The 57,671-nt window shown below is 48.8% G+C and carries 53 protein-coding genes; 26 read left to right on the top strand and 27 right to left on the bottom strand.

Features of this window, described 5'->3' with window-relative positions:
• Positions 1–57 precede the first annotated feature (57 nt).
• From ACMYUL_RS04320 to ACMYUL_RS04330, 3 genes are all read left to right on the top strand, one after another.
• Complete coding sequence (locus ACMYUL_RS04320; protein WP_415772248.1) at positions 58–744, top strand: S24 family peptidase; 687 nt, start codon at positions 58–60, stop codon at positions 742–744.
• Between the two features lie 216 nt (positions 745–960).
• A complete protein-coding gene (erpA, locus tag ACMYUL_RS04325; protein WP_003758366.1) occupies positions 961–1,299 on the top strand; it encodes an iron-sulfur cluster insertion protein ErpA in 339 nt (112 codons plus the stop codon).
• Between the two features lie 289 nt (positions 1,300–1,588).
• Positions 1,589–2,263 (top strand): hypothetical protein, encoded by a 675-nt coding sequence (locus ACMYUL_RS04330; protein WP_342031787.1) that lies wholly within the window; start codon positions 1,589–1,591, stop codon positions 2,261–2,263.
• 346 nt (positions 2,264–2,609) lie between these two features.
• Here the strand turns inward: ACMYUL_RS04330 and ACMYUL_RS04335 are convergent, their stop codons facing one another.
• The 5 genes from ACMYUL_RS04335 to ACMYUL_RS04355 all read right to left on the bottom strand — a co-directional run bounded on the left by ACMYUL_RS04335 (position 2,610) and on the right by ACMYUL_RS04355 (position 8,105).
• The gene (locus ACMYUL_RS04335) at positions 2,610–3,368 is read right to left on the bottom strand and encodes an ABC transporter ATP-binding protein (protein ID WP_415772873.1); all 759 of its coding nucleotides are present in this window, start codon (positions 3,366–3,368) and stop codon (positions 2,610–2,612) included.
• 71 nt (positions 3,369–3,439) lie between these two features.
• Positions 3,440–4,063 (bottom strand): FmdE family protein, encoded by a 624-nt coding sequence (locus ACMYUL_RS04340; RefSeq protein WP_415772250.1) that lies wholly within the window; start codon positions 4,061–4,063, stop codon positions 3,440–3,442.
• A 58-nt stretch (positions 4,064–4,121) separates the two neighbouring features.
• Positions 4,122–5,987, bottom strand: a complete 1,866-nt coding sequence (locus tag ACMYUL_RS04345; protein WP_415772251.1) for an acyltransferase family protein — start codon at positions 5,985–5,987, stop codon at positions 4,122–4,124.
• Between the two features lie 155 nt (positions 5,988–6,142).
• On the bottom strand, positions 6,143–7,141 hold the full coding sequence (locus ACMYUL_RS04350) for an iron chelate uptake ABC transporter family permease subunit (protein ID WP_415772253.1): 999 nt from the start codon (positions 7,139–7,141) through the stop codon (positions 6,143–6,145).
• Positions 7,131–8,105 carry an ABC transporter permease gene (locus tag ACMYUL_RS04355; RefSeq protein WP_415772255.1) on the bottom strand — a complete coding sequence of 325 codons (975 nt, stop codon included), beginning with the start codon at positions 8,103–8,105 and terminating at the stop codon, positions 7,131–7,133. Before ACMYUL_RS04355 ends, ACMYUL_RS04350 begins: the two co-directional genes overlap by 11 nt.
• 505 nt (positions 8,106–8,610) lie before the next feature.
• On the opposite strand from ACMYUL_RS04355, the gene ppk1 reads away from it, so the two are divergent.
• Entirely contained in the window at positions 8,611–10,668 is a 2,058-nt protein-coding gene (ppk1, locus tag ACMYUL_RS04360; protein ID WP_415772257.1) for a polyphosphate kinase 1, read from the top strand.
• 102 nt (positions 10,669–10,770) lie between these two features.
• Here ppk1 and ACMYUL_RS04365 read toward each other — a convergent pair whose 3' ends face one another.
• The 7 genes from ACMYUL_RS04365 to ACMYUL_RS04395 form a co-directional block, all read right to left on the bottom strand.
• Positions 10,771–11,868, bottom strand: coding sequence for an NnrS family protein (locus tag ACMYUL_RS04365; protein WP_415772259.1), 1,098 nt, complete (start codon positions 11,866–11,868; stop codon positions 10,771–10,773).
• Between the two features lie 282 nt (positions 11,869–12,150).
• The gene (locus tag ACMYUL_RS04370; protein WP_199904710.1) at positions 12,151–12,765 is read right to left on the bottom strand and encodes a CadD family cadmium resistance transporter; all 615 of its coding nucleotides are present in this window, start codon (positions 12,763–12,765) and stop codon (positions 12,151–12,153) included.
• 311 nt (positions 12,766–13,076) lie between these two features.
• Complete coding sequence (locus ACMYUL_RS04375; protein WP_415772262.1) at positions 13,077–13,769, bottom strand: ATP-binding cassette domain-containing protein; 693 nt, start codon at positions 13,767–13,769, stop codon at positions 13,077–13,079.
• The gene (locus tag ACMYUL_RS04380) at positions 13,769–14,566 is read right to left on the bottom strand and encodes an ABC transporter permease (protein ID WP_415772875.1); all 798 of its coding nucleotides are present in this window, start codon (positions 14,564–14,566) and stop codon (positions 13,769–13,771) included. The genes ACMYUL_RS04375 and ACMYUL_RS04380 overlap by 1 nt, the downstream gene beginning before the upstream one ends.
• A 104-nt stretch (positions 14,567–14,670) precedes the next feature.
• The gene (locus tag ACMYUL_RS04385; protein WP_415772877.1) at positions 14,671–15,624 is read right to left on the bottom strand and encodes an IS110 family transposase; all 954 of its coding nucleotides are present in this window, start codon (positions 15,622–15,624) and stop codon (positions 14,671–14,673) included.
• Positions 15,625–15,894: 270 nt separating this feature from the next.
• The gene (locus ACMYUL_RS04390) at positions 15,895–16,614 is read right to left on the bottom strand and encodes a DUF2971 domain-containing protein (protein WP_415772264.1); all 720 of its coding nucleotides are present in this window, start codon (positions 16,612–16,614) and stop codon (positions 15,895–15,897) included.
• A 426-nt stretch (positions 16,615–17,040) separates the two neighbouring features.
• Positions 17,041–18,018, bottom strand: coding sequence for an ABC transporter substrate-binding protein (locus tag ACMYUL_RS04395; RefSeq protein ID WP_415772266.1), 978 nt, complete (start codon positions 18,016–18,018; stop codon positions 17,041–17,043).
• A 334-nt stretch (positions 18,019–18,352) separates the two neighbouring features.
• Here ACMYUL_RS04395 and coaD point away from each other — a divergent pair, with 334 nt between their 5' ends.
• Positions 18,353–18,883, top strand: coding sequence for a pantetheine-phosphate adenylyltransferase (gene coaD, locus ACMYUL_RS04400; RefSeq protein ID WP_415772268.1), 531 nt, complete (start codon positions 18,353–18,355; stop codon positions 18,881–18,883).
• 203 nt (positions 18,884–19,086) lie between these two features.
• Here the strand turns inward: coaD and ACMYUL_RS04405 are convergent, their stop codons facing one another.
• The 4 genes from ACMYUL_RS04405 to ACMYUL_RS04420 form a co-directional block, all read right to left on the bottom strand.
• Positions 19,087–19,818, bottom strand: coding sequence for a LytR/AlgR family response regulator transcription factor (locus ACMYUL_RS04405; RefSeq protein WP_049230915.1), 732 nt, complete (start codon positions 19,816–19,818; stop codon positions 19,087–19,089).
• A 272-nt stretch (positions 19,819–20,090) separates the two neighbouring features.
• The gene (gene gluQRS, locus ACMYUL_RS04410; RefSeq protein ID WP_049230914.1) at positions 20,091–20,978 is read right to left on the bottom strand and encodes a tRNA glutamyl-Q(34) synthetase GluQRS; all 888 of its coding nucleotides are present in this window, start codon (positions 20,976–20,978) and stop codon (positions 20,091–20,093) included.
• A gap of 359 nt (positions 20,979–21,337) precedes the next feature.
• On the bottom strand, positions 21,338–23,506 hold the full coding sequence (locus ACMYUL_RS04415; protein ID WP_415772271.1) for a primosomal protein N': 2,169 nt from the start codon (positions 23,504–23,506) through the stop codon (positions 21,338–21,340).
• Positions 23,507–23,551: 45 nt separating this feature from the next.
• Positions 23,552–24,217, bottom strand: coding sequence for a hypothetical protein (locus ACMYUL_RS04420; RefSeq protein WP_415772273.1), 666 nt, complete (start codon positions 24,215–24,217; stop codon positions 23,552–23,554).
• A 257-nt stretch (positions 24,218–24,474) separates the two neighbouring features.
• Between ACMYUL_RS04420 and ACMYUL_RS04425 the strand changes: the two genes are divergently transcribed.
• Positions 24,475–25,272, top strand: a complete 798-nt coding sequence (locus ACMYUL_RS04425; protein WP_415772275.1) for a DsbC family protein — start codon at positions 24,475–24,477, stop codon at positions 25,270–25,272.
• Between the two features lie 8 nt (positions 25,273–25,280).
• Here ACMYUL_RS04425 and ACMYUL_RS04430 read toward each other — a convergent pair whose 3' ends face one another.
• Positions 25,281–25,427: a hypothetical protein gene (locus ACMYUL_RS04430; RefSeq protein ID WP_415772277.1), complete on the bottom strand. Its 147-nt coding sequence runs from the start codon at positions 25,425–25,427 to the stop codon at positions 25,281–25,283.
• A gap of 107 nt (positions 25,428–25,534) precedes the next feature.
• Here ACMYUL_RS04430 and ACMYUL_RS04435 point away from each other — a divergent pair, with 107 nt between their 5' ends.
• The 10 genes from ACMYUL_RS04435 (at position 25,535) to ACMYUL_RS04480 (ending at position 36,428) form a co-directional block, all read left to right on the top strand.
• A complete protein-coding gene (locus ACMYUL_RS04435; protein WP_415772279.1) occupies positions 25,535–26,857 on the top strand; it encodes a murein transglycosylase A in 1,323 nt (440 codons plus the stop codon).
• Between the two features lie 315 nt (positions 26,858–27,172).
• Positions 27,173–27,640, top strand: a complete 468-nt coding sequence (locus ACMYUL_RS04440) for a lysozyme inhibitor LprI family protein (RefSeq protein ID WP_415772281.1) — start codon at positions 27,173–27,175, stop codon at positions 27,638–27,640.
• 254 nt (positions 27,641–27,894) lie between these two features.
• Positions 27,895–30,393, top strand: a complete 2,499-nt coding sequence (locus ACMYUL_RS04445; protein WP_415772283.1) for a type VI secretion system Vgr family protein — start codon at positions 27,895–27,897, stop codon at positions 30,391–30,393.
• Between the two features lie 11 nt (positions 30,394–30,404).
• Positions 30,405–31,634 carry a hypothetical protein gene (locus ACMYUL_RS04450; RefSeq protein ID WP_415772285.1) on the top strand — a complete coding sequence of 410 codons (1,230 nt, stop codon included), beginning with the start codon at positions 30,405–30,407 and terminating at the stop codon, positions 31,632–31,634.
• Between the two features lie 11 nt (positions 31,635–31,645).
• Positions 31,646–32,002, top strand: a complete 357-nt coding sequence (locus ACMYUL_RS04455) for a hypothetical protein (RefSeq protein ID WP_415772287.1) — start codon at positions 31,646–31,648, stop codon at positions 32,000–32,002.
• A gap of 238 nt (positions 32,003–32,240) precedes the next feature.
• Positions 32,241–32,600, top strand: coding sequence for a hypothetical protein (locus tag ACMYUL_RS04460; protein WP_415772289.1), 360 nt, complete (start codon positions 32,241–32,243; stop codon positions 32,598–32,600).
• A 282-nt stretch (positions 32,601–32,882) separates the two neighbouring features.
• Complete coding sequence (locus ACMYUL_RS04465; protein WP_415772291.1) at positions 32,883–33,236, top strand: hypothetical protein; 354 nt, start codon at positions 32,883–32,885, stop codon at positions 33,234–33,236.
• A gap of 1,115 nt (positions 33,237–34,351) precedes the next feature.
• Entirely contained in the window at positions 34,352–34,615 is a 264-nt protein-coding gene (locus ACMYUL_RS04470; protein WP_415772879.1) for an RHS repeat domain-containing protein, read from the top strand.
• A 220-nt stretch (positions 34,616–34,835) separates the two neighbouring features.
• Positions 34,836–35,075, top strand: coding sequence for a hypothetical protein (locus ACMYUL_RS04475; protein ID WP_415772293.1), 240 nt, complete (start codon positions 34,836–34,838; stop codon positions 35,073–35,075).
• A gap of 840 nt (positions 35,076–35,915) precedes the next feature.
• Entirely contained in the window at positions 35,916–36,428 is a 513-nt protein-coding gene (locus ACMYUL_RS04480; RefSeq protein ID WP_415772294.1) for a hypothetical protein, read from the top strand.
• 249 nt (positions 36,429–36,677) lie between these two features.
• Here the strand turns inward: ACMYUL_RS04480 and ACMYUL_RS04485 are convergent, their stop codons facing one another.
• The 6 genes from ACMYUL_RS04485 to ACMYUL_RS04510 form a co-directional block, all read right to left on the bottom strand.
• Positions 36,678–37,682 (bottom strand): quinone-dependent dihydroorotate dehydrogenase, encoded by a 1,005-nt coding sequence (locus tag ACMYUL_RS04485; RefSeq protein ID WP_415772296.1) that lies wholly within the window; start codon positions 37,680–37,682, stop codon positions 36,678–36,680.
• Between the two features lie 131 nt (positions 37,683–37,813).
• Positions 37,814–38,344: an alpha/beta hydrolase gene (locus ACMYUL_RS04490; RefSeq protein WP_415772298.1), complete on the bottom strand. Its 531-nt coding sequence runs from the start codon at positions 38,342–38,344 to the stop codon at positions 37,814–37,816.
• A gap of 10 nt (positions 38,345–38,354) precedes the next feature.
• The gene (locus ACMYUL_RS04495) at positions 38,355–38,699 is read right to left on the bottom strand and encodes a hypothetical protein (protein WP_415772300.1); all 345 of its coding nucleotides are present in this window, start codon (positions 38,697–38,699) and stop codon (positions 38,355–38,357) included.
• On the bottom strand, positions 38,686–39,465 hold the full coding sequence (locus ACMYUL_RS04500; RefSeq protein ID WP_003758273.1) for an exodeoxyribonuclease III: 780 nt from the start codon (positions 39,463–39,465) through the stop codon (positions 38,686–38,688). Before ACMYUL_RS04500 ends, ACMYUL_RS04495 begins: the two co-directional genes overlap by 14 nt.
• 378 nt (positions 39,466–39,843) lie before the next feature.
• A complete protein-coding gene (locus tag ACMYUL_RS04505; protein ID WP_415772302.1) occupies positions 39,844–40,617 on the bottom strand; it encodes a transferrin-binding protein-like solute binding protein in 774 nt (257 codons plus the stop codon).
• Between the two features lie 178 nt (positions 40,618–40,795).
• Positions 40,796–41,434 carry an acid shock protein gene (locus ACMYUL_RS04510; protein ID WP_415772304.1) on the bottom strand — a complete coding sequence of 213 codons (639 nt, stop codon included), beginning with the start codon at positions 41,432–41,434 and terminating at the stop codon, positions 40,796–40,798.
• 128 nt (positions 41,435–41,562) lie between these two features.
• On the opposite strand from ACMYUL_RS04510, the gene hrpA reads away from it, so the two are divergent.
• On the top strand, positions 41,563–42,957 hold the full coding sequence (gene hrpA, locus ACMYUL_RS04515; RefSeq protein WP_083299433.1) for an ATP-dependent RNA helicase HrpA: 1,395 nt from the start codon (positions 41,563–41,565) through the stop codon (positions 42,955–42,957).
• A gap of 361 nt (positions 42,958–43,318) precedes the next feature.
• Here the strand turns inward: hrpA and ACMYUL_RS04520 are convergent, their stop codons facing one another.
• Entirely contained in the window at positions 43,319–44,005 is a 687-nt protein-coding gene (locus ACMYUL_RS04520) for a hypothetical protein (RefSeq protein WP_070515320.1), read from the bottom strand.
• Positions 44,006–44,075: 70 nt separating this feature from the next.
• Positions 44,076–44,228, bottom strand: a complete 153-nt coding sequence (locus ACMYUL_RS04525) for a hypothetical protein (RefSeq protein ID WP_164741881.1) — start codon at positions 44,226–44,228, stop codon at positions 44,076–44,078.
• Positions 44,229–44,686: 458 nt separating this feature from the next.
• Here ACMYUL_RS04525 and ACMYUL_RS04530 point away from each other — a divergent pair, with 458 nt between their 5' ends.
• The 4 genes from ACMYUL_RS04530 (at position 44,687) to ACMYUL_RS04545 (ending at position 52,326) form a co-directional block, all read left to right on the top strand.
• Positions 44,687–46,264, top strand: coding sequence for a phosphoethanolamine transferase (locus ACMYUL_RS04530; RefSeq protein ID WP_210398615.1), 1,578 nt, complete (start codon positions 44,687–44,689; stop codon positions 46,262–46,264).
• A gap of 68 nt (positions 46,265–46,332) precedes the next feature.
• A complete protein-coding gene (locus tag ACMYUL_RS04535) occupies positions 46,333–49,410 on the top strand; it encodes a DUF3418 domain-containing protein (protein WP_415772308.1) in 3,078 nt (1,025 codons plus the stop codon).
• Positions 49,411–49,673: 263 nt separating this feature from the next.
• Positions 49,674–51,419: an AAA family ATPase gene (locus ACMYUL_RS04540; protein WP_234396113.1), complete on the top strand. Its 1,746-nt coding sequence runs from the start codon at positions 49,674–49,676 to the stop codon at positions 51,417–51,419.
• A 55-nt stretch (positions 51,420–51,474) separates the two neighbouring features.
• Entirely contained in the window at positions 51,475–52,326 is an 852-nt protein-coding gene (locus ACMYUL_RS04545) for a DNA adenine methylase (RefSeq protein WP_003767418.1), read from the top strand.
• A 70-nt stretch (positions 52,327–52,396) separates the two neighbouring features.
• Here ACMYUL_RS04545 and ACMYUL_RS04550 read toward each other — a convergent pair whose 3' ends face one another.
• The gene (locus tag ACMYUL_RS04550) at positions 52,397–52,537 is read right to left on the bottom strand and encodes an alpha-amylase (RefSeq protein ID WP_070857295.1); all 141 of its coding nucleotides are present in this window, start codon (positions 52,535–52,537) and stop codon (positions 52,397–52,399) included.
• Between ACMYUL_RS04550 and ACMYUL_RS04555 the strand changes: the two genes are divergently transcribed.
• From ACMYUL_RS04555 to prfB, 4 genes are all read left to right on the top strand, one after another.
• Positions 52,536–54,041 carry an SWIM zinc finger family protein gene (locus ACMYUL_RS04555; RefSeq protein ID WP_415772315.1) on the top strand — a complete coding sequence of 502 codons (1,506 nt, stop codon included), beginning with the start codon at positions 52,536–52,538 and terminating at the stop codon, positions 54,039–54,041. The genes ACMYUL_RS04550 and ACMYUL_RS04555 overlap by 2 nt on opposite strands.
• Positions 54,042–54,056: 15 nt before the next feature.
• A complete protein-coding gene (locus ACMYUL_RS04560; RefSeq protein WP_415772317.1) occupies positions 54,057–54,212 on the top strand; it encodes a hypothetical protein in 156 nt (51 codons plus the stop codon).
• A gap of 225 nt (positions 54,213–54,437) precedes the next feature.
• Positions 54,438–55,103, top strand: coding sequence for an XAC2610-related protein (locus tag ACMYUL_RS04565; RefSeq protein ID WP_070515309.1), 666 nt, complete (start codon positions 54,438–54,440; stop codon positions 55,101–55,103).
• A gap of 179 nt (positions 55,104–55,282) precedes the next feature.
• A complete protein-coding gene (gene prfB, locus ACMYUL_RS04570; RefSeq protein ID WP_003743167.1) occupies positions 55,283–56,386 on the top strand; it encodes a peptide chain release factor 2 in 1,104 nt (367 codons plus the stop codon).
• A gap of 87 nt (positions 56,387–56,473) precedes the next feature.
• On the opposite strand, the gene ACMYUL_RS04575 is transcribed toward prfB, so the two are convergent.
• Complete coding sequence (locus tag ACMYUL_RS04575) at positions 56,474–56,956, bottom strand: TlpA disulfide reductase family protein (RefSeq protein WP_003775962.1); 483 nt, start codon at positions 56,954–56,956, stop codon at positions 56,474–56,476.
• A 342-nt stretch (positions 56,957–57,298) separates the two neighbouring features.
• On the opposite strand from ACMYUL_RS04575, the gene arsC reads away from it, so the two are divergent.
• Complete coding sequence (gene arsC / locus ACMYUL_RS04580) at positions 57,299–57,658, top strand: arsenate reductase (glutaredoxin) (protein WP_415772320.1); 360 nt, start codon at positions 57,299–57,301, stop codon at positions 57,656–57,658.
• The last annotated feature ends 13 nt before the right edge of the window (positions 57,659–57,671 follow it).

Raw genomic sequence — 57,671 nt, forward strand, 5'->3', positions numbered from 1 at the left:
AATACACATCAATCATTCAAAGTGTATTAAAAATCACACTTAAACCAAAGGAACAACATGGATACCTTTAAAGACAGACTGGCTTTTCTATGGAAAGATGAAGCACGACAAGCCAAAATCGCGGCTGATATCGATATGACTATTGCCGGCTTCAGCCGCATCTGGAACGAGGGCGGATTACCCAAATCCGAAACCCTGAAAAAAATCAAACAGCTCAAAGGATGCAGCATAGACTGGCTTCTGACGGGAGAAGGAGAGCCGTTTCCCAACACCGAGCTGCCCAAAGCCACCGCTTACGACACTTTGGGCAATCCGGTCGATATTGACGAATTTATCTTCGTTCCGCGCTACGACATCCATGCCGCCGCAGGACACGGACAGCTTGTCGGCGATGAAAAACCCATGTTTACCATGGCATTCCGCCGTTACTGGATTGAAAACTACGTTACCCGCGACACCAAAAACCTGTCGGTCATTTCCGTCAAAGGCGATTCTATGGAAGGCGTCCTGAACGACGGAGATACCATCCTCATCAACCGCAGCGAAACCACCCCGCGCGATGGGTTATATGTTCTGCGTATCAATGAAAATCTTTTGGTGAAACGGCTGCAAGTCATACCCGGCGGCATCGTCAACGTCATCTCCGCCAACGAAGCCTATCCGGCCTTTGAAATCGATTTAAACAAAATGACCGAAGATGTTGCCATCATCGGCCGCGTGGAATGGTTTGGACGGATTATCTGATCTGCGTTGTGTTCAGACGACCTGAATTCATGTTTTCCTATTTTTTAACAGGACGGACGGTGTAAAGGCTGTCCGCCTGCCTATTGAAATTTTTCGAGATTGCAGCCATGTAAGCGGTTGACAGATATTGCCGCCCGACCCGCAACACCCTCTTCTTGCTTCAAGAATCCGTTTGCGCGACAATACTGGCAATATTCATATAAAAGGAATCACATCATGTCAGACGAAAGCCCTATCATTTTTACAGAGAGCTGCTGCACCAAAGTAGCTGATTTAATTGCCGAAGAAAACAACCCCGACTTAAAACTGCGCGTATTCGTCAACGGCGGCGGCTGCTCAGGTTTCCAATACGGATTTACCTTTGACGAAATCAAAAACGATGACGATTTTGAAATCCAAAAAAACGGGCTGACTTTCCTGGTCGATCCGATGAGCTATCAATATTTGGTCGGCGCGGAAATCGACTACACCGAAAGCCTGCAAGGTTCCCAATTCGTTATCCGCAATCCGAATGCGGAGACTACTTGCGGTTGCGGTTCTTCATTTTCCGTCTAATACGCTGTTTTCTAAAAAAGGCTGTCTGTTCACTCAGGCGGCCTTTTAGATTGATATGCTTTCAAAGCAATAACATCTATCTTATAATTCATAGTTCCATTTGGTAATATTCATTAATATACTATAATTGGTCAAAATCGGTCATTTATACTATTTCAGCCGAATAAAATACCCTTTATCCTTCGGTTAAGACAAATAGACGAATAATAATCTATACTTTATAACAAAACCGACACTAAATACCTGCCTTCAGATGACAAAGCAGGATTTTATATCTCATGGGATCACAATGAAGAAACAAGATAAACTTTACGACGTTTATGTTTCTTATCCGCCGGATGTCGATCGCGAGCGCATCAACGCCTGTTTGTACGATAATCTGCCGGAAAAAGAAGCCGAAGATTTGGTTCAAGCGCTTGCCGAGCGTCCGCAAGCCATTATTGCTGAAAACTGTACCCAAGACGAACGTGAAAACGCCCAACAATATTTCAATTATTTAGGTTTGGATGTCATCGTCCGTCAATCGATGGAATTGGAGCTGGATCTCAGTGGCGAAGAGCAGGAAGAAGCGGCTCCTGAAATCCGCCAATGTCCCGTATGTTTGACCCTGATTGAGGATCACGAGGCGACGGAATGTCCCGTCTGCCATTTCCACCTTGCCAGCGCAACCGAGCAAATCATCCAGCGCAAGCGCATCGAATGGCAGGAACGGGTGGCGTTTGAGCATAAAAAACAAGCGGAAATCGCCCATAAGCTGCAAATCGAAAAAGAGCGCGAAGAAAAACTCCTGCGCAAACAAATCCGTTCGGAACTGGAAAGCAAGCTTCGCCAAGAATTGGGTGAAGAACCCCAATTGGCTGCTTTGCAATCCAAAAAGAACACTTACATTCTGATCAGCGTATTGGGTATTCTTGCCATGTTCGGCTTGGTGGCTGCCGGATACCTTGCCGCCAAATTCCTATAAACGGAACACGGTATAGGGCTTAAGTTTAAATCAGGACCATGCGGCAGCAGAGACAGTGCAAATCGTATGAGACCGATTTTCTAAAGCTGCTTCATCCATTTAAAGAATTACCCTCTTCAAACCGCAGCAACGCCGTATTCATTTATAGTGGATTAACTTTAAATCAGGACAAGGCGACGAAGCCGCAGATAGTACAGATAGTACGGCAAGGCGAGGCAACGCTGTACTGATTTAAAGTTAATCCACTATATTTAACCCGCTGCCAATTCGCCATAGCTGTTCGAACAGGTCAGATATAACAAAAGGTCGTCTGAAAACTTTTCAGACGACCTTTCGCATCCGCACCTCAAACGTGATGGATAACCAGCTTCTTGCCCTGATAGTCCAATACGTCCACATCCATATCAAACAAATCTTTAATATTTTCAGCGGTAAAGATGTCGTTCGGCGTGCCGGTCATGGCGACTTGTCCGTTTTTCATGGCGATGACGTGATCGGCGTAGGCGGCGGCTTGGTTGATGTCGTGCAGGACGACGACGGTGGTGCGTTTATGTTCGCGGGTCAGCCGTTGGAGCAGCTGCATGAGGGCGCGGGCGTGGTACATATCGAGGTTGTTGAGCGGTTCGTCCAAGAGGACGTAATCGGTGCTTTGGCAGAAGACCATGGCAATCATGGCGCGTTGGCGTTGTCCGCCGGAGAGTTCGGTCAGGTAGCGGTTGGCAAAGCTGTCCAGTTTGAACTCGGAAAGTGCGTTTTCGACGATGGCGAGGTCTTCGGGGGTCGGTCTGCCTTGGTGGTAGGGATAACGCCCGAACATGAGCAGATCGCGCACGGTAATGCGGCTCATGACGCTGTTTTCTTGGGTCAGGATGGAGAGCGTTTTTGCTAGCTCGGCGGTAGGCGTGGTCGAAACATCTTTGCCGGCGTAGCTGATGCTACCCTGCTCCAGCGGGCGGAGACGCGCCATGAAGGAGAGGAGCGTGGATTTGCCGGCGCCGTTGGGACCGATGAGCGCGGTAATGCCGCCTTCAGGGATGTCGAGGCTGACGTTGTCGAGGATGGGGCTGCCGCCGATGTGGAAGCTGACGTTGCGGATGGTAATCATGATGGGTTTGATGTGTGAATTTGTTTTCAGACGACCTCCGAACATGGGAGGTCGTCTGAAAAGGACGGGCTTCAGATTTCGCGAACGACGACGAATTGGGGATCGTCTGCTAAATCAATCAAAAAGGCTTTGACACGCACCTGCCAGAGTTCGCCGAAGCGTTTGAGTTCTTCTGCGGTGGCGGTGCCGCTGACGGCTTTGGGCATGATGTCGCGCATTTCGGGGGCGAAGGGCTGCATGGCGGCGTTGAGGCTGACGGCGACGGTTTTGCCGTTGTCTTTGCGGCGCAGGGTCAGCGTGCCTTCAATGTCAGCATCGAAACTTAATAGATTTCGACGGGCGAAGCGTCCTTGCGGGCCGACGCCGCCGAAGCCGGTTTCGGGAGCGGCGCCGGTTAAGAGTTGGACGACGGATGCGGTAACGCCGACCGTGCCTTCGTCGCGCGCGCCCTGCATGGCGGCTTCGATTCCACCGCGCTGCGGCAGGTCGCTGCCGTAAAGTGCTTTCAAGCCTTTAAGCGTCATCAGGTACGCACCTGCGACGGTGGGACAGGAGTGTCCGCACAGGCGGACGGCATCGGCGTAGCGATACTGCATGATGCCTTCCTCTGCCGCGCCGAGAAATTCGGCGAGCGCGTCTTGGACGGTCAGCGTCGGGGCTTGCTCGAAAAATTCGGGGAAATGTTCTTGAGTCATACGGTATCCTTTTGCTTTAAAGAGGTCGTCTGAATCTGTTTTCAGACGACCTTTGTGCTTATTTCAACAGGGTGCGTTTATCGTTGATAAACATTTCGGCAATTTTACTTGAACCGAACGGGTTGAGGTGGTTGGTATCGAAATACACCGGCAACCCGTCTATGAGTTTGTCCGCGGGGATGTACTGCATAAAGTCCACCCACTGCACGCCGTGGTGCTGCTTCACGATTTTTTCGACTTCGTCTTCCGACTTGGCGGAATCGCGGACCTCTTCTTTTTTATCCTCTGAAACATAATGGATGTCGATGCCGAGATTTTGTCTCAGGTAATAACGCCGCAACGGCAGCTGTCCGTCCATAGGCGTATCCGCCAAAACGTACACTTGCTTGCCCGCCTTCACCAAATCATCCAGCATTGTGTTGAACCGTTCTAAAAATTCCGGTTTGGCGGTATGGAGGAACCAACGTTGCGAAATGATGATGACAGGATAGTCTTTGGTTTTTTGTTCGATAAAACTATTATACGGATTGCAGCGGTCGGCACGGCGGTCGCTGTCGGGCAGGACGAATCCGAACGCAGTGGCGCAGCTGTTGGACGTGATGACGTCTGCCGACCAGCCTTCTTTTTTACCGACAATGTCGAGAAACGGGCTTAAATGCGCGGCATGTGAGTCGCCGATGACCAAAACTTCAGGCTTTTTGTTTGCCGCACCGACGGCACAGTCGGTTTTGGTCAGCGTATCTGCACAAATTTTGCTTTCATCAGCCTTGTACAGAGTGGTTTCAAACGCGGCGGGTTTGGCGGTCATCAGGTAGGCTGTCGCGGGAATCAGCAGCGCGAAATAAGCCGCCATGCTCCATTTGAATTTCGCCGTCGTAAAATTCTTTACCTTCCGCGCCGGTGTTTCCACAAAATAATAAGACAACACTGACAACAGCAGCATGATGATGACAGCCAGTGCCGATGCGGCGAGCGGAAGCTGCGCGTCCATATAGATGTAACGCATCAGCGCCAACACCACCCAGTGCCACAAATACAGCGAATACGAAATCAACCCGATAAACACCACAGGCTTGAGACTCAATAATTTGGATGTATTGAAACCTTCCTGCATCTGCAATGATTTGCCCGAATAAATCAAACCGCCGACCGCCGTACAGCAAAGCAGCCGTTCGATGTTTCCCGCACCGGGCAGGACGCCGTAGGGCAGCACCAGCGTGACGGCGATGACTGCCATCATCAGCCATCCGAATAGCGGCGTACTGGCTTTGTCGTTTTGTTCGGCGGGCGGAATAAAGGCAAAAAGCGAACCGACCAGCAGTTCATAAGCGCGCACATGCGGCAGGAAATACGCTTCCATACCCAGCGTCGGCAACAGCGCGGAAAACAGGCTGATGACAATCAGCAAAAGGATAAACGTCCGCACATTGCGCCGTTTGCTGATACGGAAAAACAAAATCAGCAACGCGGGGAAAATAAAGTAAAACTGCTCTTCCAACGACAGCGACCAAATATGCTGCAACGGCTTTTCCGTCGCATCCGCATCAAAATAACCGCCGCGGCGGGCAAAGAACAGGTTGGCGGCAAACAGCAAGGCGAAGACGGCGGATTTGACGTATTGGCGCAAATCGAAAGATAAAAAGAATACGGCAGCAACGACCGTCGTGCAAAGCAATACACAGGCAAAGACCGGCAAGATGCGTTTGGCGCGGCGTTTGTAAAACTCGAGAAACGAAAAGCTGCCGTCGTGAATTTCGCGGCTGATAATGGTCGTAATCAAATAGCCCGACAACACGAAAAACATATCCACGCCCAAAAAACCACCCGGCAGCCATTGGGGATCGATATGAAATACGATGACGGATAAAACCGCCAATGCCCGTATCCCGTCCAAATCAGGACGGTATTTCAACACTTTACTCATAGTACGCACCTTGATAGTGATGCCTATTATGAGTAAAAACTCGATATTTAGTTTCATTCACGCCGTCAAATCTAAGGGCATGGGAAACGAAATATACCGTTTGGAAATAGTGGTTTACGCCATTCGAATTCAGGCTTGAAAAGTTTTCAGACGACCTATCGCTTGCGTTTCAACACCAAATATAAAAACACCAGCCCGCCGGCAAATTCAACCACCACACTCAACACTGCCTTCATGCCGAGCAGGTGTTCGAACACGGTTTGCCCGCCGACCAGCAGGATGCCGCCGACGCAAACCGTCATCGGCAGCCGCACACTATGACGCACGCTCGGGGCGAAATGATTGGCAAGCGCAGCAGCCAGCAGGCCGAAGAAGCTGACCGGTCCGACCACCGCCGTCGCCGTCGCCACGAGAGCGGCAATCCAAAGCAGCAGCCACAAGGTATTGCGCGTGTAGTTGATGCCCAAGTTAATCGTTTGGTCGCGCCCCAAAAGATGGACGTCCAGACGGTGCCGTTCGCGCCAAACCGCCACCACACTCGCCAGCAGAATCAGCGCGCCTACGCCCAAAAGCTCGCTGTGAACCGTATTGAAGTTCGCAAACATATTCGCCTGCGCCGCCGTAAATTCCTCCGGATCAATCATGCGCGTCAGTAGCGAAGAGAGGCTGCGGAACAAAATCCCGAAAATCACGCCGATCAAAATCATGCGCGACAAATCGCGCCCGCCCTGCCGGATGAGCGTGTAAAACAAAAACAGCGAGCCGCCCATCATCATCACCAGTTCAAAGCCGAACTTACCCGTCAGCGGCAGCGACGTATAGCCCACCCCGCCCAAGGCAAACAGCAAAAGCGTTTGCAAAAACACATAAAGCGAATCGAAGCCCAAAATCGAAGGTGTGAGAATCGGATTGTTCGTCAGCGTTTGGAAAAGCTGGGTCGAAACCCCGACTGCGTACGCCACCAACAGCAAAGCTGCTAGTTTGGTCAGCCGCAGTTGCAACACAAAATCCCAATCGCCTTGTATGTTCAAAGTCAGGAACAAGGTGCAACAAACCAACAGCAAGACAAACGCCGCCCACAGCGGACGGGAAGAACCCTGCATAAACGCAACCTTGTTTGAGCGAAGCGCGCTACGCTTGTTTTCAGACGACATGGGCAGGCTTCCTCAACAAAATCCACAAGAACAACACCGTACCCAACACACCGAACACGGTTGAGACCGGAATCTCAAACGGGAACACAATCACGCGCCCCAAAATATCGCACAAAAGTACCAACGACGCGCCGAGCAAAGCCACCGCAGGCAAGCTTTGGCGCAGCTTGTCGCCCATCAGGCGGCTGATGATGTTCGGCACGACCAGCCCGATAAACGGAATATTGCCGACCGTTACCAACACCAGCGACGTAATCAGCGCAACAATCACCAAGCCTACCCACAACACCACCGTCCGGTTCAGACCCAGATTTACGCTCACCGTTTCGCCCAAGCCCAAAATCGTCAGCTGATCGGCAATCAAATACGCCGCCAATGCCAATCCGCCCGTCAGCCACAACAATTCGTAACGCCCCAACAGCACGCCCGAAAAATCTCCCTGCTGCCACACGCTCAACAACTGCATCATCTCAAATTCATAGGCGATAAACGTCGTCACCGCCTCGATAACGCCGCCGAAAATAATCCCCACCAGCGGCACCATCAACTGCGCCGTCGGCGGCAAACGGCGTATCAGCATCATAAATACCAACATACCCGCCAACGCCGCCACGGCAGAAAATGCCATATTTACCCTCATGTCGGCGGTCGAAAACATCAACCTCATCGCCAACATGCCCAACGCCGCGCTCTGACTCGCCCCCACCATAGACGGCTCGACAAAACGGTTACGCATCAAAATCTGCATAATCATCCCCGCCACCGCCATCGACGCCCCCGTCAGCACAATCGCAAACGTGCGCGGCAGGCGGCTGACCAGCATCAATTCCGTGCTGTCAGACAAAGTCCAGCGAAACACATCCGCCCAGCGGAAATCGCCGACGCCCACCGACAGGCTGACGACAAACAGCACCGCCAGCACAAAGCAGTTGATTAAATTTAAAGATAAAGGTTTGACGGACATAAGGGAAAAAATAATTCAGATGGAAAAACAAACACCGTAAAGACGATATAGTGGATTAACTTTAAACCAGTACAGCGTTGCCTCGCCTTAGCTCAAAGAGAACGATTCTCTAAGGTGCTGAAGCACCAAGTGAATCGGTTCCGTACTATCTGTACTGTCTGCGGCTTCGTCGCCTTGTCCTAATTTAAATTTAATCCACTACAACAAGGTCGTCTGAAAAAATGCTGGCAGTCAGTTCGGGCAAAATTCAGACCGGCTTTCGCCCTAAAAAACCGTGCTAACGATACCATTTACTATAAAAATAAACAATATTTGCACAAATAATAACCATTCTTATACACCTCATCTGAAAACACTTGCCCCATACAAAAAACGCCCCGACAGCCTTTTCAGACGACCTCCCGCCCTGCCAACCGCCCGCCCATCCCGCACTACTGCCCCGCCCGTCCGAAACGCGTTATACTTCCCAATTGACTGTCCGACCCACCCGCTTCAGGAGAACACCATGCCCGAACAAAACCGCATCCTCTGCCGCGAACTGAGCCTGCTCGCTTTCAATCGCCGCGTTTTGGCGCAGGCGCAGGATGAAAACGTGCCGCTTTTGGAACGTTTGCGGTTTTTGTGTATCGTGTCTTCCAACCTCGACGAATTTTTCGAGGTACGCATGGCGTGGCTCAAACGTGCGCAAAAAATGAATCCGCACGAGCGTTTGGACAACGGTACCACGCCGTCCGAAACCATCGCCGCCGTCGCCGCCGAAGCGCACGCGCTGATACAGGAGCAATACCGCCTGTTCAACGAAGTCTTGCAGCCCGAACTGGGCAAACAAGGCATTCATTTTTACCGCCGCCGCAACTGGACGCAAGGGCAGCAGAAATGGATCGAGCAGTATTTCGACGCCGAACTGCTGCCCATCCTCACCCCCATCGGACTCGACCCGTCGCACCCCTTCCCGCGCCCGTTGAACAAATCGCTTAACTTCGCCGTCGAGCTTGAAGGTACGGACGCATTCGGCCGACCCTCCGGCATGGCGATTGTGCAAGCCCCGCGCATCCTCCCGCGCGTCGTCCCCCTGCCTGCCGAATTGTGCGACGGCGGCAGCGGCTTCGTTTTCCTCTCCTCCATCCTGCACGCCCACGTCGGCAAGCTCTTCCCCGGCATGACGGTCAAAGGCTGCCACCAGTTCCGCCTCACCCGCGACAGCGACCTGACTGTCGATGAAGAAGACCTCAAAAACCTGCGCGCCGCCATTCAAAACGAATTGCACGACCGCGAATACGGCGACGGCGTGCGCCTCGAAGTCGCCGACACCTGCCCACCCCACATCCACGACTTCCTGCTCGCCCAGTTCAAACTCACCCCCGCCGAGCTTTACCAAGTCAAAGGCCCGGTCAACCTCGTGCGCCTTAATGCCGTACCCGATTTGGTTGACCGTCCCGACCTCAAGTTTCCCGCACGCGGGGCAGGTCGTCTGAAAGCATTGCGCAAGAACGGATCGATTTTCAAACTGGCGAAACAATCGCCCATCCTGCTGCACCATCCGTATCAGTCCTTCGACCCTGTCGTCCACATGATACGCGAAGCCGCCGCCGACCCCGCCGTCCTCGCCGTCAAAATGACCATCTACCGCACCGGCAGCAATTCCGAACTCGTCCGCGCCCTGATGAAAGCCGCCCTTGCCGGCAAACAAGTAACCGTCGTCGTCGAACTCATGGCGCGTTTTGACGAAGCCAACAACGTCAACTGGGCGCAACAGCTTGAAAACGCAGGCGCACACGTCGTTTACGGCGTATTCGGCTACAAAATCCACGCCAAAATGGCACTCGTCATCCGCCGCGAAAACGGTGCGCTCAAACGCTACGCCCACCTCGGCACCGGCAACTACCACCAAGGCACATCGCGCATTTACACCGACTTCGGCATCATCACCGCCGACGACCAAATCACCGCCGACGTGAACACCATCTTTATGGAAATCACAGGTTTGGGCAAACCGGGTCGTCTGAACAAGCTCTACCAAAGCCCGTTCACCCTGCACAAAATGGTCATCGACCGCATCGAGCGCGAAATCCAACACGCCAAAGCAGGCAAACCCGCCCGCATCCGTGCCAAAATGAATTCATTGATTGAGCCGAGCGTCATCGACGCCCTCTACCGCGCCAGCAGCGCAGGCGTGCAAATCGACCTCATCGTGCGCGGCATGTGTACCCTGCGCCCCGGTGTCAAAGGACTGTCCGAAAACATCCGCGTCCGCTCCATCATCGGCAGACAGCTCGAACACTCGCGCGTGTACTGCTTCCACAACAATGGCGCGGACGACACCTTCATCTCCAGCGCCGACTGGATGGGACGCAACTTCTTCCGCCGCATCGAAGTCGCCACCCCGATTTTTACACCCGAACTCAAAGCTCGCGTCATCCACGAAGGCATCGAAATGGCATTGCAAGACAATACCCGCGCATGGCTGATGCAGCCCGACGGCAGCTACATCCGCGACCAACCCGAAAACGGCGAACCCGCCTTCAGCCTGCAAGAAAGCTTGTGGGAAATGTACGGCAGATAAAGCGCGGCAACACAAAAGGTCGTCTGAAATTAGTTTTCAGACGACCTTTTGACTTAAGGCGACACAGGGCTTGCGATTGAATAGGGAATGAAACGAAAACGCTCACTCCGGATCGTCCGTAAACGCATTCGCCCGAAAGATTGGTACGAACGTCAACAGATAAAGCACGAACACGACGGCGGTCAGAATCGCGGGGACAGTGATGAAGAATATCGGATTTACGTTCATTAAAAAGGCGCGCGAGACGGCGGCGGAGAAGAGGATGGGAACGGCGATGCGACAGAGTTTGGGATAATCGAGTTTGGTAAAGCCGCTGTGCCACAGTCCGGCGGTCAGCCACACCATCATCACGCCGCCCATCATGCCGCCGAGGGTAATCAGGTGCAGGGGTGCTGAGGCGGGCAGGTTTTGCAGTTTCGCTGCGCCTGTCCACAGATAGCCTGCGGCGGCAAAAAGTTGGAGCAGGTAATAGGTGCGGACGTAGTGTTTGCGCAGGAGTTCGTGATGGTGCAGTTCGCGCAGCTTGGCGAAGAGGATGAAGCCGACGGCGAACGCGGTAAAACCGGCGGTTTGCGCGGACAGCCAAAGTTCGGCGGCGGCGTGCAGGAGCAGGAAGGTGATGGCGATGTTTTTATAGACGACGTTGGGGATGAATACGGGGTCTTTCAGACGGCATTCTTTAAGGGCTTCCGCGCCTAAAAGGACGCTTACGCGGACGGATACGAACATCACCGCCGCCATGTTCAGATGCACTTGCGCGCGCAACAGGTTCAAATCGCCGCTGACGGCATAGGTCGTCTGAAAAACGGTGAACGCGGTAAGCAGCATCAGCAGGGCAAAGTTGTCAGTGTTTCGGTCGAGCCAAATCAGCCAGGCGCAGAACAGCAGCAACACCAGCCAATAGGCGGCGACGAAAAACGAAGCGGTTTGCGGCGCAAACGGCAGCAGGACGGATGCGGCAAGCAACAACAACGCCAAGACGGTGGCGACGGGTTTCAGACGACCTTTATAGCCCGTCCATTCGAGCATGGCGGCAGTCAGAAAACCGCCGTATGCCGCAGGCAGCATGAGTTCTAAGAAAATTTGGCGGTGCAGGACGATGGCGCCGGGGCTGATGAAAAACACCAACGCGCCGAGTATCGCAAGTACCGCCGCGCCGACGAAAAACGGCCGCATGGGGTGGGTGAAAAATTTATTCATGGCTTGGCTTTATTCTGCATGAAGATGCTTGCGGATACGGGTTTATTGGGTGGACAGGGCCGTATCTTTTGCCGAATAAGCGAGCCTGCGGCCTGCTTACCCTCTCCCTAGCCCTCTCCCACGGGGAGAGGGAATTAAGCTGTCGAGCCCGAGCATTTTCAGGTTTACCTGCCATCCGATTCCCAATCCTGCGCTCTCTGATTTTCAGCAACCTGATTCCCTCTCCCGTGGGAGAGGGCAACAAACCGCAAGGTTTGTCAGATACTCAAATGCCCGTATCATTCATATTATTGATATTATTGTTCGAATTGTATTATTTTCAATAATAATAAATAACCCTAAACCAATATAAATAACAGCCATTATCCAACGACTAAACTTCTCTACAATTTCACCAACACCTGAAATATTAGCCAATCTTTGTGCTGTATATACTAAAACAAAAATCAATATTAAAAATACAAGAAGAGTAACTAATAAGTCAACAAGATCTAAAGTCACAAAGTAAGGAACAAAAAGTCCAATATTATCTGCACCACAACTAGCAACTGTAACCAAAGCAACAATACCGACTAATTTTGACAACCCTTTTTCATCCAATTCTTTTTTAGCTCTTTTTTCGCCCTCACAATCGTCGTAAATAGCAACTTTAATACCTAAGTAAATCGGTATTAAACCTAATAAACCCAACACCCATTTTTCTGGAACATAATTCAAAACAAAAGCTAGAAATAAACTAACTAATATTAAAATTACAGAACCTAAATATTGTCCGATATAAATATCTCGATATTCTTTTCTAGTATTTGCTCTAGCAAAAAATACTAATAGTATTACCAACAAATCTACTGCTGTAGCAATATATAAAACAGCAGCAGTAATCACAGTCGAAAACATAAAGCACCTCATAATGAATCCCCTGCCCCCTTGGCACCACGGCTTTTTCAAAAACCGAATCGCGTTCGGATAACAGATTCGTATCTTTCGCTAAAGAGGCAAGCCTGCGGCTTGCTTACCCTCTCCCTAGCCCTCTCCCACGGGGAGAGGGAATCGGGCTATCGAGCCTGAACATTTTTAGGTTTACCTGCCATTCGATTCCCAATCCTGCACCCTCTGATTTTCAGAAACCTGATCCCCTCTCCCCGTGGGAGAGGGTTAGGGAGAGGGCAACGAACCGCAAGGTTTGTCAGATATTCAAATTCCCCTCATCACTCATAATAATGAATCCCCTGAAACTCCCTTGCCACCACAGCTTCTTCAAAAGCCGAATCGCGTTCAGATAGCGGCGTGGGCAGGGTCATCACGTTTTGTACGTTCATGCCCTTAGTGGAAAGCAGCATGATTTCATGGCTCAGGCGTGCGGCTTCGAAGCGGTCGTGCGTTACCAGCATACACGCCATGCCCTGCTGCTCGATTTTTTCCACCAGCATGGAGACCAAAATATCGCGCAAATCGCGGTCCAAACCGACAAACGGCTCGTCCAGCAAGGCAAGGTCGCAGCCGCACAGCAGCAGGCGCAAAAACGCCACCCGTTTCGCCATACCGCCGGACAATTCGGTCGGATATTTGTTCAAATCGCCCGCAGTCAGCCCGACTTTCGCCGCCAGCGCGATGATTTCGCCTTCATTGGGTTTGTCCATAAAAATCGCGATATTCTGCATCGCGGTTAAGTTTTCCGGCAGGCGGTTTTCCTGAAACAGAAAACCCGTCTTGCGGAAAGTATTGCGTATCGTGCCCGATTTCGGCGTTTCCAAGCCCGCAATCAGCCGCAAAACCGTCGTCTTACCGCAGCCGCTCGGCCCGAACAAGGCCTTCACTTCGCCATGTTGCAGGTTCAAACTGAAATCGCGCACAATGGGGTCGCGGAGAATTTCAAAACGCACGTTTTCAAGACAGAGCATCATCTTCTCCACGGCATAAACAAAATTTCCAAAGGCTTGGTAATCAGGTATTCAAACAGCGACACAAACACGATAACCAGCACCACATAAGCCATCACCGTCGAAGTCTCCAGCATCGCCCTCGCGTCCGCAATCCGCGCGCCCACGCCTTCGCTCGCGCCCAAGAGTTCCGCCATAATCACCACCTTCACCCCCATCGCCACCGCCACGCCGATGCTGGAAATCACATAGCCCGTCAGATGCGGGATATACAGATAACGGATTTTTTTCAGACGACCTAATTTATAAGCGTCAAACAATTCCTCATGCTGCTTGTTCACGCTCGCCATCCCGACCGCCGCACTCGCAAACGTCAGCGGCGCAACCAACACAATGATGGTAAACAGCACGCTCGGATTGCCGAAACCGAACCAAAACAGAGCCATCACCACCCAAATAATCGGCGGCATCGCCAACAAAATCGTAATCACAGGCTTAAGCAACGCCATCGCCGTCTTAAAACTGCCCGCCACCAGCCCCGCCGCCAATCCCGCCGCCAAAGCAACCGAAATCCCCACCACCGACCGCCACAGCGAAATCCCGATTTCGTTTTCCTGAAAATGTTGCAATAAATCCAAAGACTTTTGAAACACCTCCACCGGCGCAGGCAGCATAAACTCACCGAACACAGCGCTGCCCCACGCCCACAACGCCACCACCACCATCGCCACGCTCAGACCGGCGAAACCGCTCCAAAGGTAGTCGATGATGTAAAACACCGCAGGCTGCGGTTTGCGGATTTTGTCGGTTTTAATCATGGTTTGGGTGTTGGTTGATGGGGAAGGTTTGGGGACGATAGGTCGTCTGAAAAAAGTAGCAACTGTATTTTTCACCCCGTCAGGCAAAAATACCAAAACTCAAATCAAGCCGTTTGGATACCATTTTCGGCAAAGTAATCACGCATCTGGGCATTCAATATCGTCAGCAGTTTGCGCATACATGCTGTAACGGCAACCTTATACGGCTTACCCTTAGACAGCAGGCGCTGATAGAAATCCCGAATAAACGGTTCGAACCGCATCGCCACTACGGTGGCCATATACAGCGCTTTACGCACCGCAGACCTTCCGCCGAAGCAGCGGCTTTTGAATTTGGTCTCCCCGCTCTCCCTTGGGTGTGGGGCAATGCCGACCAAACTCGCTATCCGTTTGTGGCTCAGCCGTCCTAATTCGGGCAGCATCGCCATCAGCGTAGCTGTCGTTATCGAACCGATGCCTTTGATTTGCTCTGTCACTTGGGCTTTGCCGTCAAAATGCGTGTGAGTGTGGTCGTCGATTTGTTTGTCCAATTCGTCAATCAGCCTGTCAAAATGGGCGATCAGTTGTTTGACGCTTTCGACTTGCGTTTCGTGAACCTGATGCAGACGGTTTTTCTCGGCAGTCCGCATATCCACCAGTTGGTTGCGGCGGTTGACCAATGCTTCCAACACTTCTTCCGCTTCGGTGGGCGGGTGGTAGAGCATGGTTTGCCAATCTTCTTTCTGCATCATCATCTGTGCGAAGAAGGCGAGCATTTTGGCATCTTTGGCGTCGGTTTTGGTCAGCGACTGCGATTGGGCAAACTGATGCGTCTGACGCGGGTTGGCGATAACCACGGCCATACCTGCGCGGTGGATGGCTTTGGCAGCGGGGATTTCGAGACCGCCGGTGCTTTCCATCACGACGAGGGCGACGTTGTGTTTTTTAAGGTATTCGACGGTATGGGCGATACCTTTTGGGTTGTTGGTTTCGGTTTTGGTTTTAGACAAAGACGAAACGGCGATGACGAAGTTTCGTTTGGCGATGTCGATGCCTGCGTAATTGTATTGGGTACTCATCATAAACCTGCCTTGCATTCGGTTGTGTTGTCTGGCAACTGTCCGGTTGTGTCGATGGGTTGCCCGGCCGCTCCCTGAGCTACGCAACGGTTGTTTGCCTTGGTCGGATGCGGGCGGCGGCCGGGCGGTTTGTTGCTATGATACGGGTGTTCCGATATACAAGGTCGGATACTCGTATTCGACAGCCCCCATTTAGCCGAAATGTCGGATTCAAGAATCCGACCTACGCTGCTACGCTGCTAAGCCAGCATACTGCTGCCGCTTATTATTTTACAAATTGAATTTAAAATTCTCAGGTGGATCATACAACTTAGAACGTTTAAATTTAAATTCACCCGTCTCAAAAATTTGACCTTTATATGCCTCTTTCAAATATGGATTTATCCTAGGATCAAACAGGAGATCCTTAAATAATTCTGTTGGTTTAATATCAAATTTAAAGATGTCTTCTTGGCATAACCCATCTTGTCCTAAATAGATTAAACGTACCTCATTTTCATGTTGAAATGCTTTTCGTTTATACAATAGAGATTCTGCGATACCGCTTCCATCTGTTTTTAATAGTTCTATTTTTTGAAATTTATTTATCAAATCCTTACTTGTCGCATACTGCACCTGACCAAGAAAACCACGAACTTTTGCAAACTTTCCGATTTCCTCATGTAAAGCTGTTAATAATTTTCTAGGTGTTGTAGAAACTCTAATACCATCTTTATTAGGAGAGTAAATGCGCCACATTGCATCTGATTCCCGATGCCAAGTCCAGCATTGACCATATACTGAATTTCTCGCCTCTATGCTGGTTTCTTCTCCTGACATGATGAATGTTGAAGATAATAGGGCATTTTCAAACGGGTCATCCCATAATTTGGGTTTTACCAAAGTCAATTTATTGGTATCTAAAATTTCTAAAAAACGGTGTATAGGAAAAATTCTATAAATTGTTGTATCTAATTTTTCGTGATCTATAAATAGGAAATTCTTTTCCATAAATCATCCCTTTCAATAAAATATTGTATTGAACTTGTAGGTTGGATCATAACCCAACATTTCAGGTAATCCGACGGTTTTGTTGAGTTTGGCAACTCAACCTACGGTTACCACCCGCCGTCATTCCCGCGCAGGCGGGAATCCAGAGGTTTGACGTTGCTGCAATTTTAAAACATTCCTGCAATATCAGAGACTGGATTCCCGCCTACGCGGGAATGACGGCTTTTTGTGTACTGTTCTAACTATTATCTGATAGGTCGTCTGAAAAAAGTAGGTCGGATACTCGTATCCGACAGCCCCGTTTAACCGAAATGTCGGATTCAAGAATCCAACCTACGCTGCTGATAATGTCCTGATAGGCCGTCTGAAAATGACAAGTCAGATTTCATGGCTACTCCACTATTTTCAGACGACCTCTTTCCTCTTTTAAGCCAAGAAGAACCCGTTATCCGGCAGCTTGCCTCCCAAGAGTTTCGGGTTGAATTGCATCAGGATTTCGTAAAACTTCAAAATCTCGTTCTTCACTTCGCTGCCTTTGGTTACCGTCAGCCGCGCGCCGTCCAAGCCCATGACTAGGGCGGGTTCGGGGGCGGGAAGGTAGTTTTTGCCGATTTTCGCCGCGCTTTGGCGGTTGGCGAGTATCCAGTTGAGTGCGTTTTTCAAATCCTGATGGAAGATGTCGAACTGCGCCTTGTGTACGTGGAAATATTCTTCGTTGGCGATGATGCCCGCCATCGGAATCAGCGGTTTGGTGTCAAAAGCCTGCCCCCATGCTTTCACTAAGTCAAAGCCGCGCACGACGTTTACGCCCATGGTTTTGCCTTTGAGCATACCCGCGCTCGCCATTGGTTCGGGCAGGATGGCGGCGTGGTAGTCCTTGCTTAAAAACAGCCCCACCGCTTCGGGTGGCGTGGCAGTGTAAGTGATGCCGACTTTGTGCGCGTCGATTTTCAGTTTTTTCAACAAGGCTTGCAGCACGATGTCGGGCATGTCGTTTTTAAACGGCACGAGGATTTTTTTGCCGACCAAATCCTGCGGCGAGGCAATCGCGCTGCCTTTGCAGACCAACTGCGTGATGCCGTTGGTCAAAATATTCACCATGCCGACTTTCTGCCCTTGGTTGCGCAGGTTTACGCCGACATTGCTCGGGCTCATCATCACTTTAAATTGCCCGCTCGCCACGCCCGCGCGAAGCTGGTCGGGCGAACGCCAAACCTTCAGCGACACATCCGCCTGCTTCGCCAGCTTGCCCTGCAACGCCGCTACGGCAATGGTTACGCTGGGCATCGCCGGCGCGCCGTACACGGTAAACTGCTCTTTTCCCGCCGCCAACAGCGAAGGCGAAACCCCTGCCGCTGCCAGCGCGGCGGTCATTTTTAAGAAATCACGTCTTTTCAGTTCCATTTTCCAATCTCCATATCGAATCTGTCTGAAATACAAATGCACTTTCGCCCATTTGCTTAATACGGATAAATTTTGATAATAATTTCTATTTATTATGCTATTAAAGGATTTCGAAGTAAAGGAAGGCTAATCCGGTGTCGCCGCGTTATTGCTTTAAACCACCCGAAGCAAATATTTCCGGCACTTGATTTCATATCAATCATGTTTTAATGAATGGTCGTCTGAAAACCCGGTTTCGCCCCAATGCGGACTGATTTTGTATTTCAGACGACCTTTTTGACATTAACGCCCCCGACCGCTATGCTGACGGCTGCCATCACTCATTCTACTTTCCATGAAAACGATTCCCCCGCGCCGCGCTGTTTACGCAGGCAGTTTCGACCCGCCGACGCTCGGTCATCTTTGGATGATAAAAGAAGCGCAGGCGCTTTTTGACGAACTCGTCGTCGCCATCGGCATCAATCCTGAAAAACGCAACACCTACACCATAGACGAACGCCGCGCCATGCTCGAAGCGATTACGGGCGACTTCCCCAATGTCCGCATCTGCGTATTTGAAAACCGTTTTCTGGTCCGCTACGCGCGGGAAATCGGAGCGGGCTTTATCGTTCGCGGTATCCGCTCCGCCGCCGACTATGAATACGAACGCTCGATGCGCTATATCAACAGCGACCTCGCGCCTGAAATCTCAACAGTCTTCCTGATGCCGCCGCGCGAAATCGCCGAAGTGTCTTCCACCATGGTCAAAGGCTTGGTCGGCCCCGACGGCTGGCACGACATGATACGCCGCTACCTGCCCGAAGCCGTGTACGACAAAATCGTGCGGGATCACGATAAAACAGCACATGATGGCGCATCGCGATAAGGTTCGGACAACGAGAATTGGAAGCAGATAACGGATTGCCCTTCCGTCGGGATAACCTGTTATCCCGCCTTATCCTAATCTTATCTATCCGCTACTCTGCCGCCTTGTTACGACTGCCAGGTCGGTTCGCGACAAGGGGTCGTCTGAAAAACAAAAGCCCTGCCAAACGGCAGGGCTTTGTCGATGATGCGGTCAATCCGCCATCAGATTTGTTTTTTCAGAATCTTGCGCAGGGTTGCCAATTGGCGGCGGCTGACGGGAAGGGGTTTGGGTACGTCCAAAACCTTCGCGCCCCAAATGGCGTTGCTCTCGTCTTCTTCTTCATCCAAGCGGATAAGGCAGTCTAAGGTGTGTCGGAACACGATGGCGTTGCGGTGGATACGGATTACTTTGTCTCCGAGCAGCTCTTCCCATGAAACCAACGTTTTGGGCAATTCGTAGCGCTGACCGTCGCCGGTAATCAGAAATACGGTTTTGTGTTCCGCCAATAAATAACGCGCCTGCTGCCACGGGATTTCAATCATCAAATCACGGCTGAAGACGGTGAAATGGGTGAAATCATCTGCTTTTTCGCGGTATTTTTCGCCAACGCGGTCAAGCGCCGCTTGCAGGCGGGTCATTCTGATGGGCTTGAGAAGGTAGTCGGCGGCAGCCAATTCAAAGGCACGCAGGGCGTGTTCTTCATAGGCGGTGGTGAAAATAATTTCGGGCTGGCGTTTGGCACCGCGCTTGATGCGCTCGACAAACTCTAAACCATTGATTTCGGGCAGTCCGATATCGGCAAATACGACATCTGCTTCGTGTATGCTCAACCAATCCAATGCCGGCTGGGCATGGTGAAATACATTGAGCAAGACGACGTTGCATTCTTCGAGTAAGACCCTTAAGCGCTCTGCTGCCAGCACTTCGTCTTCAACAATAATGGCACTTAACATAATTTTCTTTGTTATTTTGAATGTGGATGCGAATTTTAAATCAATACACAACGTTCCCGCGTGTTTTAGTATGTTGAAACATTTTTCTCATACGTTTGCCCCCTTCTGCCGTTTTGGCAGGCAGACCAAACATTCATCTCAAATGAAAGTGGTTTGGAGGTGTTTAGGAATATACCTTAATTCTGTTAACTTTATCTGAAAAACAAGCAATTACTTACAAAAATTAAAAAATTTAAGTAATACCTCAAGTAATTTGTTGCAAATTTACAAATTTACTCCGTGACTATGTCATTAATCGGTATCGCCCGTATATCCCAATGTAAAACCGCCCACGCCAACAATTCCTCGGGACGGTCAACCTCGGGCGCGTAGGGAAGATTGAGATAACGCATCACTTGCCGCAAAAGCGCCTCGCGCCGGTTCAAATCCAAGGCGGGAGCAAGCGTTTGTTTGGACCATTTCTGCCCCTGCGAATTGACCAGCAAAGGCAGGTGCGCGTAATGCGGCGTGTTTGCGCCGAGACATTGCTGCAAATAAATCTGACGCGGCGTGGACACCAGCAAATCCTGTCCGCGCACGATATGCGTGATGCCTTGTTCGGCATCGTCCGCAACCACGGCAAGTTGATACGCCCAAAAACCGTCCGCACGCAACAGAACAAAATCGCCGATATCGCGTGCCAAATTTTGGGCGTAATAGCCGACAATCTCATCCTGAAAACCAATCGTCCTGTCGGGAACGGCAATCCGCCAAGCAGGCGTTTTCCCATTCGCTTCGGGTCGTTGCGCCGGAACGCGGCAACGCCCGTTGTACACAAATCCGTCCGCCCCCGCCGTTGCCACCGCCTGCCAGTCTTTGCGGCTGCAATAACACGGATACACCAGCCCTTCGTTTTTCAGACGACCCAATGCCTCTTGGTACAACTCGTCCCTCTGGCTTTGGTAGGCGACTTCGCCGTCCCATTCAAAGCCGAACGCTTCCAATGTGTGCAAAATATGCGCGGCGGCACCCGCCATTTCCCTAGGCGGATCCAAGTCTTCCATACGCACCAGCCACTTGCCGCCGTTGGCACGCGCATCGGCATAAGAAGCCAAAGCAGTCAGCAGCGAGCCTATGTGCAGCAAGCCGGTAGGGCTGGGGGCGAAGCGTCCTATATACATGCAAACTCCGTATGGAACTCAAAATGGGCGATATGTCGGCAAAGCCTGAACTGCAAACAGCGGCGCAGCATCAGGCTTTCATGCCGCGTATTTTATCGTAGGGCTTTTGTGAAGGCTCAACTGTTTTTCAATGCAGGCGCAACCCTGCCCATCCTAACCTTGCCGCTTTTTATAGTGGATTAAATTTAAATCAGGACAAGGCGACGAAGCCGCAGACAGTACAGATAGTACGGCAAGGCGAGGCAACGCCGTACTGGTTTAAAGTTAATCCACTATACAAACCATCAAGACGGTTTAAACGAAAAGGTCGTCTGAAAATGCTTCTTCCGCTTTTTCAGACGACCCCTTCCCTATTCCGCTTACGCTTCCTGCACATCCACATCCACCGACCATCGGATTTTGCCGTCGCGGTTTTGCTGCAACACCTGCACCCACAAACTCACGGCGCGGTGCAAATCCTGTCGGGACGGAGATTCGAGGAAGATTTGCGCGCGTTCGCGTTCGGCAAGGCGCACCATCAGCATGGGGGCGGCGCCGAACTGGGAGACGCTTTCGGGTAAAAGCGGGGCGAGGGTTTCTTTGGCGGCGTTGAGAAATTCCATCGCATCGGCAACGCGCGGCGCGTCGGCGCGGACGGCGGTCTGGAAACCGAAAGGCGGCATGGCGAACATTTGCCGCTCGTTCAATTCGTTTTCGGCAAACACGGCGTAGTCCTGCGCTTTGACGGCGGCGAAGACGGGATGTTCGGGCAGTTGGGTTTGTATCAATACTTTGCCCGGTTTGTCGGCGCGCCCCGCCCTGCCGGACACTTGCATCAGCTCGGCAAACAGCCTTTCCGGCGCGCGGAAATCCGCGCTATACAGGCTGCCGTCGGCGTTCAACACGATAACGAGGTTGAGCCGCGCGAAATCATGACCTTTGGCGAGCATCTGCGTGCCGACCAAAATGTCGATTTCATTGTCGGCGATGCGGCGGTACAAATCAGCCCAGTCGTTTTTGTGCGCGGTGCTGTCCCTGTCGACACGGACGACGGCGGCCTTGGGCAGGAAGGCGCGCAGGGTTTCTTCGACGCGCTGCGTGCCGTGGCCGACGGCGGTCAGGTCTTGGTTGCCGCAGTCAGGGCATTTGAACGGGATGGGTTCGCGGTGATCGCAGTGGTGGCAGCGCAGTTGGCGGGCGCGTTGGTGCAGCACCATTTTGGCGGAGCAGTTCGGACAGCCGAAGGTATGGCCGCAGTCGCCGCAAAACAGCGCGGGCGCGAAGCCGCGCCGGTTGAGGTACACCAGCGACATGCCGCCTGCTTCAAAATTCTGTTTCAAAAGCTGTAAGGCTTGCGGCGAGAAGCCATTGTCTAGTTTCAGACGGCCTACGTTGAGGATATCCACTTGCGGCAGTTGCGCAGCGGCATGGGCGCGTTCGGTCAGTTGCAGCAGGCGGTATGCGCCGCTTTGCGCCTTGTGCCAGCTCTCCAAGCTGGGCGTGGCGCTGCCCAACACGACGGGACAGCCGCTCTGCTTCGCCCGCCACACCGCCAAATCGCGGGCATGGTAGCGCAATTCGTTGTCCTGCTTGAACGAGCCGTCGTGTTCCTCATCGACCACAATCAGCCCGACATCAGGCAAAGGCGTGAACACCGCCAGCCGCGTGCCAATCACCAGCTTCGCCTGCCCCAACATCGCGCGCAGATAATCCTGCGTGCGCTTGCCTGCCGCCATCTGGCTGTGCAACACGGCGGTCGGCACGTCGGCAAAACGGTTTTCCACCCGCTTCAAAAGCTGCGGCGTGAGGTTGATTTCGGGCAACAGAAACAACACCTGCCGCCCCTGCGCCAACACTTTCGCCATCGCATCGAAATACACCTCGGTCTTGCCGCTGCCGGTGATGCCGTAAAGCAGAAACGGCTGGAAGCTGCCGAAGGCCGTCTGAATTTCATCGGAAGCCTTCTGTTGGTCGGTATTCAACACAAATTCAGACGGCCTCAATACAGGCTTTGCTGCTTCTGTCGTTTCAATCCAACCCTGTTCCGCCCAATCTTCGATTAACTTCGCAGCCTGCGCGTTTACCTGCTTCAACGCCGCCATCGTCATCCCGCCCGACAGCAGTGCGTCCCACAGAGCCGCTTTTTTGTTGAACCGCGCCGGCGGCGGCGTTTGCGCCCTGCCCGCTTCGTTCAGCGCGTAAAACAACGGCGGCTTCGGCATTTCCACCGCGCGCGTTTCCTTCAAACCCTGCGGCAGCGCGGCAAACACCGCCTGCCCCGTCGGATAGTGGTAATAACGCGACGTAAACGAGAGCAAATCACGCCAGCTTTCAGGCAGCGGTGGCTCGTCCGAAAAGGTCGTCTGAATATTCAAAATCCGCGCCGCATCCATATCGGGCGCAATATCCGTTTCCCACACAATCCCGACCACGGTCTTGTTGCGGAAAGGTACAAGCACCCGCGTTCCCAGCGGCAGCGGCTCGGAATGGGAATAAGTCAAAAGGCCGTCTGAAAGCGGCACGTTTACGGCGATGCGGTGGTAGATCATGGCGTGGTCGGGAAAATGGTTTGAGGTCGTCTGAAGAGACGGAAGCTATTTGCACAAATACAAACAGTCTTCATCCAAAGTAAAGCCGTAGCCCTGTCTCCACAAATCGAAATAAGGACGAAGAAAATCGCTGTCAGGCTTGGTGCGGTAAAGCGGGTATTGCAGATAGGCGGACAGGTAATAATCGCAATTTATAGAATAATAGGCCTCGTCTAACACTTGTTCAGGGCTGTTGTAATCTGTATTGCTAATCCGCCATTCACCAAATGCTTCCCCAAACAAGTCCTGAGTATCATTAAACTCTTCCGCAGGCTTGCCAAAACGTATCTGTTTAATCGCTGCCAAGGCTGCAATCAGCTCTTCGTCTTCAACAAAGTGGGCAAATTCGCGCAGACCTTCCAGCAAACGCTCGCCCGTCTGTCTCACTTCTGCTTCATCTTGCGCAGGCGGGCAGAAATAACCGGGAATATAGCCGCTATCGAGAATCTCTTGATTGTGTTCGGTAGTGCTTTGATACACAGGCATGATGCGCGCCAGCAATTCCTGTCCCTTTTCCAAAGGCTCAAACACCGCAGCCACACCTTCTCCGTCGGGCATAAAACCTTGAAACAAACCATAGAAATAATCTTCCCAGCCATTATATTTATCTGCTGCCCGTGGCTCTTCGCCCAGCAGCTTAAACAGATATTCAGCGTATTCTTGTTGGTTCATCATTTTTCTCAAAGTGTCGATAAAATCTTTCAGTTGCCCGCAGCAAATCTTTCAGACGACCTCAGTCCGACCCAAAGCCCACTTAGCCATATGTTTACAGCGATGCGGTGGTAGATCATACAGGCAAGCAAATCATTTTTTTGCGTATTTTAACAGCCGAAAGCTATTTTCAGACGATAAATTGAGCCTCAACACAATGCAGGCATGACAGAGGTTTGATACAATGGAGTTTTCTTGACACACGCCTATACTTAAAAATGAAAACCAAATTAATCAAAATCTTAGCCCCCATCGCTCTGATCTCTCTGACCGCGTGCGGGCAAACCCCCGTTTCACAAGCAAATGCTGCGCCCTCTTCAGCCGCTGCCAAGCCCGCCACTCCCGCTCAAGGTAAAGTCGGCGAAGCCTTAAAAGCCCGCCTCGAGAAAATTTACGAATCCCAAGGTCTGAAAGTCATCAGCGTCAGCGAAACCCCTATTCAAGGCATTTATGAAGTCGTTGTCAGTGGCAAACAAATCATTTACACCGATGCCAAGGGCGACTATATGTTCGTCGGCGACCTCATCGACGTCAACACGCGCAAAAGCCTGACCGACGAACGCGCCGCCGATTTGAACAAAATCGACTTCGCCTCCCTGCCTTTGGACAAAGCCATCAAAGAAGTGCGCGGCAACGGCAAGCTGAAAGTCGCCGTCTTCTCCGACCCCGACTGCCCGTACTGCAAACGCTTGGAACACGAGTTTGAAAAAATGACCGACATCACGATTTACAACTTCATGATGCCGATTCCGAGCCTGCACCCCGATGCCGCGCGTAAAGCCGAAATCCTGTGGTGCCAGCCCAACCCGACCCAGGCCTGGACCGACTGGATGCGCAAAGGCCAATTCCCGAGCGGCAAAGCCAATTGCGAAAATCCCGTTGCCGAAACCACTTCTTTGGGCGAACAATTCGGCTTCAACGGCACGCCGACCCTCGTTTTCCCGAACGGCCGCAGCCAAAGCGGATACAGCCCCATGCCGCACCTCAAAAAAATCATCGAAGACAATCAGAAATAAGATTGGCTTTAAGATACGGCAAAGGTCGTCTGAAAACCGATACACAAGGTTTTCAGACGACCTTTTTCATACCGCCGAAGCAGGCAGGCAAACTGTGTTAAAATCCCAAGCTCTTGAATAAACGGACCAAATATCCCGTCTGCAAATCTGTCCATCCGATACAAACCGACTTTCTGAGTCCATCCCAAGCAAGTCGGCGCAGCCGCTTGATACGTTTCATCCTATCCGGAGGCAGATTTCAGACGGCTTTTAAGACAGCATTATGAAAAAACACCTATACCGCATCACACTCCTCACCATCGCCGCAGCCGTCCTTTCCGCCTGCCCGAGCAAACGCATCAAAAACCTCCCCGAAGTCGACACTACCACCGTCAAAGGCCCGGACCGCCCGACCGGCACGCCCGACCCCGTCGGCACCACCGTCAGCGGCGGTGGCGCGACCTACACCGTCGTGTCCCACCAAGAACTGCCGCACTGGAGCACCCAACACTTCGCCCAAAGCCTCCAATCCTTCCGCTTAGGCTGCGAGAAACTCAAAAACCGCGCAGGCTGGCAAGACGTGTGCGCCCAAGCCATGCAGACGCCCGTCCACCATTTCCAAGCCAAGCATTTCTTCGAACGCTATTTCACCCCTTGGCAAGTCAGCAACAACGGCAACCCCGCCGGCACCATCACAGGCTACTACGAGCCCGTCCTGCTCGGCGATGACAAAGCTACAAGCAAAGCCCGCTTCCCCATCTACGGCATCCCCAACGACTTCGTTTCCGTCCCACTGTCCGCCAATTTGAGAGGCAGCAAAGCCACCGTCCGCATCCGCCAAACCGGTGCCAACAGCGGCGTCATCGACAACAGCGGCACACACACCGCCGACCTGTCCCAATTCCCCATTACCGCCCGTAGCACCGCCCTCAAAGGCAGATTTGAAGGCAGCCGCTTCGTCCCCTACTACACCCGCAACCAAATCAACGGCGGCGCGCTCAACGGCAAAGCCCCCATCCTCGGTTACGCAGAAGACCCCGTCGAACTCTTCTTCATGCACATCCAAGGTTCAGGTCGTCTGAAAACCCCGTCCGGCAAATACATCCGCGTCGGATTCGCCGACAAAAACGAACACCCCTACGTCTCCATCGGACGCTACATGGCAGACAAAGGCTACCTCCCCCTCGCACAAACCAGCATGCAGGGCATCAAAGCCTACATGAAGCAAAACCCCGGCCGCCTCGCCGAAGTCTTGGGACAAAACCCCAGCTACGTCTTCTTCCGCGAACTGACCGGCAGCAGCGAAGCCGGACCGGTCGGCGCATTGGGCACCCCGCTCTTGGGTGAATACGCAGGCGCAATCGACCGCCACTACATCACCTTAGGTGCGCCGTTGTTTGTCGCCACCGCCCATCCGACCACAAAAAAAGCCCTAAACCGCCTCATCATGGCGCAAGACACAGGCAGCGCCATCAAAGGCGCAGTCCGCGTGGACTACTTCTGGGGCTACGGCGACGAAGCAGGCGAAGTTGCCGGCAAAATGAAAACCACAGGCTACGTCTGGCAACTCCTACCCAACGGCATGAAACCCAGCTATCAGCCTTAAAATCGGCTAAAAAGTCAAAAGGTCGTCTGAAAATCAGTTTTCAGACGACCTTTTTCATTTCCAAACCATCCATACCCGCTCTTATAGTGGATTAAATTTAAATCAGGACAAGGCGACAAAGCCGCAGACAGTACAGATAGTACGGCAAGGCGAGGCAACGCCGTACGGGTTTAAAGTTAATCCACTATAATTGTATTGTTAACCCATTTTAGTAAGTGTAAGCTTGGGTAGAAACCAAATATTTTAGATAACTGGATGATTTTTTTTGGATCATAATCTACTTGCTACTACGTATATTGAAGAAAGGATTGCGTTTTGATCGCTTTAAATAATAGAGCTTTATTTATTACAATTTGCCTCGCCCCAACTTTTACACTTGGAGATTCACCTGAAACTGTTATTGATAAAGGTGCATTAAACAAACCATGTTATGCAGGAAGTATAATGCAAGAAGATATTCTTGTATGTTTTTCTAAGTCATATTTATTGGCACAGAAAGAATTAAATAATAATTATTCAATCGCTCAAAAGCAGAAAAATGTAAATATAAGAAATTATTTAATTCACCAACAAAGGCAATGGAATAAAAACAAATTTGATGAATGCTTGATATTGCCAGAGAAAGAGGTTGGAAGAGAGGGGATATTTGAATATTTGCAATGTGCTACTGATGCCATTTTAAAGCGAAATAGCTATTTAAAAGAAATTTATGTATGTGGCAACGAACCTTGCCAATTTGAAGAACCATATTTCTTTCAAACTATTGGGCATGATGAGGATTAACAACCCATCCACCCTCGAATTATAAAATAACATTTTTCTTTTTAAATTAATCTATAAAATCTAAATTAGAACCTGGCATTTATCAAAGTCGTCTGAAACTCAACTTTCAGATGACCTTCTTTCATCCCAAATCTATTCACCCATCACTTTCAGAAACCATCCATACGACATTTTTACCGTTTGTCATTATCCGTTTGTCTTGCTCGCTTTTTTGATTTATGTTCAAGCTTTCATCATAAATCCTCCAGATCGTCATGACTGCCCGCCAATCCTACCACCTCACCTTCGCCCGTTTCTTCCCCTCCCTCTCCGTCAAATCCTTCACCGCCTCCGAAGCCGCCAACACCGCCTACCGCGTCGAAATCACCGCCACCTCCACCGATTCCTCACTGCCGCTGTCTTCCTACCTCAACCAGCGCGCAGCATTTGAAATCCGTCCGCAGGAGGCCGTATTGTCCGAAGTCGCCGCCGCTTTTTCAGCCGGTTCGGACGACGCTCCGGCGAAACAATGGCAGGGCATCGTGACTTCGTGTGAGAAGCTGTCCGTCTCCAAGGATGAAACCGTTTACCGCTTTGTTTTAGAGCCGCGCTTCGCGGCTTTAAAACATTTCCAATCTTCCCGACTGTTTCAAAACCAAACCGTCCCCGACATCGTTGCCGCCGTCTTCAAGCACCACGGCTTCTCCGGTGTCGACTACCGTTTCCAAAAAAGCCGCAGCTACAGCGTCCGCGAGTATGTGACCCAGTATCTCGAAAGCGACTTTGCCTTTATCAACCGTCTGTGTGAGGAAGAAGGCATTTGGTATGCCTTCGAACAGCATGAACAACACGGCGATATCGTCGTCTTCGGCGACAGTCCCGAACACTACTTCCGCGACCAAAGCCTACCCGTTTCCTACCGTCCCCATGCCGGACTGGAAAGCGTCGGTACCGAAGCACTCTTCAACTTAAGCATCCGTCACAATCCCATCGTCGAAGGCATACGCAGTGCCGACTACAACTACCGCACTGCCGATACCGACCTCTTTGCCGAAACCGACAACAAACAATCCGAAGAGTCTGCCGACAATACCGTCTTATTGGGCAAACAGCAAAACTGGGGCCTTCATCCCAAAACCCCCGATGAAGCCAAAGTTCAGACGACCCTGTTGAACGAAGCCGTCCTCTGCCGCCAAACCGTCGCCAACGGCAGCGGCAACGTCGTCTCCATGGCACCGATGAAAGTGTTCCAAACCGATACCGCCTTCCCCGAAGCACCCGACGGCTGGCTGGTACTCAGCATGGAACACAGCGGCAGCCGCGATACCGCCTACACCCACACCTTTACCGCCATACCCGCCCAACTCGCCTTCCGTCCAGAACGCACCACCCCGCGTCCCCATATCGCCGGCACACTGCCCGCACGGGTGACCGCGGCAGAGAACTGCACCTACGCCTACATCGACGACATGGGACGCTACCGCGTCAAACTGCCGTTTGATTTGGACGAATGGAGCCCCGGCGGAGAAAGCCGTCCCGTCCGACTGGCCAAACCCTATGCCGGTCCCGAATACGGCATCCACTTCCCCCTGCACGAAGGCACCGAAGTCATGCTGTCCTTCGTCCAAGGCAACCCCGACCGTCCGTATATCTCCGGCGTCATGCACGACAGCGCCCATCCCGATCATATCCCTGCCGATTGGAACACAAGGAACGTCATCCGTACCTGGGCGAATAACAAACTGAGGATGGAAGACCAAAAAGGTCAGGAACACATCAAACTCGCCACCGACTACCAAAAATCCCAACTCAACCTTGGCCACATCGTCGACAGCGGTAGGGAGAAACGCGGAGAGAACGGCGAAGGCTTCGAACTCAGAACCGACGGCTGGGGTGCCGTACGGGCGGGGAAAGGCATACTCGTCAGCGCACAAAACCAAGACGCCAACGGCAAAGTGCTGGATATGGACGATGCCATTTCCCAACTCGAACAGGCACTTTCCCTCGCCAAAAGCCTGAACAAAGCCGCCCAAACCGCCAACAACCACCACACCGATGAAGAAACCCAAAGGGGTCGTCTGAAAGACGCCCTTAAAGACCTCAAAGAAGCCGGCTTGATCCAAACCGCCCCTGCCGGTATTGCTACCGCAACCCAGCAAAGCCAACTGCACACCGCCAATGAAAACATCCACCTCGTCAGCGGTAACCATACCGACATCACCGCCGGTCAAAGCCTGACCGCCCATGCGGCAGAAAGCCTCAACCTGTTTGCGCAAAGCAGCGGCATCAAGGTGCAGGCCAATCAGGGAAAAGTGGAAGTGCAAGCACAGAATGACGAATTGCAGCTGAATGCGCTGAAGGATGCAACGTTAACCAGCAGCGCAGGGAAAATCACCATTGCGGCGAAGGAAGAGATCCTTATTACCTGCAAAGGGGCGTATATCAAACTGGCGAACGGGGAGGTTGAGATTGGTAGTCCGAAGTTGGTGCGGGTGAAGGCGCCGGTGGAGGTGACAGGGCCGAATAGTTATACATCAATGAGGCTCCCTTTATTTGAAGTAAGTAAACGCTATGCCTTACGCTTCCAAATGTTAGATGACGACCAAAACCCCTACGCGCATACTGAATATGCGGCTTATTTGAAGGATGCACAAATCCATAAGGGTAAAACTGATGAAAATGGTTATACCGAGGTGTTTTATTCGTCTCAGCCGGAGCGAGTGAAAATTCAAATGTTCTATTCAAATACACTGAATATCGACGACAATAATTAAGGAACAAAATCATGAAAACATTTCATTTGGGATGCAGAATCGATACCAATATCCCCATTTCCGAATTAATGTATAAAATCCAACTGTATGATATGGTTAAAAAGAGCTATATGCCTTATTTCAATTCAATGCAGCCCGTTCCGAATTCGAAGGAAATTTATGTTGTTTTCAATTCGCCAACTGATTTGTCTAAAGAACAGGCTGAAAAATATCAGGTACAGATTTATCTGTACCGCAGTAGGCAGGCCTCTACTCCTATTTTTATCGAAGACAGCATATATCCTCTGAGCTATTTCTACGAAGCTGACAACTATAAAAATTTGAAGCCGCTCCGCGCAATGGAAAGCCAAGGGGATACTGGTGAAAACCAACCGGGTAATCCCCCTAATACGGACATACTAAACATCAGTCGCAAGCAGATTTTTGTAACGCCCGAATATCCAGCCGGACATCAAAATGACCCGTTTAAAAAAGATAGAATCGAGCAGGAATTGAGGGATAGGCTGGCAGCAGGAAGACAAAGTCAGGGCGAAGGTTATCCAAACCAAAACCGATCATCCTTATGCGGACCTGCTGCTTACTTTTACTGCCTACTGAAGGACCGCCCCGATCTTTATCAGATAGCGGTCAAGCAACTATGGGAAACAGGAAAAGCAAATTTTGCCAATCTGGAAATTAAGGCAGGTGATGCGGCTCAGCCTAAAAACTTTTTTGATGAAGTAGGAGACCAAAGGATATCTGGATTAGATTGGATAACCCTGGGCAGTCTGCGCGATTCGGAAAACCTGATTTGGGATTATGACAGCCCAACCAAAGAAATGGCAGCTATTACAACTCATTGGGATATGGAAAAGTGGTTGAAAAAATCGGATGCGAAAAACCTGCACAACTTAGTCACGATTCGTGGTAGCAGCACTCTGAAAGAAATGGCGGAAATCAACAAATATGCTATACAAGGCTACCGTGTCGTGCAACTGATGAGTTCGCCAAATATTTTTGCAGGGGCAACGACACCAAACTTTAAGGCCCACTGGATAGTATGGGAAAGTCCGTTACACAGCCAGCAAACAGGGGGGATAATTGACCAATACAGCAGGCTGACAGATACAGTAGATTTGAAACTGTTTACTTGGGGGAAGGTGAAGAATCTTATAGAACATAGTGAATACACAAAAGAGATAACTTTAAAGAAGTTTTTAAATGCCAGCTTCGGGGCAATAGTTTTTGAAGCAATAACATAGGAAAAAAGAAAATGAAAAGATTGTTTATATTTGCTATAACTTGCTTTACTGCGAGCTGTACTGTCACACCAAAAGTCGAATCATTACCTGATGCAGAATTTCATCAACCTTATTCAATAAGAGTAAATTTTAGCGATGGGCATAGAACATATCCTAATTTTTTCCATGCAAACATTACGCCTGACGATTCGGGTTTATCTGTTTCCCCTGTGACTGGGAAATGGGATAATGAAATAGTTATTTCAGGAACACCTAAAGTGAATCAAGAAATTTCAATTAAAATATCTTATTTAGTTGATAAAATAATATTTCAAGATAATAGAAAGACAAAATTTTATAGGATAAAGGTTAAAGAGCAATCTAATTAATTAGATAGTATGGGAAAGTCTTTTATGTAGCCCGCAACTGGGCGGGATAACTAACCAATACAGTAGGTTAAAAGACATAGTAAATTTAAAACCTGTTTACTTAGAAAAAGTAAACGTAACTTGAATTGAAAATCTAACTTTCAAAAAGGTCGTCTGAAAAAGTTTCTAAAAGCCAGCTTTGGGGCAATTGTGTTTAAAAGTTTGTGAAGTATCAGCAAATTATGGAGGATATTTAAGTATGATGAAGAAAGTATTTATCTTTTCGGCCGCAATAGCGTTATCCGGTTGTTTTGCCGGTAAACATAAAGTTCAGGCATTACCGGACGCAGAATTAAATAAGCCATATTTCATAGAATTAAATGTAACTAAATATGCTGCTTATCCCGATAATTTCAGGGTGAAAATGGATCCTCTAAATTCAGGGTTGACTGTAAAACCCACCGATGAGTGGTATGATACGGTTCATATTTCTGGAACTCCACAGACCAAACAGGATATTACGATTGAAATCTCTTATTATATAAGAGGGTCAGGAGGATTTTTGGGATTGGGAAAGAAGAATCATAAGAAATTTTATCAGATAAAAGTTAAAGAATAAGTTAAAGTTATATGAAGGTTTAGTTTAGATGGCTTTTCTCTAAGAAAGGATTGTTCATATTTCAAGAAAGCACTGTGTTATTTACATAACAGGCGTAGGTTGAATCGCAAACCTAACTTTCACAAGGGTCGTCTGAAAGTTTTCAGACGACCTTTTTACTAATGGCAGTCGTCCTGTTCGATTATTCATACAACAAAAGAAACGGAAGATGATATATCTGTTTCGCCAAGAGAACCGGATACACTATCCGTCCAAATCCGTTGTGAACATAGGAAAAAGAAAATGAAAAGATTGTTTGTATTGGCTCTCGCTTGCTTCACAGCGAGCTGTACTTTAACCCCAAAAATCGAATCATTGCCTGATGCGAAATTTAATAGGCCATATTCGGTAAGCGTAAATTTTACCGGCGGGCTTAGATCATACCCTGACTCTTTTCGTGCAACTATTACGCCTGACGATTCGGGTTTATCTGTTTCCTCTGTAACAGGAAAATGGGACAATGAAACGGTTATTTCCGGAACGCCAATGACCAAACAGGATATTACGATTGAAATATCTTATTATGTAAGAGGTGCAGTAGGCTGGTTTGAAAGTAAGGACCAGAAGAAATTTTATCAGATAAAAGTTAAAGAATGAGTTAAAGTTATCTGAAGGTTTAGTTTAGATGGCTTTTCTCAAAGAAAATATTATTCATATTTCAAGAAACACCGTGTTGTTTACATAACAGGCGTAGGTTGAATTGGAAACCTAACGTTCTCAAAGGTCGTCTGAAAAACTTTCAGACAACCTAAAATACATCCTCTTCAAGCGATAATAAAAGTTAGTCTCTATAAGACGGCTGTCCCTGCCACAAAAATACCGCGAAGAAGCCCAAGTCGCACCAACATTTCTACGAAGAAAATGGTTAGTTTGTTATCTAATTCAGATACTGAAATACAAGATTCTCATTTTCGTGTAGGTGTAAGGTAGGAATGACTTACGTCCCCATGGGTAGGGACGCCGTATCATACAGGTTATAAGCCATAAAGATGTTTTTTTTCATACTATTAGAATAGCTAAGGGTAAACTAAAGATATTCATGATCAAATTGAAAATATTAAATAAAATGAAGCAAAAAAATTACTTCTTACTGATTGCTCAAATTTTGCTAAATCTTCCGTCATTGATATTTTTGACCATATGGCTCATAAAAATAACAATAGTGATGGATGCAGAATTGTTTTCATATTTACTTACATTCATTAAATTATCAAGCTATATTGCAATTCTGTTTTCAGTAGCTACTCTGATAAATTTACTCTTTATGAGAGATATAAAAACCCTAGCAATTTCAGTACTCATAAGTATATTTACATTGTTATTCAGTGCATATACCTTAAGTTCATATGCCTGCAATTCTTTTTATGGATATTACATGTGTTTGGTTCGTGATTATATTTTTAAAATCATTCACTAAATAACAAGCACAATCCAAATAAGCAAGTGTAAGTTAGTAAGCGTAGGTTGGGTTGAAAACCCAACTTTCACAAAGGTCGTCTGAAAAACTTTCAGACGACCTAAAACATCCTCTTCAAGCGATAACAAAAGTTAGTCTCTACAAGACGGCTGTCCATGTCACAAAATATCGCGAAGAAGCCCAAGCTGCATCGGCACTGAAGATGAAAGAGGTAACTAAGTGTCCAGATTACTAATCTATACAATTTTAGGTGCGAAACAAGAAAACCTGTAACCTAATCGGCATCCTGCGTGAAATGGCCGATGAGGAAGGCAATATTGTTTGGAGCGGCGACTATAGCGGCTGGGGCAAACTGACCCAAGAAGGTCGTCTGAAAATGGATATACATCAACCCTTCCGTCTGCAGAATCAGCATTATGATGAAGAAACTGGGCTACATTACAACTTCTTCCGCTACTATGATCCGGAGATTGGACGGTTTACGCAGCAGGATCCGATTGGGTTGCTAGGGGGGGGAAAATTTATATGCATTAGCTCGGAATGCTATTTCTTATATTGACCCACTAGGATTATCATCTAATGATTATGTTGATGAGTTTGGAGATTATTATGGATTTACTGCTGCAACAGTAAAGGGGGAAGCCAGTAGTATTCTAATTCTTAATCGTACTTTAGATGATATGATAGCGTTTGGACTAACGGATACAGATCAATTTTTTCATTGTACTGCATTTTGCAAAGTCTCCAAGTCAATTGCACCAGATAGAGGGTTTGCTTTAATGTATGGCAGAGCGAAAGAAGTTAGAGATTGGGTAAAACATCTAACTGGCTCATATGGTGATCCTAAAAAAAGGTTAACAGACTCTGAAATGATAGATGATATGAAAAAAGATATGAGTGTTAACGAATATGGTTTTAAATGCCCTTCAAATCAAACATGTGCAGAACGATGTGAAAAATATTTAAATCCAAATCATCATAAAACAAAAGAAGTATTAAAAAATAAAGGATATTTATGAATAACTTTAAGAAGTTAACTTTAATCTTTATTGGGTTTTTGACTGTAATAATAGCATCGTTAATGTTTATGTTTGATTATAGTTATTATCGTGATTACTATTATCACACACCTGATGAATTCTTAAATTCAGAATCATTTTCTTGGTACATTGATATTTTTCCCAAAAGCAGTCGCAATATATTCTTGAGGACTTTTGTTGAAACAAGTGGAATGATCGTTATTTTTGAAGCAAATACAGCGGATGAAATACCCTTTTCCCAACTTTATCCTATAACCTCTAAAGGGATAGACTATTTAAAAGACTTCAATATTCCAACTTCCCAAATACAACCTTTTTTGGATAATGGTAAATTATATTGTTATTTTTATTCAAACAACTCGCCTTACTTAGTCAGTAAATACTATTCAAACAATCCTGATCTAGTACATTATATGTTTATATCACTCCGATCCGAGAATGCTTTAGCGCTTTGTCCTTCAAATACTGTTAAAACACATTAGACTACTTCGGATTCAAGTCTCATCTCAGGTTTATCATGCAAAAAAAAATCATTATATTTTCTACACATACTAAAAAATGGACATCAATTCTCTTATTAATATCTACTTGCCAAGTATTGCTTTATTCATTCTTTTTATTTTTCTTGTTATTGAGTGGAAAAACGACGTAGAACTGAGAAAAAGAATGCCTGCAATAAATAGTTTCGATGAGCTATTTGGCTGCACTGGCTTAGGTGGTTCTTCCTCATAGTAATCAATCTGACTTGAATTGAACTTCCCTAATTATGCAGGACAGCCTTTTGATTAAAACCGCAATTAACCTTGAAAAGATGCACCCATGAAGAAATTTATTAAATTATCTTTAATATCTTTAGGCATAATATCTGCAATCATATTTATACCATTTCTGATATTAAGGTTCAGCTATGATCAACATCATGATGATTATTACAAAACTCCTGATGAGTTTTTAAATTCCAAGTCATTTTCATGGTATATTGATATTTTTCCTAAAAGCAGTAGCAATATATTCTTGAGGACTTTTGTTGAAACAAGTGAAATGATTATGATTTTTGAAGCAAATACAGCGGATGAAATCCCCCTTTCCCAACTTTATCCTATAACCTCTAAAGGGATAGACTATTTAAAAGACTTCAATCTTCCAACTTCCCAAATACAACCTTTTTTGGATAATGGTAAATTATATTGTTATTTTTATTCAAACAACTCTCCTTATTTGGTCAGTAAATACTATTCAAACAATCCTGATCTAGTACATTATATGTTTACATCACTCCGATCCAAGGAAGCTTTAGAGCTTTGTCCTTCAAATACTGTTAAAACACATTAGATCAATCCTGATTCAAATACCATCTCGGGCTTAGGATTCAAAAAATTATTATATTTTCTAGATATAATAAAATATAAAAAATGAATTTATTGATGTTACTTATTCATGACCCATTTTTTAATTTTATAGAAACGATTTTATAGTAAACATAAATTGAGTTGAAAGCCCAAATCTCAAAAAGGTCGTCTGAAAACCGTTTAAATCCAGTTAAACCGGTTTTCAGACGACCTTTTTTCTTAAAAGCCTCCCTTACTTCAACGCTGCCAGACATTCCTTCACCAATGCCGGACCTTTATAAATCATGCCGCTGTACACTTGGACGGCGGTTGCGCCGAGGCGGATTTTTTCTGCGGCGTCCTTGCCGTTCATAATACCGCCGACGCCAATAATCGGCAGCTTGCCGTCTATGTGTCCCGCCAATGTTTTCAGCACTTGGTTGCTTTTTTCGCGCACGGGCAGACCGCTTAAACCGCCCTGCTCACCTGCGAGCGGATGGCTGCCGAGGCTTGATTTGTCAATGGTGGTGTTGGTGGCGATGATGCCGTCCATTTCGACGGATTTGACGACGTGGGCGATGTCTTCGATTTGTGCTTCATCTAAATCGGGAGCGATTTTGACGGCGAGTGGGACGTATTTTCCGTGTGCGGCGGCAAGCTGCGCCTGTTTATTTTTCAGGGCTTCGAGCAGCGCGCTCAGTTCGTCGCCGCCTTGCAGTGCGCGGAGGTTTTTGGTGTTGGGTGAGGAAATATTGACGGTAATGTAACTTGCGTGTGCGTAGGCTTTTTCGAGGCAGATTAAATAGTCGTCGGCGGCGTTTTCGATGGGGGTGCCGGCGTTTTTGCCGATGTTGATGCCCAATACGCCTTGATAACGGCTTTTTTCGATGTTTTGAATCATGGCGTCGATGCCGTGGTTGTTGAAGCCCATGCGGTTGATGATGCCTTGGTGTTCGGGAACGCGGAAGAGGCGCGGCTGCGGGTTGCCGGGCTGCGGCTTGGGCGTTACCGTGCCGATTTCGAGGAAGCCGAAGCCGAGCGCGCCCAATGCGTCTATGTATTCGCCGTTTTTGTCGAGTCCGGCAGCAAGACCGACGGGGTTGGGCAGGTTGATGCCCATGAGTTTGACGGGCTTGGTTCGGTTGTCGAAAATCGGAAGCAAACCGAGTTTGTACACTTTGTTGAGCGCGTCGAGAGTGAAATGGTGGGCTTTTTCGGCATCAAGTTTAAACAACAGGCTGCGGGCTAAGGAATACATGGGATTCTTTCGGATAATTGGCGAACTGCCGTATTTTACCCGAAACTGTTACTTGCCTGCGAAAAGGTCGTCTGAAACCTGATTTCCAGTTTCAGACGACCTTTTCTGTTTTATCCTTGCAAGTGTTTTGTTCAACTCAAGAGCATTTCCTGCATCAGCTTCATGCCCCATTGCCAGCCGCCGAGTGCGCCATTGAGCGTGCCAGAGTGTGGCGACAGGAGGAGGCGGGCGTTCCACAGGTTTGCTCGTTCTTCCGCCCAGTTACGCGGTGTGCCGTTTTGTTCGGCGATGACAAGCGCGGTGCGGCAGGGGCAACGGACACGCTGGAAGGTGTGTATTTCATCGTCGTGAAAGGCTTCGGGGCGCGGCGACACGAGGATGATGTTGGCGATTTTTTTCTGCGTCAGGATGTCGGTTTGGTAGAGCCACGCCAGAAAAGCGGATACGCCTGCGGCGTGTGCGACGATGGCGATGTGTTCGCCGTTGATGCCTTCAAACGCCGTCTGAATACTTGCCTGCCATTGGGTGATGCTTTGGTTAGCGGAAGCGGCAGCGGTTTGGACGACGGGATAACTGACCGCCCAGCGGTCTATCCACATTTCCGCTTCGTCCGCGTCACGTATCAAAAACAGCGTCAGGTCTTCGAGTTCGAAAGTTCGCATTTCAGACGACCTATTTGAGTAAATCGTTGAGCGTATAGGTAATCAAGATCGCGGCGGGAGCGCTTAAAACGGCGCAGGTGGCGAGGCAGATCAGGATGTTGGCAATCAACCGCCAACCTTTCCAGCCGAAACACTTGGCGGCAATCAGGAGGCAGGGCAGCGAGAACAGCAGCCACACCAACGCCCAAAGCGGATTTGCGCGGGTCATTTCAACCCAACCGGACATCCGCGCCAGCATGAATATCGTCCACACCAGCATAGGCAGTACAAACGCGGCGACCACCCATGCCGCGCCTATGCCGGTTTTACCATTCATGTTCCAATCGTATTTGCCGAAAACTTTATTGGGCAGCATAGTCGTACTCCACGACCAAAGGGGCATGGTCGGAAAATTTCTCGTCTTTATAAACATGCGCGGACACCGCTTTGGCGGCGAGTTCGGGCGTAACCATCTGATAGTCGATGCGCCACCCGACATCTTTCGCATACGCCTGTCCGCGGTTGCTCCACCAAGTGTAGCCCGGATTATCGGGATAGAGCGTGCGCCACATATCCGTCCAGCCGAGCGTATGGATGACTTTGCCTATCCATTCGCGTTCTTCGGGCAGGAAGCCTGAGTTTTTCTGATTGCCTTTCCAGTTTTTCAGGTCGATGTTTTGGTGGGCAATGTTCCAGTCTCCGCAAACAACAATGTCACGCCCTTCCGCCTTCATGGCTTCTAGCATGGGGTAGAACGCGTCTAAAAAACGGTATTTCAATTCCTGCCGCTCCGGCGCGCTGGTGCCGCTGGGCAGGTAAAGCGAAATCACCGACAACTTGCCGAAATCGCAGCGCACAAACCGCCCTTCCCTGTCGAATTCTTCAATGCCCATACCGATTTGCACATTGTCAGGCGCGCGTTTGCTGTACACCGCCACGCCGCTGTAACCGCGTTTTTCGGCGCAATGCCAATGGCCGTGCATCCCGTGCGGATTTTTCATTTCGTCGGACAAATCGGCTTCCTGCGCTTTGAGTTCCTGCACACAAACAATGTCCGCACCCGATGCGGCGATGTATTCGTAAAATCCTTTTTTGTAGGCGGAGCGGATGCCGTTGACGTTGGCGGAGATGATTTTCAGCATAATTGTGTGCTTTGGAATATTGGTTTAGGGGAAAAAACGGATTGTAACCGATATAGAGGAATTGCGACAAAACCGCTCTTTCTTTTCGCTACAACTGCTTGCGAATGCTTCAACATTGCCTTTGTGAACCCTCCATAAAAATAGGTCGTCTGAAAACGGATAACCAAACCGTTTTCAGACGACCTTTCCCCTTGGGGTGGTTTGACCATTCAAAACTCTGCGCTTTTTTCGTTTTTAAATACTTTCTTCTTGAGTAACAAGGCCCGTAAGATGACCAACTTTACCGTGCCGTTGCTACGCATCCGATATTTATACCGAAAGCCTTGGAATTTTGAATGTCTACACCCCTTGTAAAAAAGTAAATGCAACTTTCACTTTTTATTGTTTTTGACCGGCAAACGTCCCTACGATTTTACCGACCTGATAAACACCGGCTGTCTCTGCGGCTGCGGAACCGAAGAAACCGCCGTGTATTTCTGCCGTCGGGGAGACGGAAGAAAATCTGTTGCCGTTGATATCCGCGTCAACGGTGAGCGTTTTGTTGAAATAGCCGAGGCTGCCACTGACTTTTTTGCTTTCGAAATCGGCAGTCAGACGACCTGTACCGTATCCCTGCGCCAGAGTACCGCGCACGCTGACGGTCGATACGTCGTAAACCGCCTGTCCGATTTTCGGCATTTCTGCTTCACGGGTAAAATTACCGTTGAAGAACGCGTAATTGTTCTGCGATTCGGTCTTCACGATACCGGCAACCGCATCGGGTGTGCTGTGGTGCAGGACATAATTGCCGCCAAAATTGGCAAGGCGTTTATTCTCGGAACCGCCGACGCTGTCTCGCCAGCCGTTTTTAAAACTCTCGCCTTGTACGGCTGCAAGATCGACCTCTACGCCTTCGATGGTGATTTTGTTCCAATCGGCATGATTGAATGCCACTGCGGAATCAGAAGAATTGGTTCCGCTGAAAAATTGTTTGCCGGATTCCGGTTTTTCCGACTTCGCAGCTACCGGCAATTCTGAAGCAACGGTTGCCGCGGGCAGGGCTTGGGCAGAATTCGGATTTTGTGTCGGAGTGGATTGCGTACTGGGGGAAGAACTGCCGCCACCGCAGGCAGATAAGGCTGCAACACAAATCAAAGCAAGATATTTTTTCATAATGTTGTTCTTAAAATTGTTATCTGAGGAAGACAGGAACGCATTCTAAGCACAAACAATATGACTTTGTAATAAATATACCAAACGAGCAATTTTTACGACCAACGGCAATAATAAAGGTCGTCATAAAGTACAAGTTGACTTTCAGACGACCTTCTAACGACCTTTTTATCAGTGTTTAACTACATTGTTGGCGCAAAGCTTTCTCACGCTCCATCTGCACATTAATCTTATTCACCAAGTCCTTATCCAACAATTCGCTCTCATAATGATCCTGCACCGCATCCAAAGTCTGAATGCAGGCGGCTTTGTTGTTTGCCTGACGGTACGCATCGGCGGCATCGTTGGCGGCGGTCACTGTTTCAATCGGATTGAGGAAATCGCCGCACTGTTTCAGATAGTTTTGCTTGATGTCCGCTGCTTGTTCGAATTTTCCTGAACGTAAGGTCGTCTGAAAACGGTTTTCCATCTTTTTGACACCTTGTTGTGAACAAACCTGCGGCAGTTTGTAATAATCCGATGGGAAAGATACGCCCGCGCCACAATAATTGCCGCAGCCTTCGGCATCCACTTTTACCTCATCCCCCTTGAATTGGAACGATATTTGGCAGCCTTCTCCATCTTTCCAAACCTTATTCTTATCCATCTCGCCTTGTGCGCTACATATATGTCCGCGCTCGTTGGCAGATTCAATATTGAACTGGTTGCCGTTGATTTTCAGCCAATCGTAAGCAATGGGCTGTTTCGTTCGGTACTCCGCGGCGAATGCCACGCTGCCCATGCTCATCGCCAAAACCAAACATAAAACTTTTTTCATAAATATTCCTTTTCATTAAACAATACAGTCTGCCTGCAATAGAGGTCTCCATAGTACCCATAACGATTAGGCAAAGCCAGTTTGCTATAATACTACCTTTCTTATTTTCACCGATATCCGCCCGTACCATGCCATCCCCCGATTTCTCCCAAACCCTCTCAAAAGACCGCCATTTCCTTCGTTCCGCCTTCAAAAATCCCAACAAATACGGCGGCTTGTCCAAAGTCGAAGAAAAATACCGAAAATCGCATGAAATCTTTTTGAAGCGTTTGGCCGCCTTGCCCAAACCCGAATTCGACAACACCCTGCCCGTTCACGAGAAGCTCGAAGAAATCAAAAAAACCATTGCCGAAAATCAGGTAACGATTATTTGCGGCGAAACCGGTTCGGGCAAAACCACGCAGTTGCCCAAGATTTGTCTGGAACTCGGGCGCGGGGCGGCGGGGCTGATCGGGCATACCCAGCCGCGCCGTTTGGCCGCGCGCTCGGTGGCAGAGCGGATTGCCGAAGAGCTGAAATCGGAAATCGGCAGCGCGGTGGGCTATAAGGTGCGCTTTACCGACCACACCTCGCGCGATGCCTGCGTCAAGCTGATGACCGACGGCATCCTGCTGGCGGAAACCCAGACCGACCGTTATCTCGCCGCCTACGACACAATTATTATCGACGAAGCACATGAACGCAGCCTGAACATCGACTTCCTCTTGGGCTACCTGAAACAACTGCTGCCGCGCCGCCCCGACTTGAAAATCATCATCACCTCGGCAACCATAGACGCAGAACGCTTCTCCCAACACTTCAACGGCGCGCCCGTGCTGGAAGTGAGCGGGCGCACCTACCCCGTCGAAATCCTCTACCGCCCGCTGACCAGCAAAGACGAAGACGACGCGGAAGTGGAGCTGACGGATGCGATTGTCGATGCGGCGGACGAATTGGCGCGACACAGCGAAGGCGATATTTTGGTATTCCTGCCGGGCGAGCGCGAAATCCGCGAAGCCGCCGAAGCCCTGCGCAAATCCACACTGCGCCGCAACGACGAAATCCTTCCCCTGTTCGCACGCCTGTCGCACGCCGAACAGCACAAAATCTTCCACCCCACAGGCGCGAAACGCCGCATCGTGTTAGCAACCAACGTCGCCGAAACCTCGCTCACCGTGCCGGGCATCAAATACGTCATCGACACCGGCCTCGCGCGCGTCAAACGCTATTCCGCACGGGCGAAAGTGGAGCAGCTTCATGTCGAAAAAATCTCCCAAGCCGCCGCACGCCAACGCTCCGGCCGCTGCGGACGCGTCTCCGCAGGCGTGTGTATCCGACTGTTTTCAGAAGAAGATTTCAACAGCCGCACCGAATTTACCGACCCTGAAATCGTCCGCAGCAACCTGGCCGCCGTCATCCTGCGCATGGCAGCGTTGAAACTGGGCGATGTGGCAGCATTCCCGTTTTTAGAAATGCCCGATTCGCGGTATATCAATGATGGATTGCAGGTGTTATTGGAATTGGGGGCTGTGGAGGAGAATTAGATTGAAAACAGGCTACCTGAAAATGTGAAGCAGCCTGCACTTTTAAGGTTAAATTGAATAAAGTTCAGATGACTTAAACGTAGAAAACCAAGCGGTCAGCTAACTGACGGCTTGGTTTTTGACCCACCCCTGACCCTAATTCTTACAACGGTGTTTCAGGTATTCGGTTTCCCTTTCTCCTAGCTGTATTCACAGCAACAGTTGTAAGCCGAGATTTTGATTTACCTTTGCGCTATGAATGCAAACAGGCATTTCATAGGGCTTAATCAATAATCATGATGATAAATCGTCAGGCTTAATACTGCCCAATGGATAGCATTTTATTTAAGGCTGCTTTCCTGCCTTGGGGGTTTAAGGTATTTTACCATGAAGCCTGATATTCAATAATATCGTTTACAGAGAATCCATGATTTAACAAGGCTTGCCGAATGAGAAAAGGTAAAGATTGAGTATATCCAGGGAAGGTACGACAAAATTCCAACCAAAACCCATCTATATTTTCAATATCTTTACTACTTAATTTATCAAAAAAGCGAAGTAACTCGCTAATTCCTATTGATTGATTTAAAATAGTTTGCCATGTCGCTGCTTCTAAACTTTTATCATAATCGCCATAAATTTTCTCTTTTAAGATTATATAAAATTGTTCATTCCCTTGATAATGAATGATAAATTTATATTTTGGTACAAATTTATTATAGCCTTCTTTTTTACTAATAAGAAGACTAAAAATTATTTTTCCTTCTACTTTAATAAATTCAATTTTAGATGTCTCTGAATTTTTGCGCCAATACAGCTTGAATGTGTTCCTACGTAACTTGTATCCGAATAAATCCAATAAAGGTTTTAGCTGCTGCTCTGTGCCTAATTTTTCACCCTTACTCCATGCACTCACAACTGATTGCTGTGTACGGCAAGTTTTGGCAATTTCAGTTTGCGTCCAACCATTATTCAATGCCAATCTGACGAGTTCTCTCGTCTGCTTGAATGGCTTTTTCTTTGTCTTTTCAGATTGTGTTTCTGTCTTTTCAGTTTGTTTGTTTTCCATAATACCCCCAATATGCCAATTAAAATGGCGATACCAAGTATAATATCGCCATTTATAGGCAAGGCAAAGGCTATTTTTTGCCTTTACCGCTATTCACAGGATTTTGTGGATTCATCTGCCAGCCACGATTTCCCTGATTTTGTGAATACGTTTTATTTGTTCCTGACGTGCCTTTATTAGCATTGCTCATGTTTGATTGATGATTGGCTTGTTTATTGCTCATTTTAGTTCTACTCCTGAAAAAGATATTTAATCTGCTTGGTGAAACTGTGAATTGCTTTGCAATCACTTGGTGTTGATGGGATTGCAATTCTACGGTTATTTGGTGCTACCAAAATATTGTGCTTTTTCCTATTTTGTATTTTCCACCCCCTATTTAGTAGTGAATGAATAAAAGAATTGATTTTTGAATTGGTGCTAAATTTTTTCATGATTACCCCCATGACGATAGGTAGCATCATAAAAAATTCGTAGCAAAAGTTCCATTGATAAAAAGTTGATAAATTTTGATATTTTATGATATTTTGTAATTTATTGATATTTAATGATTTTAAGATAGACATTCTATGAATTTAAAATTTACTTCTCGTTTTTTGAAAAACAATCTGTAAACAGATAGCTGTAAAGAATACCGTTGCCGAGCCCCCAAACCCAGCCTGCAACTTTTATTATGAACTTCCCATTATGAAAAAATCCCTTTTCGTTCTCTTTCTGTATTCATCTCTACTTACTGCCAGCGAAATCGCCTATCGCTTTGTATTCGGGATTGAAACCCTGCCGGCTGCGAAAATGGCGGAAACGTTTGCGCTGACATTTGTAATTGCTGCGCTGTATCTGTTTGCGCGTTATAAGGCTTCACGGTTGCTGATTGCGTTGTTTTTCGCGCTCAGCATCATTGCCAACAATGTGCATTATGCGGTTTATCAAAGTTGGATGACGGGTATTAACTATTGGCTGATGCTGAAAGAGGTTACCGAAGTCGGCAGTGCGGGCGCGTCGATGTTGGATAAGTTGTGGCTGCCTGCGTTGTGGGGTGTGGCGGAAGTCGTGTTGTTTTGCAGCCTTGCCAAGTTCCGCCGCAAGACGCATTTTGCCGCCGATATATTGTTCGCTGCAGCGATGTTGCTGATTTTTGGACGTTCATTCAGTACGACGCAAGAACACGGTATTTCGCCCAAACCGACATATAGCCGCGTCAAAGCCAATTATTTCAGCTTCGGCTATTTTGTCGGGCGCGTATTGCCGTATCAATTGTTTGATTTAAGCAAGATTCCTGTTTTCAAACAGCCTTCGCCAAGCAAAATGGGACAAGGCAGTATTCAAAATATCATCCTGATTATGGGAGAAAGCGAAAGCGCGGCGCATTTGAAATTGTTTGGTTACGGACGCGAAACTTCGCCGTTTTTGACCCAACTGTCGCAAGCCGACTTTAAGCCGATTGTGAAACAAAGCTATTCCGCCGCTTTGATGACGGCAGTCTCCCTGCCCAGCTTTTTCAATGCCATACCGCATGCCAACGGCTACGAGCAAATCAGCAGCGGCGATACCAATATGTTCCGCCTCGCCAAAGAGCAGGGTTACGAAACGTATTTTTACAGCGCGCAAGCAGAAAACGAGATGGCGATTTTGAACCTGATCGGCAAAAAGTGGATCGACCATCTGATTCAGCCGACCCAACTCGGCTACCGCAACGGCGACAATATGCCCGACGATAAGCTGTTGCCGCTGTTCGACAAAATCAATTTGCAGCAGGGCAAGCATTTTATTGTGTTGCACCAACGCGGTTCTCACGTCCCATACGGCGCGCTGTTGCAACAACAGGATAAGGTATTCGGCGAAGCCAATATCGTGGACAAATACGACAGCACCATCCACAAAACCGACCAAATGATCCAAACCGTGTTCCAGCAGCTGCAAAAACAGCCTGAAAACAACTGGTTGTTTGTCTATACCTCAGACCACGGGCAGTATGTGCACAAAGACACCTTCAACCAAGGCACGGTACATCCCGACAGCTACATCGTACCGCTGGTGTTATACAGCCCTGATGCCGCCGTGCAGCAATCCGCCAACCAAGCCTTTGCGCCTTGTGAAATTGCCTTCCACCAGCAGCTTTCAACTTTCCTGATTCACACGCTAGGCTACGATATGAAGATTTCAGGCTGCACCGAAGGCTCGGTAACTGGCAATCTGATCACAGGCGATGCAGGCAGCCTGAACATCCGCAACGGCAAAGCGGAATATGTTTATCCGCAATAAGGCGGCGCAAACCTACAAACAATATAAATTGAGACCACGTCGGACATGAACGCCCGACCTACAAGACCATGCAAAACACTAAAAATCAAGCACGCGGCTCGGGCATTCATACCCGACACAATCTGACAAACGACAAAACCGTTTCAGACGACCTTCAAAACGCTTCGGGCAATATCGTCGCCCCTCCCCGCTACCGCCTGACCAAACTCGGCGAACAAATGGCGCGCCTGCCCATCGACCCGAAAATCGCGCGCATTTTGCTGGCGGCGAAGAAGCACGACTGCATGGCGGAAATATTGGTGATCGCGTCCGCGCTGTCGATTCAAGACCCGCGCGAGCGGCCGCTGGAAGCGCGCGATGCCGCAGCCAAGGCGCACGAGCGTTTTACCGACAAGCAGTCCGATTTCCTTGCCTATCTGAACATTTGGGACAGCTTTCAGCGCGAGCGCGATAAAGGCTTGTCCAACAAGCAGCTGGTGCAGTGGTGCCGCCAATATTTCCTGTCGCACCTGCGGATGCGCGAATGGCGCGAGCTGCACCACCAGCTTGCCCAAACCGCGATTGAAATGGGTTTGACCACTAAGGAAGCCGCTTTCAGACGACCTCCCGAAGTCAGGCAGCTTACGTCGTCTGAAAATACGGGCGACCAAGACCTATCCGCTAAACTCAAACAAAAACAACTGGATAAAAAACAACACCGCGCCCAAATCCGCGCCGCCAAAGAAGCGGGCTACGAACAAATCCACCGCGCCCTGCTTACCGGCCTCATCGCCAACGTCGGCATGAAATCGCCCGACGGCAACGACTACACCGGCGCGCGCGGCAGCCGCTTCCACCTTTTCCCCGCCTCCGCCCTGTTCAAAGCCAAACCCAAATGGGTGATGGCGGCAGAACTCGTTGAAACGACAAAACTTTACGCCCGCAACGTGGCCGCCATCCAGCCCGAATGGATCGAGCAGGAAGCGCCGCACCTCGTCCGCTACCACTATTTCGAGCCGCACTGGGAACAAAAACGCGGCGAAGTCATCGCCAGCGAACGGGTAACGCTCTACGGCCTGACCGTCTTGCCGCGCCGCCCCGTGTCCTACGGCAGAATCGCCCCCGAAGAAGCCCGCGAAATCTTTATCCGCAGCGCGCTGGTGGCGCAGGAATGCGATTTGAAAGCGGAATTTTTTGTCCACAACAAAAAGCTGATTAAGGAAATTAGCGAGTTGGAACACAAATCGCGCAAGCAAGACGTGTTGGTTGATGACGAAGCGCTGTTTGCGTTTTATCACGAACGGCTGCCCGATTTTTATACGGCGGACGCGGTTTCAGACGACCTGCATACCGAAAGCAGCCTGCACTCAAAAAGGCTACCTGAAAATTCCCAGCAAACTACCCCCTCCCCCGTGGGGGAGGGCTGGGGAGAGGGCAAAACAGTTGCCGCACAAACCAACTTTTCCGCAGCCGCAGCAAACCCTCTCCCTAACCCTCTCCCGCAGGAGAGGGAACAGAGTGCCGCAGCTTCAACGGTTTCAGGCAGCCTGCACAACGTAGCGGATTCCAAAGATACGGACAACCGCGTGCGTGAACCGAGTTCACACACCCTACAAAATGTTTCAGACGACCCCAAACCCAAAAAGCAGCCTGCACCCCAAAAAAACCGTCTGAAACCTCTCCCCCTCGCCGACATCCGCACCTTCCAAGCCTGGCTCAAAACCGCCGAGCGCGACAACCCGCGCCTGCTGTTCCTCAGCCGCGACGACCTCATGCAGCACGCCGCCGCGCACATCACTGAAGAACAATTCCCCAAACACTGGCAAACCGCAGACGGCAAATTCAAACTCAGCTACCGCTTCGAGCCGCACCACCCGCTCGACGGCGTTACCCTCACCCTGCCGCTCACCGTGCTCAACCGCATCAGCCCCGCCGCCCTCGAATGGCTCGTGCCCGGCATGATACGCGAAAAAATCCAGTTGCAAATCAAAGCGTTGCCTAAGCAAATCCGCCGCATCTGCGTGCCCGTGCCTGAATTCATCACCCAATTTTTAAGCCAAAACCCCGACCGCAACGCCCCCATCCTGCCCCAACTCGCCCAAGCCATCGCCAAAACCGCAGGCGACATCCGCATACTGGAGCAAATCAACCAAGACGAATGGGCCGCGTTCAGGCTGCCCGAACACTGCTATTTCAACCTCCGCATCATCGACGATGGCGGGCAAGAATTAGCCATGGGGCGCGATTTAATCCAAATCCAACAACAACTTGGCCAAGCCGCCGCCGTCACCTTCCGCGACAACACCCAAGAATTCGAGCGCGACAACGTTACCGCATGGGACATCGGCACCCTGCCCGAATCCATCAAATTCGCCCGCGGCAAACAGCAGCTCACCGGCTACCTCGGCCTGCAAAAAGAAAAAGACGGCCGCATCGCCCTGCGCTTGTTTGACACTAACGAAGCCGCCGAACAGGCACACCGTCAAGGCGTAATCGAATTGATGAAGCTGCAATTAAAAGAGCAGGTAAAAGATTTGAACAAAGGCATCCAAGGCTTCACCCAAGCCGCCATGCTGCTCAAACACATCAATGCCGACACCCTGCGCGACGACCTCACCCAAGCCGTCTGCGACCGCGCCTTTATCGGCGAAGACGAACTGCCGCGCAACGAAAAAGCCTTCAAAGAACAAATCAAACGCGCCCGCAGCCGCCTGCCCGCCGTCAAAGAAGCCCTCAGCCGCTACTTGCAGGAAACCGCCGCTGCCTACGCCGAACTGAACGGCAAACTCGGCAAACACCCGCTCACCCACCTCATGCGCCAACGCCTGCAAACCCTGCTCACCGCCGGCTTCGCCACCCGCACCCCGTGGGCACAATGGCCGCGCCTCCCCATCTACCTCAAAGCCATGACCCTGCGCCTCGAAAAATACAGCGGCAACCCCGCCCGCGACTCAGCCCGCGAAGCCGATATTCAAGAGCTGGAACAAATGTGGCAGGAAAAAACCGACGGCTTGGTGAAACAAGGACAACCCGTTTCAGACGATCTCGCCGCGTTTAGATGGATGATTGAAGAATTGAGAGTGTCGCTGTTCGCGCAGGAATTGAAGACGCCGTATCCGGTGTCGGTGAAGAGACTGTTGAAGGTGTGGGAAACGAAGGAGAAATGAATAAAAATGACCCACAAATTTTCGGGCTGCTTGCAAAATGAACAACCTTGCCAACCATCTTAATCAATTACAGAATAAATTTTTACTACCCTTATTCATTATTTAGTACATAATGGAATCAAAAAACAATTTTCTGATACACTTAGGAATAGATAATGCATAAATAAGCATTATTTACCGTAATTTTCACATCAATATAAAACTACAATTACTCTTGTTGTTTTATTAAAAATAGTCTTTGTATCTAAAAAGGCAGCCTAAATATGATTAAACGTATTACCTTTACACAATATCGACGTTTAAAAGCCCCCTTAGAATTAGAATTTTGCAATCATATCAATATTATTTCAGGATTAAACGGGACGTGTAAATCATCTATCCTATATCTCATCAGCAATGCATTCCAAGCAGAAAAATCCACTAATACTCAATTAGTACCCGCAAGTGAATTGAATGTAATCAACAATATTTCTGCTCAAGTCAATGCAAAAATCGAATTGTTGACAAAAGGTGACAAGGAATACAACGACCCTGCCCCTGGACAGCGTGGTGAATTATTTAAAGTATATTATAGCGATGAACAGTCTATTGGATTTAGAAGGCATAATAAGAGTTCAGACGATACTCATTCACGTTTTCGGCTCATTCCTCAATATTCATCTTCTCAAAACCAAAGTCTTCCAACCTTACGTACAGTTTATTTAAGTTTGGCTAGATTGCTACCTTTTGGGGAAATGAAGAACGATACTCCTGTCAAAGGAGTAAGAAAAGAGTTGCCTGAAGAATATAATGCAATTTTTCATCAATTGGTTCAACATATAACTGGCATCAAAATAACTGAATCAACCCCTCAGATTATCGCAAATATTAAAACTCGAACTGAATATTTGACCGATACTGAAGGCATCGACTCCAATACGGCATCAGTTGGTGAAGATAATGCGATTATTATCTTGAAAAATTTGGTACTGCTTCGCTATTACTACGAAAATGCTCCAAGTCTGCATAATATCGACCAACCTGCGTCCATTTTGTTAATTGACGAAATGGACGCAACGCTTCACCCTGCTATGCAATTGCGTCTGCTTCATACCTTAATTGAATATTCCGAAAGATATAAGATTCAGATTTTCTTTACTACGCATAGCTTATACTTGCTAGAGAAAGCATTAACCCCTGCTTATCGCAACCATATCAAATTAAATTATCTTACTCACCAAGGTGATCATGTAACCTTATTACCTGACCCATCTATTCATAAAATTGAGCGTCACTTACAGGAAATTCAAACTGTAAGTTATAGCGCGTCACCTAAAATCCCTATATTTACCGAAGATAATGAAGCGCGTGTCATTTTAAATGCGATTTTTGGCTACTTTGACAGCAGATGCAGATATTTTAGAGATTTAAGAGACAAGTTTCACTTTGTTAATGCCAGTATCGGTTGCGAAATATTGAAAGAAATTTTCAAAGACCAGTATTTAAATCAAAACACCATGAATGCCATTTGTATATTAGATGGTGACAATAACGGTCAGAAAGCAATGAAACATAATATTATTGTATTGCCTGGCAACAAAAATCCCGAACAATTGATTTTTGATTACTACGACGAATTAGCTAACGAACAAAATTTCGAAATGTATCAGACTCAGATTTTTTGGAATACTGATACAGCCTTAAGCAACGGTTTGACCAAGCACCGGTATATTAACTCAATTAAACCGCAAATATCAGCGATTGAAGAAAGAATTAATCAATTGAGACAAGATGGTAAATCTGCATCAGGTGTAAGAAGAGAAAGCAATAAAACTGTTTTTAATGACAATCTCGAAGAATTTAAAATAGTTTTCGATTTTTGGTTGGATAACCATTACACAGAAATAGAACAATTCTACCGGGACTTGCGCCATTGTTTCCGCCAAGTAGCATTGTTGCACAAATTAGACCCAGAACTTTGGCCGAAAAGTGCTCGTTTAAGTGAAAATAGAATACCAGACAATTCTTAATGATGCTGACTTTTTTAGTTTATTATTAAGAATAAAAAATTATTGAGTAAAAAATATGGCAGGCAACCCCAAACCCCTAACACCTTTACGCTATCCTGGCGGTAAAGGGGCTTTTGCTCCTTTTGTAAAATCAGTCATTGAAACAAATCATCTCAAAGGCGGTCATTATATGGAACCGTTTGCAGGTGGAGCAGGAGTAGCATTGGATTTACTCTTTAACGGCTATGTTTCCGATATCCATATTAATGATGCAGATTTGGCCATCTATCACTTTTGGCATGCTATCGTTACTAATACAGATGATTTTCTGGCACTACTACAACAAGCTCCCTTAACTATTGAAGAATGGGAGAAGCAAAAGCTGATTTTAAAACATCCTGAAAACCATTCTGATTTAGAGCATGGTTTTGCAACTTTTTATTTAAATCGCACCAATCACTCTGGTATTTTAAAAGCGGGCGTAATTGGTGGCAAAGCCCAAAATGGTACATACAAATTGGATGCTCGGTTTAATAAAGTCCGTTTATCTAGCCTAATTAAACGTATTGCTAATTATGCCAATAATATTCATGTGTATAACCTTGATGCGCTTGAACTATTAGGTAAAGCAGACAAAATATTACCTTCCCCTGCTTTAATCTATCTTGACCCACCTTACTATATTAAAGGTCATCGTTTGTACCGTAATTTCTATAATCACGATGACCACGTTCAGATTTGTGATGCTTTAGGTACAATTAAAACACCTTGGATTGTTTCATATGATAATTGTAATGAGATTAAGTCTATTTATAAAAATTATTATCAAGAAGAATACATCTTATCCTACTGCGCATATAAAAGAATTAAGGGTTCCGAAGTCATGATTTATGGGAAAAATGTATTGAGACCTAACAGCAAGTTGTAGTCTACACATGATTATGTGTGCGCTTTAGGTACATATTCCATCGGTCTTCCAAACTACTCCCCCTTTCCACTCAAACCAAAGGTCGTCTGAAACCCATTTTCAGACGACCTTTTACCACTTTGCCAAACAAGAATTCCAGCCGCCCTCTCCCCAAACGCCACACAACCCAGTAAACTCCCCATATTTCAACAACTTCTTGGAAACCAACCATGTCCCGTATCCATCCGCTCCACCTGTTCCCGTCCCATATCGCCGAACGCGGACTGCTGTATTTTCAGCAGGGCAAGGTTCGCGATGTCCAAAAAACTTCCGCCAGGCGTTATCGGGCGGAGGTGTGCGGTTCGGAAAACTATTCGGTATGGCTGAAGCTGGATAGTGATTTGTACATTAAGGACGGGGGCTGCGATTGTCCTTATGGCTGGGCGTGCAAGCATATGGCGGCGTTGTGGTATGCAGTGCGCGCTCAAACACCGGACGGGCAGCCTGACGAATCTGACGCGCAGCAGCCTAAAAAGGGCGGCAATCCGTATCGGCAGCAGCTCTCCCGAATCTTTTCCCGAACCCGATATTATGATTACTACGAAGCCGCCGATTTGGGCTTCAGGCTGCAAAACTGGTTAGAAGATGTGGCGCAGGAGGGGGCGGCGGCGGCGCAGCAGGCTTTGCCTCTATTGATACCGCGTTTGCAGGATGCTTTTGAAAAGGCGGATGACTCAGACGGTATGTTGGGCGATGCTATGTATATGGCAATCGACCTGCTGGAAGAGGCGGTCATGGAAAACGTCCCAAAGCGTTTGATTAATTTTTTGGACAAATGTTTGGACGACAGCCGCTATTTTGATTTCTCGGAGGCAGGCAATAAAATCTACCAAATCCGCGCCCGAATCTGGCGGCTGCGCGGCGAATGGCAGGCGTGGCAAGATTATGTGGCTAAACATTTGGCTGTTACCAAGTCGGGTTGGGAACATGAATTTTGGGCACTCGAAGGCTGGCAGGTTTTGCAGGCGAAAGGCGATACTGCTGCCGCGCAGGATTATTTCAGACGACATCTGCGCCTGCCGAAATTCAGACAAATTGCGGTAGAGCAAACAGTCGGGCAGCAAGATTGGGCGGAAGCGGAGCGCCTCTTGCGTGAAGGCATCAACATTGCCGAAGATGAAGGAACACTCGGCACAGCGCACAAATGGAAGCTGCAATTGTTTGATGTATTGAAGGAAACTGATAAAAATGTACGCGAAATCGCAGCGGATTTGGCGTTTTCCACCAGCCTTTCATTGCCGCATTACGAGGCATGGAAAGCCACGTTTTCCGCTGCCGAATGGCCGCATGAATTCAACCGCCTGCTTGCGCGTTTGTCGGGTCAATATTCGCTGCAAGCTGAAATATTGGAGCATGAACAGGAATTCGACCGGCTGCTCGCCCTATTGCAGCAACACCTTTCGTTGTACATGATGGAACGTTTTGCTCCATCTTTCCCCGAGCCGTATCACGACCGAATCGTAGCGCTCTACCTGAAAATCTTTGCGGCTGAAATCAATAAGGCAAGCAACCGTAAGCAATACCGCCAGCTCTTGAACCAATTAAAGATCCTCCGCCGCCAATATTCCGCACAACGGCAGGCAATGGAAGACTTTGCCGACGAAATCAGGGAGCAATATAGCGAAAAACCGCGTCGGCCTGCGTTGCTGGAAGAATTGGATCGGGCGGGGTTTTAATGTGCAGGCTGCCGAATGTGGCAACGCCGCACATTCACACACCAGCAAATCACGCTTAATGTGGAATCCGTGTGCAGCCTTTCTAAACTAATCCCTTCCAACCAAACCAAAGGTCGTCTGAAACTCATTTTCAGACGACCTTCACATACCATGTGCAATACTTCCGAATAAGCTACGCCGCCAATCGTGCCATCATACGCACGAACCTTTCCCGCCTATCTGCACACCTTTCCTGCTTTCAGACGACCTTTTGTCATTTTGTAAAGCAAGGATAAGAAAATTATGAAAGAATACCTGTTTGGCTTAATTGCCCTTGCTGCCTGATATGAAGAGGGTTACTCTTCTGCATAAATTTGATTTGATTACCCGGTCGGGGTTAAACGTAAAGGAACTATGATGAAAAAATACCTTATGCTATTTGCTCTTTTCGCTGCTGCTGGCGCTCAGGCAAAAGAATTTTTCCGTGTGACTGATTTGCCCGACGGCTGGCAGGCGCATATTTCTGTCGAGGGCTGCAAAGACAATCATTGCGGCGGCAAAGGCGCGGTGTTTTTGTATCACCCTAAGCAGGAAACCACAAATGTTTTTAAGAGTGACGACCTGATATTTGAACGCGGCGAAGGCGGCAAAATCTCTGCGGCAAAAAGCCCTTTGATTATGAAAGACTTTACCTTTGACGGACGCAAGGATATTGCCGTTGCGACCGGCAATAAAGGTCCTAAAAACTCTCCTACATACGATATCTACGAGCAAGGCGAGTATGGTTATTTTGGCTCCAATTATTCACTGACTGAATTGACCAAGAATTACATGGGTATGTTCCGCGTCGACAACAAACAAAAAGCCCTGATTGTGACGAATGAAGTCGACTGCTGCACCCGTATCGAAGAACGCTACCGTTACAGCCCCGAGTATATTCTGACGTTGTTCTACTCCCGTTCAGTCGATACCTCTGACGAGGACAAGGTCGTGGTAACTGAAACCCGAACCGACCGTCGTGGCAACGAGAAAACCACTACCCGAACCTACACTCCCGCACAATGGCAGCGTCTGAATAAATAATCCGGTCAGACCAGATATGAATCCGCCACATGGCTGGCGGAGGGTGCAAACCTAAAGATGCCAATATATAAGGTCGTCTGAAAACTTGAGATTCAGGTTTTCAGACGACCTTTATCATAGAAAAAAGCCCGCAAATCACTTACAATACGCCCCTAAAATTCTGAAAGCACACAAGAATCATGGAAGCCGAAGTAATCAACCAGCTCAACAACACCCTGAACGATTTGGAAAAGCGCAGCGAAGACATCCGCGTCTATATGGATTATCAGGGCAAGAAAGACCGATTGGAAGAAGTCATCGGCCTTTCCGAAGACCCTGAGCTATGGAACGACCCCAAACGCGCCCAAGAAATCGGCAAAGAACGCAAAATCCTTGAAGGCATCGTGTTGACGCTCGACAACATCGCGTCGGGCATCGAAGACAACCGAATGCTGATTGAAATGACCGTCGAAGAAAACGACGAAGAAGGTTTCGCTGCCGTACAGGAAGACGTGGCGGGACTGGAAAAACAGATGGCGGATTTGGAATTCAAACGGATGTTCAACCAGCCCGCAGACCCGAACAACTGCTTTATCGACATCACCGCAGGCGCGGGCGGTACGGAAGCGGAAGACTGGGCGGGCATGTTGTTCCGCATGTACAGCCGCTACGCCGAGCGCAAAGGCTTCAAAATCGAAATCCTCGAAGAAGACGACGGCGAAATCGCGGGCATCAACCGCGCCACCATCCGTGTTGAAGGCGAATACGCCTACGGCTTGCTGCGCACGGAAACCGGCGTTCACCGCTTGGTGCGCTACTCGCCGTTTGACTCGAACAACAAACGCCATACGTCGTTCTCATCCGTGTTCGTGTACCCCGAAATCGACGATTCCATCGAAATTGAAATCAACCCCGCCGATTTGCGTATCGACACCTACCGCGCATCGGGTGCGGGCGGTCAGCACATCAACAAAACCGACTCCGCCGTGCGTATTACCCACGAGCCGACGGGGATTGTGGTGCAATGTCAAAACGACCGTTCGCAACACGCCAATAAAGCCGCTGCGATGGAAATGTTGAAATCCAAACTGTATGAATTGGAAATGCGCAAACGCAACGAAGAGAAACAGGCATTGGAAGAAGGCAAATCCGATGTGGGTTGGGGCAGCCAAATCCGTTCGTACGTCTTGGACTCCTCACGCATCAAAGACTTGCGCACAGGCTACGAAGTCGGCAACACCAAAGCCGTATTGGACGGCGATTTGGACGGCTTCATCGAAGCCAGCCTGAAACAAGGCGTGTAAACCTCAAAATGCGAAAGGTCGTCTGAAAACCATGAATATTGGTTTCCAGACGACCTTTTGATTTTCTAAGTTCGGTTTCTGCCCGATTTATTTACATTTCTCTTTAGCCGCATTGACGGCGGCGGTCAGGCTTTTTTCGTTGACTTCGCCGGTGATGGTTTGTTTGTAGCCGCATTTCGGGGCTTCGACGACGGTGAACGGCAATACGCCGACGTTGTTGCCGTAAGACTTCATGAAATTGCGGCTGTCCGCGCCGGTATAACGCCAAACATGATAGCTGACGGGGGTTTGTTTCAGGAATTTGCCGATGTTGTCGGAAGTATCCAACGCGATGCCGACCATATCGACGCTGCCTTTTTTCTGCGCTTTGTACCAAGCGGACATAGCAGGCATTTCCTTACGGCACGGGCCGCACCAAGTCGCCCACAGGTTCACCACGCGCACGGGGGCTTTGAGCGATTGCAGGCTTTGCGGCTTGTTGTCGTTCCAGCCTGCCAGCGGGTCGGCGGCAAACGCAGGGGCAGACAGGGCGGCAGTCATCAAAACAGAGGCAAGCAATAATTTTTTCATAAGTTCCATCCTTTGCATCAATCAAATGATGGCATTGTAACCCCTTTCAGCGTGCTGTCTATGGAGAAAATGAAGATGTTGGATTTTAGCGGTAAAAAATGACGATTATTGGGTGATAAGTTGAGGAAATCTCCAATGCAGCCGATAATATAGTGGATTAACTTTAAACCGGTACGGCGTTGCCTCGCCTTAGCTCAAAGAGAACGATTTTCTAAGGTGCTGAAGCACCAAGTGAATCGGTTCCGTACTATCTGTACTGTCTGCGGCTTCGTCGCCTTGTCCTGATTTTTGTTAATCCACTATAAAGCCCATCAGCAAAATCTATAAACATCGGAGAACGCTATGTCGTCTGAATTCACGCTCTACCACAACCCCCGTTGCAGCAAATCGCGCGCCGCTTTCGACCTGCTCGAAGCGCGCGGCATCAAAGCCGAAATAGTCAAATACCTCGACACCCCGCCTGATTTGGCGACACTGAAAGACATCTTTGCCAAACTGGGCTTAGAATCCGTGCGCGGCATGATGCGCGTCAAAGACGACTTGTACAAAGAACTCGGTTTGGACAAGCCCGACCTCGACAACCAAGCCTTGCTCGAAGCCATCGCCGCCCACCCTGCCCTGCTTGAACGCCCCATCCTGACCACACAGGACAAAGCCGCCATCGGCAGACCGCTCGAAAACATCGAAGCCCTGTTGGACTGAAGCGCGGGAAGGC

Source organism: Neisseria sp. CP9, assembly GCF_047758525.1.
In the GTDB taxonomy this organism is placed as follows: Bacteria; Pseudomonadota; Gammaproteobacteria; order Burkholderiales; family Neisseriaceae; genus Neisseria.

Bases quoted from the DNA above. Each gene is read 5' to 3' on its own strand.
- ACMYUL_RS04320 (WP_415772248.1), top strand. From the start codon at position 58: ATGGATACCTTTAAAGACAGACTGGCTTTTCTATGGAAAGATGAAGCA.
- erpA (WP_003758366.1), top strand. From the start codon at position 961: ATGTCAGACGAAAGCCCTATCATTTTTACAGAGAGCTGCTGCACCAAA.
- ACMYUL_RS04330 (WP_342031787.1), top strand. From the start codon at position 1,589: ATGAAGAAACAAGATAAACTTTACGACGTTTATGTTTCTTATCCGCCG.
- ACMYUL_RS04335 (WP_415772873.1), bottom strand. From the start codon at position 3,368: ATGATTACCATCCGCAACGTCAGCTTCCACATCGGCGGCAGCCCCATC.
- ACMYUL_RS04340 (WP_415772250.1), bottom strand. From the start codon at position 4,063: ATGACTCAAGAACATTTCCCCGAATTTTTCGAGCAAGCCCCGACGCTG.
- ACMYUL_RS04345 (WP_415772251.1), bottom strand. From the start codon at position 5,987: ATGAGTAAAGTGTTGAAATACCGTCCTGATTTGGACGGGATACGGGCA.
- ACMYUL_RS04350 (WP_415772253.1), bottom strand. From the start codon at position 7,141: ATGTCGTCTGAAAACAAGCGTAGCGCGCTTCGCTCAAACAAGGTTGCG.
- ACMYUL_RS04355 (WP_415772255.1), bottom strand. From the start codon at position 8,105: ATGTCCGTCAAACCTTTATCTTTAAATTTAATCAACTGCTTTGTGCTG.
- ppk1 (WP_415772257.1), top strand. From the start codon at position 8,611: ATGCCCGAACAAAACCGCATCCTCTGCCGCGAACTGAGCCTGCTCGCT.
- ACMYUL_RS04365 (WP_415772259.1), bottom strand. From the start codon at position 11,868: ATGAATAAATTTTTCACCCACCCCATGCGGCCGTTTTTCGTCGGCGCG.
- ACMYUL_RS04370 (WP_199904710.1), bottom strand. From the start codon at position 12,765: ATGTTTTCGACTGTGATTACTGCTGCTGTTTTATATATTGCTACAGCA.
- ACMYUL_RS04375 (WP_415772262.1), bottom strand. From the start codon at position 13,769: ATGCTCTGTCTTGAAAACGTGCGTTTTGAAATTCTCCGCGACCCCATT.
- ACMYUL_RS04380 (WP_415772875.1), bottom strand. From the start codon at position 14,566: ATGATTAAAACCGACAAAATCCGCAAACCGCAGCCTGCGGTGTTTTAC.
- ACMYUL_RS04385 (WP_415772877.1), bottom strand. From the start codon at position 15,624: ATGAGTACCCAATACAATTACGCAGGCATCGACATCGCCAAACGAAAC.
- ACMYUL_RS04390 (WP_415772264.1), bottom strand. From the start codon at position 16,614: ATGGAAAAGAATTTCCTATTTATAGATCACGAAAAATTAGATACAACA.
- ACMYUL_RS04395 (WP_415772266.1), bottom strand. From the start codon at position 18,018: ATGGAACTGAAAAGACGTGATTTCTTAAAAATGACCGCCGCGCTGGCA.
- coaD (WP_415772268.1), top strand. From the start codon at position 18,353: ATGAAAACGATTCCCCCGCGCCGCGCTGTTTACGCAGGCAGTTTCGAC.
- ACMYUL_RS04405 (WP_049230915.1), bottom strand. From the start codon at position 19,818: ATGTTAAGTGCCATTATTGTTGAAGACGAAGTGCTGGCAGCAGAGCGC.
- gluQRS (WP_049230914.1), bottom strand. From the start codon at position 20,978: ATGTATATAGGACGCTTCGCCCCCAGCCCTACCGGCTTGCTGCACATA.
- ACMYUL_RS04415 (WP_415772271.1), bottom strand. From the start codon at position 23,506: ATGATCTACCACCGCATCGCCGTAAACGTGCCGCTTTCAGACGGCCTT.
- ACMYUL_RS04420 (WP_415772273.1), bottom strand. From the start codon at position 24,217: ATGAACCAACAAGAATACGCTGAATATCTGTTTAAGCTGCTGGGCGAA.
- ACMYUL_RS04425 (WP_415772275.1), top strand. From the start codon at position 24,475: ATGAAAACCAAATTAATCAAAATCTTAGCCCCCATCGCTCTGATCTCT.
- ACMYUL_RS04430 (WP_415772277.1), bottom strand. From the start codon at position 25,427: ATGGACAGATTTGCAGACGGGATATTTGGTCCGTTTATTCAAGAGCTT.
- ACMYUL_RS04435 (WP_415772279.1), top strand. From the start codon at position 25,535: ATGAAAAAACACCTATACCGCATCACACTCCTCACCATCGCCGCAGCC.
- ACMYUL_RS04445 (WP_415772283.1), top strand. From the start codon at position 27,895: ATGACTGCCCGCCAATCCTACCACCTCACCTTCGCCCGTTTCTTCCCC.
- ACMYUL_RS04450 (WP_415772285.1), top strand. From the start codon at position 30,405: ATGAAAACATTTCATTTGGGATGCAGAATCGATACCAATATCCCCATT.
- ACMYUL_RS04455 (WP_415772287.1), top strand. From the start codon at position 31,646: ATGAAAAGATTGTTTATATTTGCTATAACTTGCTTTACTGCGAGCTGT.
- ACMYUL_RS04460 (WP_415772289.1), top strand. From the start codon at position 32,241: ATGATGAAGAAAGTATTTATCTTTTCGGCCGCAATAGCGTTATCCGGT.
- ACMYUL_RS04465 (WP_415772291.1), top strand. From the start codon at position 32,883: ATGAAAAGATTGTTTGTATTGGCTCTCGCTTGCTTCACAGCGAGCTGT.
- ACMYUL_RS04470 (WP_415772879.1), top strand. From the start codon at position 34,352: ATGGCCGATGAGGAAGGCAATATTGTTTGGAGCGGCGACTATAGCGGC.
- ACMYUL_RS04475 (WP_415772293.1), top strand. From the start codon at position 34,836: ATGTATGGCAGAGCGAAAGAAGTTAGAGATTGGGTAAAACATCTAACT.
- ACMYUL_RS04480 (WP_415772294.1), top strand. From the start codon at position 35,916: ATGAAGAAATTTATTAAATTATCTTTAATATCTTTAGGCATAATATCT.
- ACMYUL_RS04485 (WP_415772296.1), bottom strand. From the start codon at position 37,682: ATGTATTCCTTAGCCCGCAGCCTGTTGTTTAAACTTGATGCCGAAAAA.
- ACMYUL_RS04490 (WP_415772298.1), bottom strand. From the start codon at position 38,344: ATGCGAACTTTCGAACTCGAAGACCTGACGCTGTTTTTGATACGTGAC.
- ACMYUL_RS04495 (WP_415772300.1), bottom strand. From the start codon at position 38,699: ATGCTGCCCAATAAAGTTTTCGGCAAATACGATTGGAACATGAATGGT.
- ACMYUL_RS04500 (WP_003758273.1), bottom strand. From the start codon at position 39,465: ATGCTGAAAATCATCTCCGCCAACGTCAACGGCATCCGCTCCGCCTAC.
- ACMYUL_RS04505 (WP_415772302.1), bottom strand. From the start codon at position 40,617: ATGAAAAAATATCTTGCTTTGATTTGTGTTGCAGCCTTATCTGCCTGC.
- ACMYUL_RS04510 (WP_415772304.1), bottom strand. From the start codon at position 41,434: ATGAAAAAAGTTTTATGTTTGGTTTTGGCGATGAGCATGGGCAGCGTG.
- hrpA (WP_083299433.1), top strand. From the start codon at position 41,563: ATGCCATCCCCCGATTTCTCCCAAACCCTCTCAAAAGACCGCCATTTC.
- ACMYUL_RS04520 (WP_070515320.1), bottom strand. From the start codon at position 44,005: ATGGAAAACAAACAAACTGAAAAGACAGAAACACAATCTGAAAAGACA.
- ACMYUL_RS04525 (WP_164741881.1), bottom strand. From the start codon at position 44,228: ATGAGCAATAAACAAGCCAATCATCAATCAAACATGAGCAATGCTAAT.
- ACMYUL_RS04535 (WP_415772308.1), top strand. From the start codon at position 46,333: ATGCAAAACACTAAAAATCAAGCACGCGGCTCGGGCATTCATACCCGA.
- ACMYUL_RS04540 (WP_234396113.1), top strand. From the start codon at position 49,674: ATGATTAAACGTATTACCTTTACACAATATCGACGTTTAAAAGCCCCC.
- ACMYUL_RS04545 (WP_003767418.1), top strand. From the start codon at position 51,475: ATGGCAGGCAACCCCAAACCCCTAACACCTTTACGCTATCCTGGCGGT.
- ACMYUL_RS04555 (WP_415772315.1), top strand. From the start codon at position 52,536: ATGTCCCGTATCCATCCGCTCCACCTGTTCCCGTCCCATATCGCCGAA.
- ACMYUL_RS04550 (WP_070857295.1), bottom strand. From the start codon at position 52,537: ATGGTTGGTTTCCAAGAAGTTGTTGAAATATGGGGAGTTTACTGGGTT.
- ACMYUL_RS04560 (WP_415772317.1), top strand. From the start codon at position 54,057: ATGTGGCAACGCCGCACATTCACACACCAGCAAATCACGCTTAATGTG.
- ACMYUL_RS04565 (WP_070515309.1), top strand. From the start codon at position 54,438: ATGAAAAAATACCTTATGCTATTTGCTCTTTTCGCTGCTGCTGGCGCT.
- prfB (WP_003743167.1), top strand. From the start codon at position 55,283: ATGGAAGCCGAAGTAATCAACCAGCTCAACAACACCCTGAACGATTTG.
- ACMYUL_RS04575 (WP_003775962.1), bottom strand. From the start codon at position 56,956: ATGAAAAAATTATTGCTTGCCTCTGTTTTGATGACTGCCGCCCTGTCT.
- arsC (WP_415772320.1), top strand. From the start codon at position 57,299: ATGTCGTCTGAATTCACGCTCTACCACAACCCCCGTTGCAGCAAATCG.